The 57,671-nt window shown below is 27.2% G+C and carries 59 protein-coding genes (1 of these 59 running past the window's edge); 47 read left to right on the top strand and 12 right to left on the bottom strand.

Going from position 1 to position 57,671, the window contains the following annotated elements; genetic code table 11:
• From ACRCYC_RS16620 to ACRCYC_RS16605, 4 genes are all read left to right on the top strand, one after another.
• On the top strand, positions 1–502 hold the 3' portion of the coding sequence (locus ACRCYC_RS16620) for a LytR/AlgR family response regulator transcription factor (protein ID WP_438620223.1). Its footprint begins 215 nt before the window's first position; the window shows 502 of its 717 coding nt (coding positions 216–717); its start codon lies off the left edge, out of view; the stop codon is at positions 500–502.
• Complete coding sequence (locus ACRCYC_RS16615) at positions 496–1,833, top strand: GHKL domain-containing protein (protein ID WP_438620222.1); 1,338 nt, start codon at positions 496–498, stop codon at positions 1,831–1,833. The genes ACRCYC_RS16620 and ACRCYC_RS16615 overlap by 7 nt, the downstream gene beginning before the upstream one ends.
• Positions 1,834–2,032: 199 nt before the next feature.
• Complete coding sequence (locus ACRCYC_RS16610; RefSeq protein WP_438620221.1) at positions 2,033–4,597, top strand: ABC transporter permease; 2,565 nt, start codon at positions 2,033–2,035, stop codon at positions 4,595–4,597.
• Between the two features lie 13 nt (positions 4,598–4,610).
• Positions 4,611–5,282, top strand: a complete 672-nt coding sequence (locus tag ACRCYC_RS16605) for an ABC transporter ATP-binding protein (RefSeq protein ID WP_438620220.1) — start codon at positions 4,611–4,613, stop codon at positions 5,280–5,282.
• 47 nt (positions 5,283–5,329) lie between these two features.
• Here the strand turns inward: ACRCYC_RS16605 and ACRCYC_RS16600 are convergent, their stop codons facing one another.
• Positions 5,330–6,325, bottom strand: coding sequence for an ATP-binding protein (locus ACRCYC_RS16600; RefSeq protein WP_438620219.1), 996 nt, complete (start codon positions 6,323–6,325; stop codon positions 5,330–5,332).
• A 22-nt stretch (positions 6,326–6,347) separates the two neighbouring features.
• Positions 6,348–7,406: a DnaD domain protein gene (locus tag ACRCYC_RS16595; RefSeq protein WP_438620218.1), complete on the bottom strand. Its 1,059-nt coding sequence runs from the start codon at positions 7,404–7,406 to the stop codon at positions 6,348–6,350.
• Between the two features lie 99 nt (positions 7,407–7,505).
• Here ACRCYC_RS16595 and ACRCYC_RS16590 point away from each other — a divergent pair, with 99 nt between their 5' ends.
• The 13 genes from ACRCYC_RS16590 to ACRCYC_RS16530 all read left to right on the top strand — a co-directional run bounded on the left by ACRCYC_RS16590 (position 7,506) and on the right by ACRCYC_RS16530 (position 17,141).
• Positions 7,506–8,969: a M1 family metallopeptidase gene (locus ACRCYC_RS16590; RefSeq protein WP_438620217.1), complete on the top strand. Its 1,464-nt coding sequence runs from the start codon at positions 7,506–7,508 to the stop codon at positions 8,967–8,969.
• 87 nt (positions 8,970–9,056) lie between these two features.
• Positions 9,057–9,851: an MBL fold metallo-hydrolase gene (locus ACRCYC_RS16585; protein WP_438620216.1), complete on the top strand. Its 795-nt coding sequence runs from the start codon at positions 9,057–9,059 to the stop codon at positions 9,849–9,851.
• 15 nt (positions 9,852–9,866) lie between these two features.
• Positions 9,867–10,346, top strand: coding sequence for a 23S rRNA (pseudouridine(1915)-N(3))-methyltransferase RlmH (rlmH, locus tag ACRCYC_RS16580; RefSeq protein WP_438620215.1), 480 nt, complete (start codon positions 9,867–9,869; stop codon positions 10,344–10,346).
• Positions 10,347–10,409: 63 nt separating this feature from the next.
• Positions 10,410–11,180, top strand: a complete 771-nt coding sequence (locus ACRCYC_RS16575) for a class I SAM-dependent methyltransferase (RefSeq protein ID WP_438620214.1) — start codon at positions 10,410–10,412, stop codon at positions 11,178–11,180.
• Positions 11,181–11,411: 231 nt separating this feature from the next.
• Entirely contained in the window at positions 11,412–11,537 is a 126-nt protein-coding gene (locus ACRCYC_RS16570; protein WP_438620213.1) for a hypothetical protein, read from the top strand.
• Between the two features lie 60 nt (positions 11,538–11,597).
• Positions 11,598–12,653 carry an ABC transporter substrate-binding protein gene (locus ACRCYC_RS16565; protein ID WP_438620212.1) on the top strand — a complete coding sequence of 352 codons (1,056 nt, stop codon included), beginning with the start codon at positions 11,598–11,600 and terminating at the stop codon, positions 12,651–12,653.
• Positions 12,654–12,819: 166 nt separating this feature from the next.
• The gene (locus tag ACRCYC_RS16560) at positions 12,820–13,566 is read left to right on the top strand and encodes a hypothetical protein (protein WP_438620211.1); all 747 of its coding nucleotides are present in this window, start codon (positions 12,820–12,822) and stop codon (positions 13,564–13,566) included.
• Between the two features lie 79 nt (positions 13,567–13,645).
• Complete coding sequence (locus ACRCYC_RS16555) at positions 13,646–13,984, top strand: DsrE family protein (RefSeq protein WP_438620210.1); 339 nt, start codon at positions 13,646–13,648, stop codon at positions 13,982–13,984.
• Positions 13,985–13,997: 13 nt separating this feature from the next.
• Positions 13,998–14,771 (top strand): TSUP family transporter, encoded by a 774-nt coding sequence (locus tag ACRCYC_RS16550; protein ID WP_438620209.1) that lies wholly within the window; start codon positions 13,998–14,000, stop codon positions 14,769–14,771.
• A 161-nt stretch (positions 14,772–14,932) separates the two neighbouring features.
• Positions 14,933–15,274 carry a zinc ribbon domain-containing protein YjdM gene (locus ACRCYC_RS16545; RefSeq protein WP_438620208.1) on the top strand — a complete coding sequence of 114 codons (342 nt, stop codon included), beginning with the start codon at positions 14,933–14,935 and terminating at the stop codon, positions 15,272–15,274.
• A gap of 247 nt (positions 15,275–15,521) precedes the next feature.
• Positions 15,522–16,241, top strand: a complete 720-nt coding sequence (locus ACRCYC_RS16540) for a DeoR/GlpR family DNA-binding transcription regulator (protein ID WP_438620207.1) — start codon at positions 15,522–15,524, stop codon at positions 16,239–16,241.
• 38 nt (positions 16,242–16,279) lie between these two features.
• Complete coding sequence (locus ACRCYC_RS16535) at positions 16,280–16,606, top strand: CGGC domain-containing protein (protein WP_438620206.1); 327 nt, start codon at positions 16,280–16,282, stop codon at positions 16,604–16,606.
• Positions 16,607–16,658: 52 nt separating this feature from the next.
• Positions 16,659–17,141, top strand: coding sequence for a DUF7832 domain-containing protein (locus ACRCYC_RS16530; protein ID WP_438620205.1), 483 nt, complete (start codon positions 16,659–16,661; stop codon positions 17,139–17,141).
• 66 nt (positions 17,142–17,207) lie between these two features.
• Here ACRCYC_RS16530 and ACRCYC_RS16525 read toward each other — a convergent pair whose 3' ends face one another.
• Positions 17,208–18,182 (bottom strand): L-threonine 3-dehydrogenase, encoded by a 975-nt coding sequence (locus ACRCYC_RS16525; protein ID WP_438620204.1) that lies wholly within the window; start codon positions 18,180–18,182, stop codon positions 17,208–17,210.
• Positions 18,183–18,216: 34 nt separating this feature from the next.
• Positions 18,217–19,425, bottom strand: coding sequence for a glycine C-acetyltransferase (locus ACRCYC_RS16520; protein ID WP_438620203.1), 1,209 nt, complete (start codon positions 19,423–19,425; stop codon positions 18,217–18,219).
• 261 nt (positions 19,426–19,686) lie between these two features.
• On the opposite strand from ACRCYC_RS16520, the gene ACRCYC_RS16515 reads away from it, so the two are divergent.
• Positions 19,687–20,343 (top strand): YitT family protein, encoded by a 657-nt coding sequence (locus ACRCYC_RS16515; RefSeq protein WP_438620202.1) that lies wholly within the window; start codon positions 19,687–19,689, stop codon positions 20,341–20,343.
• A 39-nt stretch (positions 20,344–20,382) separates the two neighbouring features.
• Here ACRCYC_RS16515 and ACRCYC_RS16510 read toward each other — a convergent pair whose 3' ends face one another.
• On the bottom strand, positions 20,383–21,078 hold the full coding sequence (locus ACRCYC_RS16510; RefSeq protein ID WP_438620201.1) for a superoxide dismutase: 696 nt from the start codon (positions 21,076–21,078) through the stop codon (positions 20,383–20,385).
• Positions 21,079–21,398: 320 nt separating this feature from the next.
• Between ACRCYC_RS16510 and ACRCYC_RS16505 the strand changes: the two genes are divergently transcribed.
• Positions 21,399–22,883: a phytoene desaturase family protein gene (locus ACRCYC_RS16505; protein ID WP_438620200.1), complete on the top strand. Its 1,485-nt coding sequence runs from the start codon at positions 21,399–21,401 to the stop codon at positions 22,881–22,883.
• Positions 22,884–22,966: 83 nt separating this feature from the next.
• Here ACRCYC_RS16505 and ACRCYC_RS16500 read toward each other — a convergent pair whose 3' ends face one another.
• A complete protein-coding gene (locus ACRCYC_RS16500; protein WP_438620199.1) occupies positions 22,967–23,371 on the bottom strand; it encodes a hypothetical protein in 405 nt (134 codons plus the stop codon).
• 452 nt (positions 23,372–23,823) lie between these two features.
• Between ACRCYC_RS16500 and ACRCYC_RS16495 the strand changes: the two genes are divergently transcribed.
• Genes ACRCYC_RS16495 through ACRCYC_RS16480 form a run of 4 tightly spaced genes read left to right on the top strand, consistent with a single transcriptional unit; the run spans position 23,824 to position 27,438 of the window.
• Positions 23,824–24,876: an efflux RND transporter periplasmic adaptor subunit gene (locus ACRCYC_RS16495; protein ID WP_438620198.1), complete on the top strand. Its 1,053-nt coding sequence runs from the start codon at positions 23,824–23,826 to the stop codon at positions 24,874–24,876.
• On the top strand, positions 24,869–25,549 hold the full coding sequence (locus ACRCYC_RS16490; protein WP_438620197.1) for an ABC transporter ATP-binding protein: 681 nt from the start codon (positions 24,869–24,871) through the stop codon (positions 25,547–25,549). The genes ACRCYC_RS16495 and ACRCYC_RS16490 overlap by 8 nt, the downstream gene beginning before the upstream one ends.
• Before the next feature lie 2 nt (positions 25,550–25,551).
• Complete coding sequence (locus tag ACRCYC_RS16485) at positions 25,552–26,784, top strand: ABC transporter permease (protein ID WP_438620196.1); 1,233 nt, start codon at positions 25,552–25,554, stop codon at positions 26,782–26,784.
• 48 nt (positions 26,785–26,832) lie between these two features.
• On the top strand, positions 26,833–27,438 hold the full coding sequence (locus tag ACRCYC_RS16480) for a YIP1 family protein (RefSeq protein WP_438620195.1): 606 nt from the start codon (positions 26,833–26,835) through the stop codon (positions 27,436–27,438).
• A gap of 181 nt (positions 27,439–27,619) precedes the next feature.
• Here the strand turns inward: ACRCYC_RS16480 and ACRCYC_RS16475 are convergent, their stop codons facing one another.
• Complete coding sequence (locus tag ACRCYC_RS16475) at positions 27,620–28,345, bottom strand: tRNA 2-thiocytidine biosynthesis TtcA family protein (protein WP_438620194.1); 726 nt, start codon at positions 28,343–28,345, stop codon at positions 27,620–27,622.
• A 345-nt stretch (positions 28,346–28,690) separates the two neighbouring features.
• Between ACRCYC_RS16475 and ACRCYC_RS16470 the strand changes: the two genes are divergently transcribed.
• Positions 28,691–29,644, top strand: a complete 954-nt coding sequence (locus ACRCYC_RS16470; protein ID WP_438620193.1) for a carbohydrate kinase family protein — start codon at positions 28,691–28,693, stop codon at positions 29,642–29,644.
• 79 nt (positions 29,645–29,723) lie between these two features.
• Here the strand turns inward: ACRCYC_RS16470 and ACRCYC_RS16465 are convergent, their stop codons facing one another.
• Complete coding sequence (locus tag ACRCYC_RS16465) at positions 29,724–30,953, bottom strand: aminopeptidase (protein WP_438620192.1); 1,230 nt, start codon at positions 30,951–30,953, stop codon at positions 29,724–29,726.
• Between the two features lie 312 nt (positions 30,954–31,265).
• Here ACRCYC_RS16465 and ACRCYC_RS16460 point away from each other — a divergent pair, with 312 nt between their 5' ends.
• The 7 genes from ACRCYC_RS16460 (at position 31,266) to ACRCYC_RS16430 (ending at position 41,181) form a co-directional block, all read left to right on the top strand.
• Positions 31,266–32,075, top strand: a complete 810-nt coding sequence (locus ACRCYC_RS16460; RefSeq protein ID WP_438620191.1) for a nitroreductase family protein — start codon at positions 31,266–31,268, stop codon at positions 32,073–32,075.
• A gap of 461 nt (positions 32,076–32,536) precedes the next feature.
• On the top strand, positions 32,537–33,490 hold the full coding sequence (locus tag ACRCYC_RS16455; protein ID WP_438620190.1) for a sensor histidine kinase: 954 nt from the start codon (positions 32,537–32,539) through the stop codon (positions 33,488–33,490).
• A gap of 12 nt (positions 33,491–33,502) precedes the next feature.
• A complete protein-coding gene (locus ACRCYC_RS16450; RefSeq protein ID WP_438620189.1) occupies positions 33,503–34,237 on the top strand; it encodes a LytR/AlgR family response regulator transcription factor in 735 nt (244 codons plus the stop codon).
• A 378-nt stretch (positions 34,238–34,615) separates the two neighbouring features.
• Complete coding sequence (gene pyrF, locus ACRCYC_RS16445; RefSeq protein WP_438620188.1) at positions 34,616–35,332, top strand: orotidine-5'-phosphate decarboxylase; 717 nt, start codon at positions 34,616–34,618, stop codon at positions 35,330–35,332.
• Positions 35,333–35,345: 13 nt separating this feature from the next.
• Positions 35,346–36,392 carry a glutamine-hydrolyzing carbamoyl-phosphate synthase small subunit gene (gene carA / locus ACRCYC_RS16440; protein WP_438620187.1) on the top strand — a complete coding sequence of 349 codons (1,047 nt, stop codon included), beginning with the start codon at positions 35,346–35,348 and terminating at the stop codon, positions 36,390–36,392.
• Between the two features lie 37 nt (positions 36,393–36,429).
• A complete protein-coding gene (gene carB, locus ACRCYC_RS16435; RefSeq protein WP_438620186.1) occupies positions 36,430–39,636 on the top strand; it encodes a carbamoyl-phosphate synthase large subunit in 3,207 nt (1,068 codons plus the stop codon).
• A gap of 342 nt (positions 39,637–39,978) precedes the next feature.
• Complete coding sequence (locus ACRCYC_RS16430; RefSeq protein ID WP_438620185.1) at positions 39,979–41,181, top strand: zinc dependent phospholipase C family protein; 1,203 nt, start codon at positions 39,979–39,981, stop codon at positions 41,179–41,181.
• Between the two features lie 57 nt (positions 41,182–41,238).
• Here ACRCYC_RS16430 and ACRCYC_RS16425 read toward each other — a convergent pair whose 3' ends face one another.
• Positions 41,239–41,751, bottom strand: a complete 513-nt coding sequence (locus ACRCYC_RS16425) for a ferritin (protein WP_438620184.1) — start codon at positions 41,749–41,751, stop codon at positions 41,239–41,241.
• A gap of 165 nt (positions 41,752–41,916) precedes the next feature.
• On the opposite strand from ACRCYC_RS16425, the gene ACRCYC_RS16420 reads away from it, so the two are divergent.
• Genes ACRCYC_RS16420 through ACRCYC_RS16400 form a run of 5 tightly spaced genes read left to right on the top strand, consistent with a single transcriptional unit; the run spans position 41,917 to position 44,903 of the window.
• On the top strand, positions 41,917–42,789 hold the full coding sequence (locus ACRCYC_RS16420; RefSeq protein ID WP_438620183.1) for a class I SAM-dependent methyltransferase: 873 nt from the start codon (positions 41,917–41,919) through the stop codon (positions 42,787–42,789).
• The gene (locus ACRCYC_RS16415) at positions 42,789–43,460 is read left to right on the top strand and encodes an RluA family pseudouridine synthase (RefSeq protein WP_438620182.1); all 672 of its coding nucleotides are present in this window, start codon (positions 42,789–42,791) and stop codon (positions 43,458–43,460) included. Before ACRCYC_RS16420 ends, ACRCYC_RS16415 begins: the two co-directional genes overlap by 1 nt.
• A gap of 4 nt (positions 43,461–43,464) precedes the next feature.
• Positions 43,465–44,169, top strand: a complete 705-nt coding sequence (locus ACRCYC_RS16410; RefSeq protein ID WP_438620181.1) for a UPF0489 family protein — start codon at positions 43,465–43,467, stop codon at positions 44,167–44,169.
• Between the two features lie 56 nt (positions 44,170–44,225).
• The gene (locus tag ACRCYC_RS16405) at positions 44,226–44,732 is read left to right on the top strand and encodes an SEC-C metal-binding domain-containing protein (protein ID WP_438620180.1); all 507 of its coding nucleotides are present in this window, start codon (positions 44,226–44,228) and stop codon (positions 44,730–44,732) included.
• A 9-nt stretch (positions 44,733–44,741) separates the two neighbouring features.
• Positions 44,742–44,903 (top strand): hypothetical protein, encoded by a 162-nt coding sequence (locus tag ACRCYC_RS16400; protein WP_438620179.1) that lies wholly within the window; start codon positions 44,742–44,744, stop codon positions 44,901–44,903.
• Positions 44,904–44,934: 31 nt separating this feature from the next.
• On the opposite strand, the gene ACRCYC_RS16395 is transcribed toward ACRCYC_RS16400, so the two are convergent.
• The gene (locus ACRCYC_RS16395; protein ID WP_438620178.1) at positions 44,935–45,852 is read right to left on the bottom strand and encodes a pseudouridine-5'-phosphate glycosidase; all 918 of its coding nucleotides are present in this window, start codon (positions 45,850–45,852) and stop codon (positions 44,935–44,937) included.
• 1 nt (position 45,853) lies between these two features.
• Entirely contained in the window at positions 45,854–46,942 is a 1,089-nt protein-coding gene (locus tag ACRCYC_RS16390; RefSeq protein ID WP_438620177.1) for a PfkB family carbohydrate kinase, read from the bottom strand.
• A 221-nt stretch (positions 46,943–47,163) separates the two neighbouring features.
• Here ACRCYC_RS16390 and yabG point away from each other — a divergent pair, with 221 nt between their 5' ends.
• The 10 genes from yabG to ACRCYC_RS16340 all read left to right on the top strand — a co-directional run bounded on the left by yabG (position 47,164) and on the right by ACRCYC_RS16340 (position 55,654).
• The gene (yabG, locus tag ACRCYC_RS16385) at positions 47,164–48,060 is read left to right on the top strand and encodes a sporulation peptidase YabG (protein WP_438620176.1); all 897 of its coding nucleotides are present in this window, start codon (positions 47,164–47,166) and stop codon (positions 48,058–48,060) included.
• Between the two features lie 165 nt (positions 48,061–48,225).
• Complete coding sequence (locus ACRCYC_RS16380) at positions 48,226–48,492, top strand: Veg family protein (protein ID WP_438620175.1); 267 nt, start codon at positions 48,226–48,228, stop codon at positions 48,490–48,492.
• 94 nt (positions 48,493–48,586) lie between these two features.
• Entirely contained in the window at positions 48,587–50,137 is a 1,551-nt protein-coding gene (locus ACRCYC_RS16375; protein WP_438620174.1) for a DUF3794 and LysM peptidoglycan-binding domain-containing protein, read from the top strand.
• A 112-nt stretch (positions 50,138–50,249) separates the two neighbouring features.
• Positions 50,250–51,131, top strand: a complete 882-nt coding sequence (ispE, locus tag ACRCYC_RS16370; RefSeq protein ID WP_438620173.1) for a 4-(cytidine 5'-diphospho)-2-C-methyl-D-erythritol kinase — start codon at positions 50,250–50,252, stop codon at positions 51,129–51,131.
• Entirely contained in the window at positions 51,124–51,807 is a 684-nt protein-coding gene (locus ACRCYC_RS16365; RefSeq protein WP_438620172.1) for a GntR family transcriptional regulator, read from the top strand. Before ispE ends, ACRCYC_RS16365 begins: the two co-directional genes overlap by 8 nt.
• Positions 51,808–51,930: 123 nt before the next feature.
• Positions 51,931–52,593 (top strand): stage II sporulation protein R, encoded by a 663-nt coding sequence (gene spoIIR, locus ACRCYC_RS16360; protein ID WP_438620171.1) that lies wholly within the window; start codon positions 51,931–51,933, stop codon positions 52,591–52,593.
• 27 nt (positions 52,594–52,620) lie between these two features.
• Positions 52,621–53,151 (top strand): cell wall hydrolase, encoded by a 531-nt coding sequence (locus tag ACRCYC_RS16355; RefSeq protein ID WP_438620170.1) that lies wholly within the window; start codon positions 52,621–52,623, stop codon positions 53,149–53,151.
• Between the two features lie 127 nt (positions 53,152–53,278).
• On the top strand, positions 53,279–54,346 hold the full coding sequence (locus tag ACRCYC_RS16350) for a D-alanine--D-alanine ligase (RefSeq protein ID WP_438620169.1): 1,068 nt from the start codon (positions 53,279–53,281) through the stop codon (positions 54,344–54,346).
• 16 nt (positions 54,347–54,362) lie between these two features.
• Entirely contained in the window at positions 54,363–55,172 is an 810-nt protein-coding gene (gene murI, locus ACRCYC_RS16345) for a glutamate racemase (RefSeq protein WP_438620168.1), read from the top strand.
• A 59-nt stretch (positions 55,173–55,231) separates the two neighbouring features.
• Complete coding sequence (locus ACRCYC_RS16340) at positions 55,232–55,654, top strand: DUF1934 domain-containing protein (protein WP_438620167.1); 423 nt, start codon at positions 55,232–55,234, stop codon at positions 55,652–55,654.
• Positions 55,655–55,698: 44 nt separating this feature from the next.
• Here the strand turns inward: ACRCYC_RS16340 and ACRCYC_RS16335 are convergent, their stop codons facing one another.
• Positions 55,699–56,397 (bottom strand): polysaccharide deacetylase family protein, encoded by a 699-nt coding sequence (locus tag ACRCYC_RS16335; protein WP_438620166.1) that lies wholly within the window; start codon positions 56,395–56,397, stop codon positions 55,699–55,701.
• 249 nt (positions 56,398–56,646) lie between these two features.
• Here ACRCYC_RS16335 and tilS point away from each other — a divergent pair.
• Positions 56,647–57,671: tRNA lysidine(34) synthetase TilS (gene tilS / locus ACRCYC_RS16330; RefSeq protein ID WP_438620165.1), on the top strand; the 1,025-nt coding region annotated here is incomplete at its 3' end.

Raw genomic sequence — 57,671 nt, 5'->3', positions numbered from 1 at the left:
AAGAGAAATAGATAAAAATAACCCAGAAATAATTTTTACAACATCACTTATTGAATATATACAAGAAGGGTATGAAGTTAGGGCTTATAGGTATTTATTAAAGCCTATAAAATATGAAGAGTTAAAAAAACATATTTTAAGTTGTATAAATGAGATTGTAAATAAAAAAAACAAGTTTATATTAGTTGAAAATAAGAGTGAAACTTATAAAATAGACATATCAGATATAACATATATTGAAATACAAAGACAAGATATGAGCATACATACAGAAAATAAAATTTATGAAACAAAAATGACTATGGATAAAATAGAAGGAGAATTAGAAAATCATAATTTTTATAGGTGTCATAAAAGTTTTTTAGTAAATATAGATTATGTAGAAAATATAAAACAATATGTAGCTATACTTGAAAATAAAGAAGAAGTGTTGATAAGCAGACATAGATTTAAAGATTTTAAAAGTAGATTTTTAAGCTCATTAGGAGAAAAACTATGTTAGAATTTGATTTTATATCAAGGGTAACTATAGGTATAACTACATTTATTGAATATTTTATTTTTATAAAAATTTTAGATTCTATAGAAGAAAGAAGATATAAAAAAAGATATCTGGATATTATGTTTTTATTAATTGCAATTTTAGACTCCTCAATTATATTTAGCAGAGCAAGTGATTATTATGGTTTTATTAGTAATTTAAAATTCATATCGTTTATTTTATTTACAAAGTTAAATTATAAAATGAGTAATTTTAAAATTATATCATCTTATTTTATTTATACTATATCATATTATATTATTGAGCAGATAGTATTAACAATAGTGTCAATTTTTGTAACAGGACACTCTTTGTATGGAAATCACATATCAGAAAAAGATGCAGATATTATATTTACTGTGAATGATTTAATAATGATTTTTATAAATATAAATTATATTAATATAATAAAATTAATCAAAAATACTGATAAAGAAAAAGTAAGTATAATTGTCATTATAGGATGTATATTAAGTAATTTTATTATAGCAGTTATGAACAGTTTACCTTATGTTTCGAATATGAGAATTTTTATATCAGCTTATGATAATCTTATGATATTTAATTCTAATATAACTCCTAAATTGTCTTTTATGAGTAGTATTTTGCTTACAATGGTAGTTTTTAAAGCCATCAAAGCTATAAAAGATAAGAATGAAGAAAATTTATTAAAAGAAAAAATAGATATGCAATATAAATATTATTTAAATTTACAAGAAACTCAAAATAAAGTAAAAAGGCTTTATCACGATATGAGTAATCACATGATGTGTATAAAAACTATGAGTTCAGAACAAGAAGATTTAAATAAATACATAGATGGAATTAGTAAAGATTTAAATGAATTTGAAGAAATATATGATACAGGAAATATGATACTAGACATTATATTAAATGAGAAACAAGCCAAATGTAATGAAAATAATATAAACTTATGCTGTGATATCAATTTTTCAAAATGTAGTTTTATCGAAATGACAGATGTATGTAGTATATTTTCCAATATACTAGATAATGCCATAGAAGCGTGTAATAAAATAAGCAATGGTGAAAAATATATAAAAATAAGAGGAACAGTAGTAAAATCATACTATGTTATACGATGTGAAAACTCCAAAATAAACAAAGTAAAAATGAGAAACAATAAAATAATAACTAGTAAAAAAGATAAATTCATTCATGGAATAGGTTTGAAAAGTGTTAAATCATCATTAAAAAAATATGATGGAGAGTTAGAAGTAAATGATTTTGAAAATGAGTTTTTGGTACAAATTTATATACCAATAAATTAAAACATGACAGTTGGGGATGAAAAAGTACCAGTTGTACTATAAATATTGAAGCAAAAATAGTAAGGTGTTATCTTTTAAACATAAAAGATAACACCTTTTTATATTTAAGAAAAACTGTCTAATATTCGTAGATAAGTAATACAACATATAGTTATCATCAAAATATTAAAATGAGTGTTGCAAAGGGGGCAGGTATATTTTGAAAATTAGTTTTAAGTTAGCGATTGCTTATATGAAGGAGCAAAAAGGAAGAACTATAGCACTAATAACAAGTATAGCACTAGCGGTAATATTAGTTTTTGCATTAAATGTTATACCAGAAACGAAAAATAAATTTGAAATTGAACAAGCATATAAAAACTTTAGTGACTATCATATTGAATACAGTGATTTAGAAAATGATATAGTTGGTAAGTTAAAAAAAGATAAAGAAGTAACTGAAATTAATGATGTATTGGACCTAGGGAAAATTGTAGGAAAAAATGGAACATCACTACAATTAAATTCGTATAGTAAAGATTTTTTAGACTCTTATGGATATGAATTAATAAAAGGTAATGAACCCAAAAATACAAATGAAATAGTGCTAGAAGAAAAAGCATTGAAAGAAATGAATTTAAGTGATGATTTAAATCAAGAAATTAATTTTAAAATTGTAGAATACTATGTAGATAAAAATAATGAGAATCAAATATTTAGTAAGGATAAAAAATTTAAATTAGTTGGTATAGTTAAAAAGCCAGATGAATTTTATAAGAAATCAAGAGGATTTACTGAAGAAAATGAAGACCATGGAGTAAAGGCTTTTACAAAAGATAATTCAAATGAAGATATTTTGCCAAATAAATTGGTTACTCATAATGGTACCTTAAATTTAAATACATCAGAACCTAACTTTGGGAAAGCTTATGAAATGATAAATAAGTATGGGTTAGATGATTTTAGATTTAGAGTAAATGTGGGATTGACAGATGCATTAAACGATTATAAAGAGTCAAAGACAACATTATATACAATAAGACAAAAAGTATACCCTATGATAGCAGCGACACTAGTTATATGCAATATATTTGGTATTGTTCTTATAGATATGACAAAACAAATAGGAATATTAAGATCAATAGGTTTACCAAAAAATAAAGTAAGGTTTATGATAATAATTGAAAGTTTTATCGTTTCAATACTAGGGATTTTACTGGGATTTTTATTAGGAATAATAGCATCCTATGCAGGATTTTTTATTATTTATGGAAAATTTGCTAATTTGTATATAAGCACAGCTAGCATATTAGAGCCTATGATAATGGCTAGTATAGCTGTAATTATATCTAGTATAGTGCCCATATACAAAATTGGGAAAATATCTCCAGTAGAAGCAATTAGAAACAGTGACAAAGTTAACAAAAGACAAAAAAATAGATTTTATTATAGATTAATAAGAAAACTATTTGGATTTACAGGAGAGATGGCTTATAAAAACTTATGGAGAAATAAAGTGAGAACTATATTATGCATATTATCTGTAAGTTTAGGCGGTATGCTTTTTATAGATAATATAGCTACGGGAAAGACTATGGATAATAATTTAGATAGTAGTAGCATGCCTATTATGATGATGGGTAATAGTGATATAAAGTTATCTCATAATCCTAATAATACAAATTTAAACTTTACTAAATACAGTGAAGATGAAATAGAAAAAATTTCGAAAATAAAAGAAGTAAAAAATGTAAATCCAATTATAGAGTTAAATGGATATTTTTTAACAAATTCCAAGGATTTAACCTCAAAATATAAAAAATCAAATGGAATAACTGATGAAAATAAAAAGTTAGAAGAATCTTTAGAAGTTGAAGGCCACAATAATGATAGTTTAAAAAACTTAGAAAAGTATATTGAGGAAGGAAAAAATATAAATAATAAAAGCAAAGGGGAATACCCAAAAGCTTTAGTAACAAATTATTTTTATTCTGATGCATCTCCACATACAAAGTTACTTAACAATATGAAAGTAGGAGATTTGATAGATATAAAAATACCTGTTATAAAAAACAATAAACTAGAGTATAAAAATGAAAAAGTAGAGGTTGCTGGAATTTTAAATGGACGATATGTTCTAGAAGAAGGTGGTCTTTCTAATGGAATGAAAGTTATATTAAAGGAAGATGATTTTAAAAATATAAGTGGAATGAACAATTATAATAGAGTTAATATACAAATTGAAAAAGGTAGCGATGAAAAAGTTGCAAATGAAATAGAAAATATCATAAAAAATAATTCATTTTCAAATATTGAAAGTAAGCATAATTATAAAAATTACTATATTAAACAAACTGAAGCACACACTAAAGAAACATTGGTAATAGTAGCTTTGATACTTTTAATATCTTCTATAAACATATTGTGCATAATAAAAGCTAATATAATGACTAGAATGAAAGAACTTTCAACATTAAGAGCTATAGGAATGAGTACTAAAAAGCTCAAAAATATGATTATAAAAGAAAACTTAATGTATGCTGTATTTGGATCTATAATAGCTAGTGCATTTGCAACATATAGTATTTATGATTTTGTAAAACTTACAAATGAAATGCACAAACAAGGATTAGGAACAGGCGAAGCTACGAAGTTTAAGTTACCAATATTTGAGAGCATGGAGTTCTTTATAGCATCTATAATAATATGTTTAATAGGAGTGTTTTTATGTAAAAAGAAAATAGAAAAAATGAGCATAGTAGAAGGATTGAATACAAATGAATAAAGGTGGAGATTGTATGGAGAATGTATTAGATATAATAAATTTAAATAAAATTTATGGCAAGGGTGAAAATAAAGTACAAGCATTAAAAGATATAAATTTATCTATAGAAAAAGGCAAATTTACAGCGATAATAGGGCCTAGTGGAAGTGGTAAAAGTACACTTTTAAACTGTATAGCAGGATTAGATAATATATCATCAGGAAAAGTTCTTTTAAATGCAAAAGATATTTCGACTTTGAATGATAACAGTCTATCGAAATTAAGAAGTGAGGAGTTTGGGTTTATATTTCAAAGTTTTAACTTAATACCAGTTATAAATATATATGAAAATATAATACTTCCAATATCAATAGATGATAAAAAAGTAGATAAAGAATACATAGATAACATAATTGATAAGTTAGGACTTAAAGATAAAATTAATAAATTCCCAAATGAATTGAGTGGAGGGCAACAACAAAGGGTTGCAATTGCAAGAGCTTTAGCTAACAAACCTAAAATAATATTTGCAGATGAGCCAACAGGAAATCTAGATAGTAAAACAACAGAGGAAGTTATGGATTTATTAGAATGTTGCATAAAAGACTTTGGACAAACATTAGTTATGATAACTCATGATAATGAAATAGCGAAAAAAGCAGATGTATGTATTAAAATTCAAGATGGAGAAGTTATAGAAAAATAATACAAATGAAATAAAAAAATGGCTAAGATAGAAAATACTTAGATTTTCTACTTAGCCATTTTTTGTTCCCATCTTAAATCATTACCTATAAACTTAACCATTCTAAATCTATCAAATATTCTAGAAAATATCCTTTGAGTATAAATATCACCAAGTTGCATAGGTGATAAATTAGTAGAAATAATAGTTTTCTTTCCTGATAATAGTCTAGTATTTAAAATATTGAATAATTCACTATTAGTAAATGAGTTAGTTAACTCAGTTCCTAAGTCGTCTATTATTAATAAATCACAATTAAACAAATTAGCATAATTATCTTTAGTTATATGTTCATCTGTATTTTTAAACTTATAATCTTCGATAATCTCAAACATTTTAAATGCAGTTTGATAAATTACTAGATAACCTCTATCTAAAAGTTCTCTTGCAACACAGTTAGACATAAAACTTTTACCAAGCCCTGTATCACCATAGAAAAGCATATTTTCATCATTATCTTTGTCAAAGTTTATAACAAAACCTTCGCATATAGATAATATTTCTAATATATTTTCTTGAGGAGATACACCTGAAGAATCTTCTCTTTTAGTGGAAAAAATAGATCCATCAAATGTTGAAAAGTTTTGGTTATGAAGAACTCTAGATAAATTAGACATATTATAAGCTTCATTTACTATTTTTTGTTTTAAACAGTTGCATTTGTGACCATTTGATAAGAATCCTGTATCTTTACAAATAGAACATTCATGCTTAAGATTTAAAAAGCCTTGAGGAACTTTATTATCTAAAAGAAGAAGCTCCTTCTTTTGTTTTAATTCGTTCATTCTTATTTTAGTTTCATTTAAAATAGAATCCTTATCCTTAGGATTTAGAAGCACTAATTTAGCTAATTTTAAACCTATTGTACCTATTTCATCATCTATTGCTTTAATTTCAGGTATTCTAGAGTAAACTTTCTTTTTTCTTTCTTGTAACTCACGCTCCGATTTTTCTCTTGTTCTTTCATAAGAAGTAAGTATTTCTCTTAATGTTGATTCTTTCATACAATCACCTACCTAAAATATGTTATCTAAATTTACCCTTTTGACTTTCTTGAAGCATTTTTTCCAACTCATCTGGACTATACTTATTAAAAGTCTGATTTATATTATGGAATCTAGTTTTAACTTGCTTAACATTATTTTTATTTGCATTTGAATTAGCTTTCTTAACTTCGGCTTTATGCTTAAACTCTTCTTCAGATAAACTTAAATCTTCTAATGTTTTAATATTTTTCTCATTCCAACTCTTAACAATACCATTAATATAAGATATTGAAGGGTTAGAAATATTTTTAGATTTAGAACAAGCTTCTAAGATAAGTTCTATATCAAATTTATATTTATCAAACCAAGTATCCATAAGATCTTTTTCTGATCTTGTAGGTTGTCTAGAGAATCCAAGTTCATTAAATACTGTTTTATACATCATGAATCTTTTACTTCTTTCAACAAAACTATTTTCAACTTCTTCAGGTGTATAAATACTAGCATCATACCAATTTCTAATAACACCTTCTATATAACTTACAGGTTTTGAAGTTCCTGTTTTATCCTTAACATGTTCATAAGCACATAAAATCATGTCTGTGCTCATATTATATTTATCCATCATATCTAAAATTGAAATTTTTTCACCAGGTTGAAGGTGTCTTCCAACAACTTGATTTATAGAATTAAACATTTTTCTAATTTGAGGATTTTCACCTGCTGAAACAATACTATTGACATCTGATTTTATAGAATGATTTGTATTTAATAGGTTGTCCATATATATCTTTTTCAAATCTAAAAATTCTATGGAAAAACTAAAATCATCATTACCATCATTTTTATGTTTTTTTATTAATTTTTTCTCTTCCCAGAACTCCCAAGCTGACAATACATCAGATAACGGTATATTTAAATTCATTGCAATAGAACTATTATTAAACTTAGGGTTAGAAGTCGCATCGCAAGCATATCTATAGCCTAACAAATAAACTTGTACGTATAATCCATTAGCCATAGGCATAAATATATCTATAAATATGTTGTCGATAGTAGTTTGACCTAAATCTATTTCGTTGACTTCTTTAAAAAACATTTCATCACCTCAAATTGATTATATCATAAAATCTATTACAAATTATGATGTAGAGAATTAAAAAAAATATTCATAAAATACAAATGGGGAGGAATTTAATTGATTATTGATTTTAGAAAAAAGGCTCGAAAAAAAACATCATTTTTTATAGTTGCTGTATTATTGTTATGTAGTCTAGTTTATTTTAATAAAGAATCTGATAAGCCAGTTTCAGATATAAAAAATAAAGATATAAATACATATACAATGGATGTTATATTTGAAGATGAAGTAAAAAGATTAATATGTAATCAGAATATAAAATACGTAAATAAAAGCAAAACACAATTAAGAAGTATATATTTTCATATATACCCAAATGCTTTTTCAAAACAAGAATATGCACCATTTGAAAAAACTCAGATGAAACAAGCATATCCTAATGGTTTTAATGAAGGGTATATAAACATTCAAAATATATTAATTAAAGATGAAAAAGTAAAATACAATATTGAGGGTGAAAAAGAAGATATACTAGAAGTAAAACTTAATACTCCATTAAAACCAAATGAAGAAGTTTCAATAGATATGAAGTTTAATATAAAGTTACCAAACTCATCTGGAAGATTTGGATATGGAGATGATACAATAAATATTACTAACTGGTTCCCGATATCGTGCGTATATGATGATAGAGGATGGAATTCTAAGAGTTATGAAAGTATAGGAGATCCATTTTATAGTGATATAAATAATTTTAAAGTTACACTATTGGCTCCATCTAAATATAAAATAGGAAGTACTGGTAAAGTTAGTGAATTAAAGACTGATAAGAAAAAAACTATGCACACAATAGAAGCTAATAATGTTAGGGATTTTGCGCTTATTTTAAGTGATAAATTTTATGTGAAAAAAGACTACACAAGGGATATAGAAATTTCAACTTATAATTTAAATAATAAATACTCAGAAATCAGCACAAAAATCGCTAAAGATTCAATAGAAATATTTAGCGATATGTTTGGAGCTTATCCTTATAGTACATATTCAGTTATAGCAAGTGATTTTTATATAGGGGGTATGGAATACCCTAATATATCAATGATAGACAAAAATTTATATTCTAATAAAAATAAATTTTTATTAGAATATGTCATAGCTCATGAAACGGCTCACCAATGGTGGTATGGTGCAGTTGGGAATGATGAGTTAAGTGAACCGTGGATAGATGAAGCACTAACTGAATATTCAACTATACTTTATTTTGAAAAAAAATATGGAAAAGATACATCAGAAAGGATAATGGATACAATGGATGTTCAAACAAAATCTTATTCTAGCAAAGATATATTTAAAGCTACAAATCAATATAAAAACTCAACAGAATATAGTTTGAATGTTTATGCTAAAGGTGCTGTTATGTTTCATAAGATAAGAGGAGAAGTAGGAGATAAGTTATTTTTTGACGTTTTAAAGGAATATTATGAAACGTATAAGTTTAAAAATGTAAATGGAGCACAATTCGTTGAATTATGGAAAAATAATGGAGTAGATATAGATAAAATAATAGGTAAATATAAGTAAATTTGAAATAGAGTCTTAAAAAATAATTTAAGGCTCTCTTTTTTTGGTATAATATAATTTATGATTATTAAAGAAAGAGGTGACCGCATGCTAGAATACAGTTCTATAGGAAGTGGAAGTAGCGGAAATTGTCATTATATTGGATGTAAAAACACTAAGGTTCTAGTAGATGCAGGCCTTAGCGGTAAAAGGATAACAAATAATTTAAAAGATTTAGATATAGATGCAAAGACGATAAAGGCAATATTTATAACTCATGAACATTCAGACCATATAAAAGGAGCGGGGATTTTATCTAGAAAATTAGATATACCTATATTTGCTAATGTAAAAACTTGGTGTGCGATGAAAGATAAAATAGGGGATATAAAAGATAAAAATATGAAGGTTTTTGAAAATGATAAAACTTATGCTTTAGATGATTTAATAGTAAGACCATTTTCAACATCTCATGACTCTGCAGATTCTGTAGGTTATAACTTTTACAATGATAAGCAAGAAAAAATTTCTATTGCGACAGATATAGGGTGTATAACTGAAAATTTAAAGAAACATCTTTTTAAATCAAAGTTAGTAGTTTTAGAATCTAATTTTGACCCAAATATGTTAATGATGGGTTCATATCCATATGCTTTAAAGAAGAGAGTTATGTCAGAGACTGGACATTTATCAAATGAAGAAGCTGCTAAGTTTTGCGTAGAATTAGTTAATCAAGGTACGGAATCTATATTGTTAGCACATTTAAGTAAAGAAAATAATTTTCCTGAGTTAGCATATGAAACATCTAAGGGAATATTACTTCAAAACAATATGATAGTTGGACAGGATCTTAAGTTAGATGTTCTTTTAAGAGAAGATGCATCAGATATATATAGATTATAAGGATTGGAGAGGTTTATGAATATAACTGTAATAAGTGTTGGAAAACTTAAAGAAAAGTATTTAAAATTAGGAATAGAAGAGTTTAGTAAGCGATTATCAAAGTATTGTAAATTAGATATGATAGAGCTAGATGATGAGAAGTGTCCTGAAAATTTGAGTGAAAAGGATATGGAGATTGTAAAAAATAAAGAAGGTCAAAAGATTCTATCAAAGATAAAAAACAATAGTTATGTTATAGCTTTAGCTATAGATGGAAAGAACTTGTCATCTGAGGAGCTAGCAGACACTATAAGTAAGTTGGCAGTAAGAGGTAATAGTCATATAACATTTGTTATAGGAGGATCTTTAGGACTAGCAGATGACGTTTTAAAAAGAGCTGACTATAAGTTATCTTTTTCTAAGATGACATTTCCACATCAAATGATGAAACTGATACTTTTAGAGCAAGTTTATAGAGCTTTTAGAATAAATAATAATGAACCGTATCACAAGTAAGGAAGCATGGTGTATTATTAATCAATATGAGTTTTAAATTTATATTCAGGAAGAGGATCTATAATGAAGAAACCAATTTATAGAACGTGGATAAGGGTAAATAAAATAATTACTTTTTTTGCAATTTCTATTTTATTAATATTAATATTATTCATGCCAATTAATTTATATTTACGTATTATTGCTAGTCTTTTACTATTACCATTTTTATATATTTTATTTATAATATCATATTCTTACTACCAATTTTCTGATAAAGGTGGAAATTTTCAATCTAAAATACACAATTTGATTATAAAGAATATTAGTTATAAAGAAAATGTAAAAATATTAGATATAGGTGTAGGCAGTGCTTCACTTATAACTAAGCTAGCAAAATCATTTATTAAATCATATCTTGTAGGAATTGATTATTGGGGAGATGATTGGGAATATTCAAAACAAATTTGTGAAAGTAATGCTGAATATGAAGGTGTATTAGATAGAATTAATTTTATAAAAGCAAGTGCATCTAATTTACCATTCAATGAAAATGAATTTGATATAGTAGTAAGTTGCTTAACTTTTCATGAAGTAAAAGATGAGACTGATAAAATAAAAGTGTTGAAAGAAGCTTTAAGAGTTCTTAATAGAAATGGAGAGTTTGTATTCTTAGATTTATTTCTTGATGAAAAAATATTTGGAAAGAATGAGGATTTTTTTAATACTATTAATTCACTTGAAATTTCAGAGGTTAAAGTTGAAAAGCTTCAGAATGTAATTAAGTTACCATCTATATTATTGCATAAAAAGGTATTAGGAAATGCTGTGATTATTTGTGGTAAGAAAAATTAATTAAAATAAAAGTGAGCTCTGTAGAGTAAAATAAGGAGAAGAAGGATTATAACTTGATTATAAACATTCTTCTCCTTATTTTATTTAGTTATATATTTAAATATTAGATAAGGAAATTATATTAGTAATATTGTAGTTTGAAAAATTATCAAATGATAATTTTCATAATCAAAAATTCAAGTTGATCCTACCATTAGGATGGAGTTTATAATAAATTTACGGAGGATACAAATGAACAATCAAATTTTAATAGGTGATTTTGTTAAATTAACAAGAAGTATATTAAAAACTATTTTATATTACCCTAAAATTAGGCTATTATTTATTCTAAAGTACATAAATTATAAAGATAATTAGATTGACTATTGATGGTCTAGGGTATTAGAATAATCCTATAATAAAAGAAAGGATTAAAATATGAAAAAAATATTTAAATTATTTAGTTTATCAATTTGTATTGTAGCAATGGGTTTATTTTTTGTAGGGTGTAGCAAAGGTCCTTCTCAAGAAATAAGTTTTCTTAATTACGGAGAAAATATAGACCAAGAAACTATAAAAGAATTCGAGGGAAAATATGGTATAAAAGTTAATGTTGAAACTTTTGATGATATGGAAACAATGTATCAAAAAATTAGTAAAGGCGGAGTAAAATATGATGTTATTTTAGTATCGGATGCCTTAATGCCAAGAATGATTAAGCAAAATCTTATTCAAGAGCTAAACAAAGATAATATACCTAATATATCTCAAATGGATAAAGATTACTTAAATCTTCAAATTGATCCAGGTAACAAGTATTCAGTTCCATATATGTTTGGAACAGTCGGACTTATTTATAATAAAGACGTAGTAAAAGAAAAGGTAGATAGTTGGGATATATTATGGAATGAAAAATATAAAGACAAAATTTTTATGTTTGATACTTATAGAGATACGATAGGAGCAGCTTTAAAAAAACTTGGATATTCATTAAACTCAACTAATCCAAAAGAAATTGAAGAAGCTAAGGAATTATTACTAACTCAAAGAAAATTAGTAAATCCAATATATGGTGTAGATAATGGAACTACCATGATTCCAGCAGGAGAATCAGATATAAATATGATTTGGTCGGGAGAAGGATTAAACCTTCAAGATGAAAATCCTAATTTAGTTTATGTAGTACCTAAAGAGGGTGCAAACTTCTGGATTGATAGTTTATGTATACCTAGTAACGCTAAAAATGTTGAAGGTGCTGAAAAGTTTATAAACTTTGTAAGTGATAAGGAAAGTGCATTAAGAATAGCTGATGAAATTGGATATACAACTCCAAATAAAGAAGCTAGATTAAAACAACCAGAGTCGGTTAGAAATAATCCTAATGCATATATGCCTAAAGAAATAATGGATAGATGTGAAATATATGAAGATTTCCCTATGGATGTAAAAAAAATATATGATAATGCATGGGTAAATATAAAATCAGAAAATTAAAGCAAATAAGGAAAAACTAATAAAATGTTTTTCCTTATTTTTATATAGAAAATTTTTTGTGAATTTGGTTAATATTAAATCTATATATTGATACTAAGAGTATTTAAAATATATAATTAAATGAATAATAAAGGATTTTACTCTGAAGCGGAGGGAATATTTTAACATGGAAAAGACATTGTATGATTATATAGAAATAATTAAGGAATTGCCTATAAAGGATAAGTATACAAAAGAAGAACTGTTAACAGAAAAATTTTTAATTGAAAGAGAAGGCAATATTGAAATTTACTATGCTCCACATAATGAGTATCTAAATCCTAAGGCTAAGATATTTATTATAGGTATAACTCCGGGATTCCAACAAATGAGTACAGCTATATCAACAGCGAGGAAAGAATTAGAATTAAGCGATGATATTGAATCGATTCAATATAAGTGCAAGGTTGCAGGAAGATTTAGCGGCAGTTTAAGAAAAAATATAATTAGTATGTTAGATGGAATAAAACTTAATGAAGCATTAAATTTAAATAGTTGTAGTGAGCTTTTTCAAGAAAAAGACTATTTACTTCACACAGTTTCATTAATTCCATATCCTGTATTTGTAAAAAAACAAAACTACACAGGTCATACGCCTAAATTAATTAAAACTGATTTTTTAATGAAATATGTTTATGGAAATTTTATAAATGAACTTGAAAGGATTGAAAATTTCAGAGATATATTATTAATACCTTTGGGTAAAGCTGTGGAAGAAGTTTTAGATAAATTAAGGGATGAAGGCATTATAAGTGAAAATCAAATACTTACAGGATTTCCTCACCCATCAGGAGCTAATGTAAATAGAATGATCCAGTTTGAGCAAAACAAAGAAGATATGATGAAAACTATCAAAGAAAAACACTATTGTTAGCTAATTTTTTTATAGGGTATAAATTATAAATAGAATAAAAATTTATGATAAAACTATATAAAGATGGGGGAAAAGCCAAATGAAAATTATATTACATGTAAATCAATTAAACAGATGGAATATGGCATTAGGGAATATAGAAAATTTATTAAATTTAGATCCGGATATAAAATTAGAGATGTTAGTGCATGGAGAAGCTATAGTAAACTATACTAAAGAAAAAGCTGATGATTTGAAAATATATGATACGTTAAGAGAACTTGCAGAAAAAGGTGTCGTATTTGCTGCATGCAATAATACCTTAAATAAGTTGGATATAAGTGTTACGCAGTTATGTGACTTCATTGAAATTGTACCAGCTGGAGTAATGGAGCTTGCAAAAAAACAAAGTGAAGGGTTTTATTATATAAAACCATAGAAAGGATTAAAATATGCAAATTTTATATTTTCTTGTTGCAATTATATCTACAATAATAGGTTCATCAGTAGGTATAGGTGGGGGAGTTATAATAAAACCCGCACTAGATGCTTTAAGTAGCTATTCTCTTCCTACTGTAAATTTATTATCATCATCAACGATATTTGTAATGTCTATAGTTACGGTTGTTTATCAACTAAAGAAAAAAGATAAAATAAACCCTAAGAATACAATTGTAGTTGCTACAGGTTCTATTATTGGTGGAATAGTTGGGCAGAAAATAATGAATCTGTTAGTATCAACAGGAATTAATATGAGTATTATCAACAATATTCAAAGTATAATGCTGATATTAATATTGTTGATAGTTTTTCTTTACATGAAAAATAAAGAAAAAGTTAAAACTTATAATATTAATAATATATTAATAATTGGAATTTTAGGTTTAGTATTAGGCTCTATATCTGCATTTTTAGGTATAGGAGGAGGACCAATTAATGTAGCTGCATTTACCATATTGTTTTCTATGTCGGCAAATGAAGCAGCAAGGAATTCTATACTAGTTATATTTTTTTCTCAAGGAGCTAAAATTTTTTCAATTGCAGCAACGACAGGTTTTTCAAGTTATAATTTAGAAATGTTACCTGTAATGCTTATTGGTGGTGTTATGGGAGGAATACTTGGATATAGATTAAATAAATCTGTTTCGGAAAAAAATATAATAAAAATATTTAATATGGTACTTATATCTATAATTTTATTAAATATATATAATATCTTTAAATAGCTTTATATAAAGTGAAAATTAATGCATATACGATATAAATTGTATAAAATGCTAAGTTTTATAGCTATATTATATGAATATTTGTCAATATGAGAAGACTATGATATTATATAGTCCTATGAACAACTAGAATTACAAAGATGAACGGAGGAAATTAAATTATGGAAACTTTACCAAATTGCCCAAAATGTAACTCAGAATATACTTACGAAGATGGAAGTCTTTTAGTTTGTCCAGAATGTGCTCATGAGTGGAGTGCAGAAGCTTCAGCGGAAGAAGTAGTAGTTATAAAAGATGTAAATGGAAATGTATTAAATGACGGAGATGCTGTAACAGTAGTAAAAGACCTTAAAGTAAAAGGAAGTTCTTCTTCTATAAAAATAGGTACGAAAGTAAAAAGCATACGTTTAGTTCCAGATGCAGCAGATGGACATGATATAGAGTGTAAAATAGATGGTTTTGGAGCTATGAAATTAAAGTCTAGCGTTGTTAAAAAAGCATAATTAAATTTCAAAAGCTAGAAAGAATTAATCAAAATAAAAAGCACTAATCTGTATAGATTAGTGCTTTTTATTTTGATTAATTCTTTAATAGATAAAATATCACGCTAAGAATTAACTTATCACGCTATTTTATCTATTAATTATTATATTTTTAGTATAATATAGTAGTCATAAAGAATCAATATGAAATAATAAATAATAATAACAAATAATAAATAACAATAAAAAAATCGTGAGGTGAAAAAAGTTGTTTTTAGAGGAACGATATGAAAAAACTATAGAAATAGTTAAAAAAAATGGGAGAGTAAAAGTTAAAGATTTAGCAAAATTATTTGATGTAACAGAAGATTGCATTAGGAAAGATTTAAAAGAGTTAGAGGTAAGAGGACATCTAAAAAGAGTATATGGAGGAGCTATTACACAGAGAAACCATAATGATATTAAAAATGTAGACGAAAGAAAGAATATAAATACAGAAGAAAAAAAATCAATAGCTTTAAAAGCTATTGGGTTGATAGAAGATAAAGATATAATATTTTTAGATACATCTACTAATAACTTAGAACTTGCAAAAGAGTTAAATAAAACAAATAAAGAAATTACAGTAGTAACTAATATGATAGAAATAGTGTTAGAATTAAAAGTGAATAGAAATATAAAAGTAATTTCTATAGGTGGTGAATTCAATAAAGAGGTTGAAGCTATAGTGGGTGCAGCAGCTGATAGATATATCAGAAAATTTACTTATGACAAAGCTTTTATAGGTTTGTGTGGAATCAACAGAGAAACTGGGTATATAAGTACCATTAACCTAGAAGATGGAAATACTAAAAAAACTATAATTGAATGTTCTAATAAAAATTATTTAGTAATGGAGAATGAAAAATTCAATTATGATGAGTTTTATAAGTTTGCCACTTTAGAGGAAATAACAGGTATCATAACAGAAGAAGAAGTAATAAAATAAATAGTACATTAAATTTAATACATAAGGAGAGAAGATTTATGAATATAGCTATCATGGCATGTAGAAAACTTACTAATAAGTGTAGTGGAACAGGGTGTTTTGACGCCTATAATGATTCTAAGTATGCATTTGAGTGTTACAAGGAAGAAAAACCAGTACTAAGTAGCTTTTTTTATTGTAGTGGCTGTAAAAAAACAATATTTGAAGATGAAGATTGGGAAAATAAAATAAATCAACTTAAAAAAAGAAATGTAGAAGTAGTACATTTAGCATTATGTACAAAGATAGAATGTAGAAATTATGAAAAACATGAAGAACTTTTAAAAAAAGAAGGATTTAAGGTTATACATGGAACACACAAGTAAATTAATATAATCAATTAAAAGTGGATTCAGGCAGATGATGAAATGAAAATATTTGAAATTGGATACAGAGGGGAAAGTATGGTGGACAGATATAATGGTGATTGATTGTATGGAATGGCACTATAGAGATAGTTATCCAGAGGGGATAGATAAAGTACATGCAGCTACACATATGGGTATGTTTATAGCATGGATTATAGAGAATAATTTAGAGAGTGAAGCATTAAAACAAAAATACCAAATAGATATATACAGAGTAAGACAAAGAAAAATTACAGGTAGAGAATTTTTCTTAAATAATTGTAATACTTTACTTGAAGATAAATTTATAGATAAAAAGGTATTAGAATTTACCTTAGGATATTATCTAAGTAGTAGAGAAGATTATTGTCAGTACATAGCAGATTATAATGAAGTATTTAAAAATGATAATTTAAATTCATCTTATGAAGTAAGTGACACATGGGAAAATTACTACCGAATTTTCCATGTTATAGACAATCGATATAGTAATTGGAAAAAACTAAAAAATTAATTTAAAAGACTATCTTGAATAACTATCTATATGGATACATACCAAGATAGTCTTTTTATTTATATATTAAGCATTTTGTAAATTTTCCTTACCTATTCCTTTTTCTACTAATTTTTCTAACATATCTATAGTCATTTTACTTAGATCATATTCAAATTTGAATCCCCACTCATTTATAGCAGAAGTTGGATCTATAGAGTTTGGCCAAGATTGAGCTATTGATTGACGAACTGGATCAACATCATATCCAAACTCAAACTCAGGCATATGCTTTTTAATTTCAGCCGCTATCTCTTCAGGCGAGAAATTCATAGCAGTTATATTAAATGCATTTCTATGAACTAATTTAGAACTATCAGCTTCAAGTAAATCAACTACAGCTTGAAGGGCATCTGGCATATACATCATATCCATTTTAGTTCCTTGTGCTATAAATGAATCATATTTTTTATTTTTAAGTGCTTCATAATATATATCAACAGCGTAATCAGTAGTACCACCACCAGGAGGTGTTACATAAGATATAAGTCCTGGGAATCTTACACTTCTTGTATCTACTCCAAATTTGTTAAAATAATAATCAGATAATAATTCTCCTGCTACCTTAGTTACTCCATACATCGTGTTAGGTCTTTGAATAGTATCTTGAGGTGTTAAGTCTTTTGGTGAATTAGGACCAAAAGCAGCTATAGAGCTAGGTGCAAATAATGTAGCATTAGTTTCTTTTGAAACTTCTAAAGCATTTACTAGTCCACCCATGTTTAACTGCCAAGCAAATTGAGGTTTTTGCTCTCCAACAGCAGAAAGTAGAGATGCTAAATGTATTATAGTATCAGCATTATGTTTTTTAGCTAATTTCCCCATAGCATCCATATCCATAACATCTAAAGTTTCAAATAAACCATCATTAACTACTGAGCTACCTTCCATAACACGTATATCAGTAGCTAAAACATTATCTTTACCATATTCTTTTCTAAGTTTAGCTGTTAACTCAGAACCTATCTGACCTAAAGCTCCTGTTACAAGAATTTTTTTCATAAAGTTACCCCCTACATAATTAAATAAAATATTTTTATATAACTCCTAATTCCTTACCTACTTTTTCATATATAGCTAAAGCATTATCTAACATTTCTTTAGTATGAGCTGCTGTTGGCATATTTCTAACTCTTCCAGTTCCCTTTGATACAGTTGGGAATACTATAGATTTTGCATAAACACCTTCCTCTGCTAATCGCTTGCTAAATAATTGAGTTTTAGCTTCATCGCCTATAATACAAGGAGTTATAGGTGTTTCACTATTTCCTATATTAAAACCTAAAGATTTTAAACCATCTTTAAGGTAATTTCCATTTTCCCATACCTTAGAAACTAAATTATCATCTTCCATAAGTATTTTGATAGCTTCTGTACAAGAGGCAGCGGCACCTGGAGTTAATGAAGTTGAAAATAAGAAAGGTCTGCCTCTCACTTTTAACCAGTCTATTAAATCTCTAGAACCTGCAACATATCCACCAACGACACCTATAGCTTTCGATAAAGTCCCTATTTGGAAATCAACTCTATCAGATAAGCTGAAGTGTTTGCAAGTTCCTGCACCTTTACCAGTTACACCAGAACCATGAGCATCATCAACATAAGTTATTAAATCAAATTCCTCTGCGATTTCAACTATTTCAGGAAGTTTAGCTATATCTCCATCCATAGAAAATACTCCATCAGTTATAACCATTATTTTTTTATATTGTCCACTTTCTCTAGCTTCCTTAGCTTTAGATCTTAAATCATTCATATCAGAATGTTTGAATCTGATTACTTTCGAACCTGACAATTTGCAACCATCTATTATTGATGCGTGATTAAGTTCATCTGACAAAATTGCATCATTTTTATCCATAACACCTTGTATAGCTCCCATATTACAATTAAATCCAGATTGAAAAGCTATAGCAGCTTCCGTACCTTTAAATTTAGCTATAGTTTCTTCTAAAATATCGTGAACTTCTAGAGTTCCATTTATTGTTCTTACAGCACCAGCACCAGCACCATATTTTTTTGTAGCATCTATATTTGAATTTATTAATCTTTCATTTGTAGCTAGTCCAAGATAATTGTTTGATGACAAATTGATAAGATTTTTTTCATTTATTTTTATAATAGGACCATTTGAACTTTGAAGAGAATCGATTTTATTATACAATCCTTTAGATTTTAGTTCATTAAGATTTTCATTAAGAAAATTAGATAAAGCTTTATTTTTTACACTGGTATCTAAACTCATACAATATCCCCCTAAATTTAATTATTATACTAATATAAGTTTAAGTTTTAAATTCGCTAATTGTAAATAATAATCGAAAGTCAAATAATTGTAATAAAGCACAAAAATTACCAACAAACAACATGAATGTAAAATAAAGGATATAATACTAAAAAAACTATGTAAAATATTAAGAAATTTGCTATTAAAATGATATGAAATTTGATATTCTAATAAGTGCTTTTCAAAAACAACTTTGACAACGAAAGAAGGAATGACAGTATGAGCAATTTTGATTTTTTAAAAGGATTAAAGGAGTACATCATTGTTACTATAGGAGTTATTTTAGTAGCTATAGGTATACAATACTTTTTTGCACCTAATAATATAGCTGCGGGTGGATTAAGTGGATTAGCGCTTATAATAAATTATTACTTACCTAACTTATCGATAGGAACTATAATATTTTTAGGTAATTTAGTATTATTTGCAATTGCATTTGTTTTAATAGGTGGAGATTTCGGATTAAAAACTATATATGCAAGTTTTATGTTATCAATAGTAATAGAGTTTATGGATAAGATATTACATTCCACAGCATTAACAACAAATTTATTATTAGCAGTTTTATTAGGAACATTAGTAACGGCAGTTGGATTAGCTATGGTATTTGCTATTAATGCATCTACAGGAGGAACAGATATATTAGCTAAAATTTTAAATAGATACTCAACATTAAATATAGGAATATCACTTTTAATAGTAGATCTTTTTGTAGCTATAATAGGTGGATTTACTTTTGGATTAGAAAAAGGAGTATACTCCATGTTAGTTATAGTTTTGAATGGATTATTAATAGATAGAGTAATAGCAAAAATAGAGAAGAAAAGAGTACAAAATATAGTATTGGAAGAAGAAAAATTAAAGGAAGTAGCTTAGGGTTTATGCCCATGCTACTTCTTTTTATATACACTGAATTTATTTACTTATATAGTTTTTATTTGCTTGTTCCCAATTAACTACATTCCACCAGTTTTCTATATAGTCACTTCTTTTGTTTTTGTACTTAAGATAATAAGCATGTTCCCAAACATCTATTGCTATTATTGGTTTTAAACCTAAAGAAATTGGTGTGTCTTGATTTGAAGTAGACATTATTGATAGATTTCCTTTAGAATCTGAAACAAGCCAAGCCCATCCAGAACCAAATCTAGATAATGCAGATTTATTAAACTCTTGTTTGAAATTATCGAAAGATCCAAAACTTGTTTCTATAGCTTTTGATAACTCTCCTAAAGGTTTTCCACCTTTATTAGGACCCATAATAGTCCAAAAGAAATCATGATTATAAACACCACCGCCATTATTTATTATATTTTGTCTTATATCATTGGGCAGTGAGCTGGTATTGGTTAATAATTCTTCTAAGGTTTTATTGGATAGATTAGGATATGAAGATAATGTTTTATTCAAGTTATCTACATATGCTTGATGATGTTTATCATGATGAATAATCATGGTTTCCTTATCTATGTAAGGCTCAAGTGCATCATATGAATAAGGTAAAGGCATCAAAGTAAACTTAGAATCTTCTTTTGGATTAGAATAAGATATACTTGAAAATAGTAATAGGCTTAAAGTTATAAAGCTAAATATAAATTTGTATTTTTTCATATAAATCACCTCATAACATAGTATGTTCAAAAAAGATAAATGAATTTAAAGTTTTCCTGGGAAATATTTGGATAAAGGTTTAATGTAGAATGAATTAGATTGATATAAAGGTCTATAATTTTGAATAATATATATTCTATTATATTTTTAAATCGGCTGTTAACAATGGTTACATAGCGTTAATTATTGTTTTATATATTGTTAAGTATTATGAAATAAATAAAAAACTTTCTTAATTAAATTAAGGAAGTTTTTTATTTGTAATTATAAATATGAAAGACAATGGAAATAATATCTAAATAAGAAGGGAGATTGGAAATATGAAAAAAGTTATAATAGTTGGAGCTGGAATAGGTGGACTTTGTACTGGGATACGATTACTAAAAGAAGGATACAAAGTTGAAATAATAGAAAAAGAAAATAAAGTTGGAGGCAAGGTGAATCAAATAAATGAGGGTGATAGCAAGTTTGATTTAACGGCAACTATACTTATGACTCCACAAATATATACTGAATTATTTACTTATATAAATAAAGATTATACAAAATATATAGATTTAATTAAGCTAGATACTATGTACAAAATATTTTATGATGATAATACCACTTATGAAATTTATGGTGATATTAGTAAAACTATAAGATTTTTAGAAAATATAGATAATGATATAGCTAGAAGTTACTTAGATTTTATTTCTAATACTTACAAAAAATATTTAATTTCAAATGAGGAATTTCTAGAAAAGTCGATGGTTGAGTTTAGAGAAATGGTGAATTTTAAAAATTTGAAATATGCTATAAAAGCAAATCCTATATCAAGTGCAGACAAGTACATATCTAAATATATAAAAGATGATAAATTAAGAGATTCTATTATTTTTCAAACTATGTATATTGGCATAAATCCATATAAAACATCGAATTTATACACGTTGATACCTACAATATCTCAATTATATGGTCTGTGGTATATAAAAGGAGGTATGTACTCTTATGTAACTGCATTGGAAAAAGTGTTTAAAGAAATGGGGGGGAATATTTATTTAAATACAGAAGTAAATGAAATTCTTATAAAAGAACATAAGGTTTTAGGGGTAAATACAGATAGAAAAAAATATAGTTCAGATATAGTAGTTTGTAATGCTGACTTTCCATATGCTTTAAAAAATTTAGTAAAACAAGATATTTATAAGGATTCATATAATCAAAATAAAATTGATAAAATGAATTACTCTTGTTCCACGTTTATCATGTATATAGTACTTAAAAAGAAATATAAAAATTTAAAAGTACATAATATTTATAGAGGTAAAAAATTCAAGGAAAATATAGAGGCTCCATTTAAAGGTGAAATACCTAAAAATCCATCTTTATATATGTATTGTCCTAGTAAGGTAGACAACAGCATGTGCGAGAAGGGAAAGGAAATTATAAATATTATGATTAGAGTTCCAAACTTGGCTTATGAAAATATAAAATGGGATAGGGTATTAATAAAAGACATTAGAGCTAAGGTAATAAACTCTATAAAACAAATTAAAGGTATGGAAGACATTGAAAAAAATATAATTTATGAAAATTATTTAACACCCAAAGATTTAGAAGAAAAATTTAATGCATATAATGGTTGTGCCTTTGGGATTGGACATAATTTAAATCAAGTTGGGTATTTTAGACCACATATAAGATCAAAAAGTGTAAAAGGTTTGTATTTTATTGGATCTTCAACTCATCCAGGAAATGGAGTATCCGTTATTATAAATGGTAGTAAAGTAGTTGTAGAAGAGATACTAAAAAACAGTTAACTATGTAATATAGCTAACTGTTTTTTTGTTTAGCAATTTTGAATTGCTAAATTGTCAAAAATAAACATTCTACAACATTATATTTAAACTTTAAAAGTAGAATTTATATAGTTATTAATTTTTATAGCTAAGTCAATTGAATTAGAACTTTCAGGAATCAATTCTAATGTATCTTCTATGCTTTTTATGATGATTTTTTTATCATTATCAGAATTTATAACCTCAAAGGTTTCAATTTGAGATAATGGTATTTTTGTAAAAATATAATCGTTATTATAATCTGAATCTAAAAAGTTATAATCTGAACTTTTAATATATAAACTGTCAGAAGTTAAAATGATATTTAGTAATGGTGGATATTTTACTGATGAAGGCATACCAGATATAATTTCAAAAATACATCTAGATAATATACCCTTTGCAAAATCTTTATTGTTAGGATAACAATTAAGTTTTATTAGAATATCTTCTTTATTAATAACATTCAATAGAGATTCCTCCTATAGATCAAATTATTAAATCATAATAAATACATTTGCTAAAACAATATTTAATATAAAAGTAATTTTAATTTAGAAGATAATTTAAATAGACTATATTATGTGGGTTATAAATTGGCATTGCTATAAAAACGTTAACATGGTTATTATGTGCAATTGCATAATAGCGTCTATACTTTGATTTACATATTATATCTTTTTTATAAATTAGAATTACTTTATAAAAATGCTAACATAAAAATGATAATAAAAGTAAAAAGTGGACTGAAATTAGCTTTTTATGGAGTGAAATGACGAAAGTATGTATTTCACTCCATAAAAAACCTATCTTAGTCCACTTTTTACTCTTAAAAATAACTATATGATAATATGGATTTCAAATAAATAAAATATTAATAAATAAAAAATATAAAATTCAAATAAAAATTAGGAGGCAGAAAATGAAAAAAAAGCATATAGCAATAGCTGTAATAATAGTAATAGTTTGGGCATGTATAATAGGTTTTTTTATAATAAAAAGCAAAGAAAAAGAAGTTAAATCAAGTGAAAGTATAAAAAGGTATGTTATACCAGAAGAGAAAAAGACCTTTTTAAACGGAACTGTACAACCTGATAAATCAAAAGTGTTTTTTAAAGATGCAACTAAAGGTGAGAACTATACAATAAATAAAAATGATGGAGAGATGGTAAGTAAAGGTAGCTTGCTTATAACTTATAAAAATGAAGAAGTATCAAATCAAATTTCAGGTTTAGAAGAGCAAATAAGTGAACTTAAAAAAGAAAAAAATAAGGCTAGTAATGGACAAGCTCAAGTAAATGAAACTCAGATCGTAGAAATTCAACAAGAAATGGCTAACCCAATTGAAGCAGAAATTAAAAATGCTCAAAAAGAACTAGCAAAATTAAAAAAACAAAAATATTCTTATGAATATGCACCATTTGCAGGAATCGTATGTATATCAAATCAAGATTCAGGAACAGAAAATCAATCATTATTAAAACTTAGAAGTTCAGATTTGCATGTAAAATCTCAGGTTTCAGAAAGGGAACTGGATAAAGTAAAGAAAGATCAACCGGTAGAAGTATTAATTTTAGCTAATGACAAAACAGTAAAGGGAAAAATTGAAGAAGTTTCACATGAACCTGAAGATCAAGTTAGCACAATGGGAGAAAGTACTGCTGGAGCATCAAGTATAGCTAATTATCCAGTAATAATAGATTTAGATTCTCAATCAAATATAGTTAATGGATATCATGTACAAGCAAAGATTAAATCAACAGATAAAGAAATAAAAATACCTACAAGTGCAATAAAATCAGAAAAAAATAAGAAGTATGTTTATTTAATAAGAGATGATAAATTAGAAAAACAATTTATTAAAACTAAAGGAACAAAAGGTGAATTTACAATAGTAACATCAGGCTTAAAAGAAAAAGATGAAATAGTAGAAGTTGTTAAGGATGATATGAAAGAAGGTCAATCAGTTGAATAAACTTATACAGCTTAATAATATACAAAAATATTATAGCGTAGGTAAGGATAAGTTACATGTTCTAAAATCACTAAGCCTGGATATAGAACATGGCGATTTTGTAATGATAATGGGTAAGTCTGGAAGTGGAAAAACTACATTGTTAAATATATTAGGATTTCTTGATAAATTTGATGAAGGCGAGTATATATTTAACGGAACAAATGTTACTAACTTAACAGAAGTTGAAAGATCTCATTTTAGAAATAAAAATATAGGATTTATATTTCAACAGTTTCATCTTATAAATAATTTAAATATATGTCAAAACATTGAATTACCCCTTCTTTATGACAATAAATTTGGTAAGAAGGAAAGGTTAAAAAAAGTTAAAAAAAACCTGGGTATGGTAGGGTTATTGGATAAAATAAATCAATTTCCAAATGAATTATCAGGAGGACAGCAACAACGTATTTCAATAGCAAGGGCACTTATAAATGATCCACAGCTAATATTTGCAGATGAGCCAACAGGAGCATTAGATACTAATACTAGTAATGAAATAATGAGTATATTAGAAAATCTAAACAAAGAGGGTAAAACTATAATTATGGTTACCCATGATCCTGACCTTGTAAAGTATGCAACAAAAGTTATACATCTTAGAGATGGTGTATTTACGGAGGAGGTTTAGATATGAGTATAAAAAATTTAATTAAAAGTGCTCTTTTAAGCCTAAAAGCTAATAAGCTTAGAGTTTTCTTAACAATGATAGGAATAATTATAGGAATAAGTTCCGTTGTAGTAGTTTTATCTATCGGTGATGGGCTTAAAGCTCAAGTATCAAAGGCTACAGGCAAAGCAAAGGCTAATAAAGTTAGTGTGAATTTTGCACCTGATAATTATGGTGAAGACATAGTAGCGATGCAACCTTTTATAGAAAATGATATATATGATTTAAAAGAAATTAATGGAGTTGAAAAAGTTGAAAAGCCTAAAGCTGAAGAGGGTTTAGGTATGGGAGATGGGGTTTATGCTGATGTAGATTTTCTAGGTAAGAAAGCATCAATTATGGCATCAGCATATGATGATGAAAGTAGTGATATTTTCTCAAGTAAAAAATCAGATAAAGTATCGGAAGGTAGATATTTTAAAAAAAGTGATGTAAATAATGATGTTATAGTAATAACATATGAAAATGCGGAGATTTTGTTTGAAAAACCTAAAGAAGCTATAGGGAAAGCAATAGATATAAATGGAACTATGTTTGAAGTTATTGGTGTTCTAGAAAAGTCTGATAGTATATTTTCTAGTGGAGAAGATTTAATTCAAAAATCATCATTAGACAGAATTAATGATTTGAAAAATAAGGATAATGGTGAAACTATAACATCTTTAGATGTATTTATACTACCTGGATATGATTTTGATACTGTTTCAAAAGAAGTTAAATCAACTTTAGAAGAATCACATTCAGATATAGCTGGTACATATGAAGTGTTCAATCCTGGATCTATTACAGAGGCATTTACTAAAATAATTTCTAGTATTACGATGTTTATTACGCTTATAACAGCTATATCACTATTTGTTGGTGGAATTGGCGTTATGAATATAATGTATGTATCAGTTACAGAAAGAAAGCGAGAAATAGGAATAAGACGTGCAATAGGTGCAACTCCAAATTCGATAATGTTACAGTTTTTATTTGAAGCAGTATTTGTAACTTTATTGGGAGGATTATTAGGTATATTAATCGGATTTATACTATCGCAAATAGCAGGAATGTTTATGCCGTTTAAGCCGGTAGTTACAATAGGAACATTTATAGGAGCTTCTTCAACATCTGTTATTGTGGGAATTATTTTTGGGATAATACCAGCATATAAAGCATCTAGATTAGACCCTATAAAAGCTATATACAATTAATTAAATAATAAAATTTACATAAAAATTCAAATTAAAAAGGAGATATATATGAGTAATTTAAAGAAATTATTAATTCAACCTAAAGATTACTTCGAAAATGTAAAGGATTCTGACTTAGAAAAGAGACAACCTATAAGACTAAGATACTTATTTATAATATTTATAATAGTTGGGTTTATTGCATTTTCAAGTCAAATTAGCCAATTTACTTATGGTTTTAATGAGGGACTTGGAAATCAAGAAGTTGACGAAAATATAATTAAGATTGTAGGATATACATTTAATTTAGTTTTTTCATTAATATGGGCTTGGATTTGTGTAAATACTTTGTATTTAGTAAGTAAGGTATTTTTAAAATTAGTTGAGAATAAAGAGATAGAAGATAAAAAGTATTTTAAAAACCTTTTATATGTTAGATATATTGTGGGAGTAATAGCTGCTTCAATTTTAATAACATTGATGAGTTTCATTATAAAAGATATAAATTTATTAGCTATTGTAGGATCAATAAATGATTTATTTATAGATTTATGGACTACATATATATTATATGGGATACTTAAGTATTATATTGGAACAAAGAAAATACATAAAATTTTACCGACTATATTATATATACTTACTATAATAATAACTATAATAACATTAGTTTAATCTATGATAAATAATAACTAAACCCGTGAACTTTAATTAAAAGTAACGGGTTTAGTTATTATTAAAAGTTTAAAATTCACGATATGGTGAATTAATTTATTATAATAACTTTATGAAAATTAGAATATGACTTTATCACAAATCAAAAATTAATTAAGTAATGATTTTTTACATATTAGTTTTAAATTGTCTTTATTTTTTCTTTATCCCATATAAATAGCTGATCAGAGTTATTTAAAGATTTGAATAAATTTCTCTTAACGTTAGGAATATCTATATTAAGTTTATGGATAAGTTCTTTTACATTTTGTCTATTAGTATGACCATCAGCAGGACATGGATTTTTAATAACAGGGTAGTTATAATCTCTAGTTGCTTTCTTTGTCATATATTCATCTATATATACCATAGGTCTTATTATAGTTAGACCTTGTCTATCAAGGTAGGTTTTTGGAGAGAAACAGCTAACTCTTCCTTCATAAAACATAGACATTATAAAAGTTTCTACAGCATCATCCTTATGATGACCTAGGGCCACTTTATTACATCCTAATTTTTTTGCATTATCGTTTAAAGCACCACGTCTTAAATTTGCACATAATGAACATGGATTTTTTTCTTTTCTTATATCAAATATTATTTCCTTTATATTTGTTTGAATTTCATGAAATTCAACATTTAGATTTTTACATAAATCATATAAAGGAGAATTATCAACTCCACCAGGATTTAAAGTTATAGCTATAAGTTCAAAGTTTTGAGGTGAAAATTTTTTGTAATTATTTAAAATATGAAGAAGTGTTAAACTATCTTTTCCACCAGATAAACCTATAGCTATTTTATCTCCTTCTTGGACCATATCAAAGTCATTAATAGCTTGTCTTGTTTTACTAAGCAATTTTTGCATGGGTATATTCCTCCTAAGAATATATAGTATTCGTTAAAAAACTATTATATCAGACTGAATTTTCTATAACAATTGAAATGATATAGATTTAATTTAAAGTATTTTTTAAAATAAATATTAAATACTAAAAATGATAGATTTTGATTAACAAAGATAACAATTATAAATTTTAAAAAATAAGTAATATATAAAATAAAAGTGAGTAAACGATATCATACATTTTAAATAATAAAAATATTCTAGAAAATATTGCAAAACCTCAAAATATGTGGTTTTTTGTCTAGAAAAGGCATATATATATATGTTAAAATATGAAAGTGATTCTTATGGGAGGGCGAAAACAAAATGGCAAATAATAAACAACCATATGCTTTAGTTTTTGGAGTATCAGTATTTGATATCTTCGGATTTACGAATAATAATTATAGATGTAATGATTCGAATCCAGGAAAAGTTAAAACTTCTTTTGGAGGAGTTTGCAGAAATATAGCAGAAAATATGGCAAGAGTAGGAATAAATACAAAATTTATATCTATATTAGGTGATGATGAAACAGGAAGAAGAATGATGGAACATTCTCAAGTTATGAACTATGATATGGGAGAATCTTTAGTAATTAAAGGTGAAAGTACTCCTACATATATGGCAGTTTTAAATCATACAGGTGAACTTGAATCAGCAGTTGTAGACATGAAAATAACGGATATGTTTACTACGGATTTTATAGATTCTAAAGCTGATATGATAAGAAACTCTGAGTATATGTTTTTAGATTCGGATAAACCAGATATAGTGGAATATATATTAAAGACATTTAAAGATGAAACTAAATTTATATTAGATCCAGTATCTGCTTGCAAAGCTAAAAACGTAAAACATTTAATAAAATATTTCCATACTATAAAACCTAATAGATATGAAGCTGAAATAATGTGCGGATTTGAAATAAAGTCTGAAGATGACTTAAGAAGAGCAGGAAAGCACTTTATCGAACTAGGAATAGAAAATGTATTTATAAGTTTAGATGAAGATGGAATATATTATAATAATGGAAATGAAGAAGGAACAATAAAAGCTAATAATGTTCCGGTTGTAAATGTTACAGGAGCTGGAGATTCATTTGTAGCTGGGTTAGGATATGGATATATGAATAATGTATCTTTGAAAGATACAGTGAAATATGCAGTAGCTATGTCTGTTTTAACTATAGCTCATGAGGACACTATACATCCTGAAATGAGTGATACGGTTGTTTTAAAACATATAGAAACTCTTGAGTGGTCGGAAAAAGAATACTAGGATTCATATTAATAGAAATTATAAAAGCTATAGATTTATTTTACTAAATCTATAGCTTATTTATTTTGTAAGGGTTTAACTAGAATGCCCAGTTTCCATCCTTGAATATTTGAACTTTTTCTCCGTTAGTAGTTTCACCAACTATATTCATGTCAGGAGAACCTATCATGAAGTCAACGTGAGTTATACTGAAGTTTATACCATGCTTATCTAAATCTTCTTGAGGTATGTTAACACCATTTTCTACACAACTTTTGTAAGCTGTACCTATAGCAAAGTGACAAGATGCATTTTCATCATATAAAGTATTATAGAATACTATATTTGTATCTGATATAGGTGATTTAAATGGAACTAAAGCAACTTCTCCAAGATAATGAGATCCTTCATCAGTAGCTATTAATTTAGCTAAAGTTTCGTAACCTTCCTCAGCTGTAAAGTCTACTATTTTTCCATCTTTAAAAGTTATTGTAAAGTTGTTTATAATATTTCCACCATAAACAAGAGGTTTAGTACTTGCAACAACACCGTTAACACCAAACTTATGAGGTAATGTAAATACTTCTTCAGTTGGTATGTTTGGGTTAAAGTTTACTCCGTTAGGATCTTTTGAAGCACCACTTGCCCATATATGACCTTCAGGTAATTCCATAGTTATATCTGTTTTACCAGATTTGAAGTATAAAGTTTTGAATTTACTTTCGTTTAAGAATTTCATTCTAACTTTTAAGTTTTTATTATGTTGATTCCATGCTTCTATTGGATCTTCTTGATCAACTCTTGTACAATGGAATATTGCTTCCCATAATTTATCTATTGCTTCTTCTTCAGAAACTCCTGGGAATACTTTTTTAGACCAGTTTGCTGTAGGAACAGAAACTATACTCCATTTTGATTTATCTGATAAAGTATATGATCTCCATTCTTGAAGAGCTTGAGCAGAAGCTTTTTGGAAGTTTGCTACTCTTTGAGGATCAACATCTTTTAATAAGTCTGGATCTTGAGCATAAACAGTTAAAAAAGCTCCACCGTTTTTAGCTATATCAACATATTGATCTGATACCCAAGTAGGGAATTCGTTAAAAGTCTCTTCTGGAGCATTTAAGTATTTTATAAGAGTACATTCCTCATCAGACCACTCTACAAATACTTCTTTAGCACCTAAATCGTAAGCTTTTTTTACAGCTTTTCTTACGAAAGGAGCACATTCAATAGGAGATCTAACTAATAACGTTTGTCCAGGTTGTATATTTACTCCTACTTTAACTGATAACTCAGCGTATTTTTCTAAATTTTGTTCTAAATTCACTAAGGTCACATCCTCTCAAAAAATTTACATTTAAGTAAAATTATGCTTATTTAAGATAAGTATAGCATCATTTTTATCATTAATACAAAACACTTTTTTAAAATGAAAAAAGTTGTATTATTCTAAAATAATAGATTATTCAAGCAAATTTGTTTTGAAATATCTACAATATGATTTTAAAATACCCATAATTTAAAAATTTAATAAAATAAAGTAAATAATGTAACTATTTTAAGGGTAATGAAAGATAGTATAAGGTTATATATTTTGATATAATATTATTTATTATGTTGATAGATAGGAGGAGTTAGATTGCAGTTATATGACGCTATTTTTTATAGAAAATCTATTAAAAAATACTCTAAAAAAAAGTTAAGTATAAATATGTTTGAAGAAGTTAAACATATGTGTGAAAACATGGAAGGATTAGATGAAAATATAAAAATCAAGGCTTATCCTATATTAAAAGGTGATAGTTTAAAGTTTATAATAAAAAAAAGACATAGAATAGTTGCACCACATTATATTTTATTGACAGCCAAACTTCCTGAATCAGTTGAAGATATTGAGGAATCTAAGGAAAATAAGAACGGTGAAAAAATTACTATTAAATATTTTGATAGTGTAGGATATGCAGGAGAAGAGTTAATTTTAAAATTAACAGAAATGGGTTTAGCTACAAGTTGGTTAGATAATACATTTAATAAAGAATCTGTTTTAGATTTTGTTCATTTAGAGGACAATGAGATACCAGCTATGTTAATAGCATTTGGATTCCCAGAGTCAAAAGATGGATTATTTAGAAAAGAAGAAGAAAATATAGATAGAAAGCCTTTGAAACAAATAGCTAAAAAAGTAGATGAAAAATGGAATGATATTATAGAATGTGTAAGGTTATCGCCATCATATAAAAATTCACAACCATGGAGATTTTATCAAGGTAATGAAGGTCTTAATATATATTTAAAAAAAGATTCAAATGAAGAGATTAATCAAGTTAATATGGGTATTGCTTTAAAACATTTCGAAATAGCATGTAAACATAATGATATAGATTTTAAATATGAAAAATTAGATATTAAAGATAAATTAAGAAAAGAATATTATATAAGTGTCGTATAATTAAAGAGTAACTCTATGTATAAATAGAGTTACTCTTTAATTTTGGTAAAAATTACAAAAAAATTACAGAAAATGAGAAATTTTAACAATATTATAATTTATGTTATAATATTGTTAAATTAACTAGAAAGGTATATGGGGAGATGCTTCATTTTTATATACTTTTAACAAGTGTTGGAATTTACCTAAGTTTTATAAATATTTATGATTTTAAGAGAAATAAAGTTAAGCTTATTATATATTTTCTATTTATATATACAGCTTTAGCTATATCATATAAATATTTAAAAATATCACCATTATATGGATTGAATATAATAAATTCTATTTTAGTTTATAAACTAACGAAGAAAACGTTGTTGACTATTACAATACCATTAATGTCTACAGTTCTGTATATAACAGTAAATATGACTTTTTATCACATTATTTTATTTTTTACAGATATAAATATATACAAAATGAATAATAGAATATATTTAATTTTATATTATTTAATTACATATGTGTTTATTGTTTTTATAGCTAAATTTTTAAATGAAAAATTCATAAAAAATATTGATGAAATTGGTATTTTTGATAAGTTTAAAATACAGGCATTAATCATATTAACAAGTATATTATCTATAAGTATATATTTTGAAACAATAAGGCAAATGAAGGTAGTATGCATATATGATATACAAATAAAACAGAATGGGATATTACCATTTTTATATTTTATAACTTTTTTATCTATTATTTTTTTAGTTATGTTAATAAATAATCAAAAAAGGTTGATAGAAGTTAATGAGTATAACGAAAAATTAGAATATATGACAAATGAGATGAAAAAATTTAGGCATGATTATAAAAACATAATGTTATCTATGTGTGGATACATAGAAGAAAATGATATGGACGGGCTTAAAAAATTATTTTATTCAAATATAGAATGCTCAAGTAAATATTTAGATTTCTGCAATTTGAATCTTTCATCTATTGGAAATATAAATTGTATGGAAGTCAAAGGATTAGTTGCATCAAAATTAATAAAAGCAGAAAATCAAGGAATATCTACAAATGCATATATTCCAGATTTTATAAAACTTATAAATTTAAATTGTTTAGATTTATGTAGAATTTTAGGAATTATTTTAGATAATTGCATAGATTCTAGCTTAGAATGTGAAAATCCAGAGATAACTATCTCAATTATTGAAAAAGAAAAATTAATTTCAATAACAATTTCAAATACATATAAAAACAACATAGATGATACGTCAAAGTTATTTAAGAGTGGATACTCTTCAAAGGGAGAAGGAAGAGGAATTGGACTTAGCAATTTAAGGGAAATATTAAATAACTATGATAATGTATATTTTGATATAAAAGCAGAGGATGAATTTATTCAAAAATTAGATATATATAAGTAAGGAGGGGTTAGGATGAATATATTTATATGTGAAGACAATAAAGATCAGAGATCTAGCCTTGAAAATGCTATAGAATCTATTTTAGAAATAGAAAATATAGAAGGTCAAATCATATTATCTAGTGATTCATCTAAAGAAATTTTAGATTATACTACTAAGTTTAAAAACAAGGGAGTATACTTTCTAGATATACATATAGGAGAAGATATAAATGGCATTGAGTTAGCAAAGCATATAAATGAAATAGACAAAGATGCTATAATTATTATGATTACATCAGATGAAGGAATGGGCCACCTTACTTTTAAATATCATATAGGAGCTATAGATTATATAGTTAAAGGTGATTTTGAACAAGTGAAGAAAAGAGTCAGAGAGTGTCTTTTATGTGCGAATAAAAAAGGTATATGCGATACAAAAGAAGATTATTTTTTTATAGATAGATTAGATAGTGTAAATAAAGTCAAATACGAGGATATATTGTACTTTGAAACTTGTAAAAAAAGGTTCATAGGAGTTAGTACCTGTAATAGTTACATAGAGTTCAATGGGACATTAAAAGAATTAGAGAAAGTACTGGATGATAGATTTATAAGATGTCACAAGTCTTATATTATAAATAAAGATAAGGTTAGCAATATTGATAAAAAACAAAGAATTATTACGATGGAAAATGGAAGTAAATGTTATGTTTCATTGTTACTTTTAAAAAAAACGGTGGATAGTATTTTAGTACAAAGTACGTGATTGATAGGGTTTGCAAAAATAGTTGACATCAGTATAAATAAGTGTAATAATTATACACAAGAGAAAGCTTTAAATTATCCCGAGAGGATATTAAGCATTATTTATTTTAAACAAAATAATAAAAGTTCCTTGAAAGTAGTCCAGAGAGGCTAGTAAGGTTATATAAATTAGTTAATTTGTACACATATAACCTCTAACTGGATTAGTTAGAGGTTTTTTTATATAAAAAATAAAATAATAAAGTCTTTTAAACTAGTCCAGAGAGGCTGGGAAAGATATCCTCATGACATTTTGGTTATGAAATATTGAATCCTTACACCTCTAGAGGTGTAAGGATTTTTCTGATATTAGGGGCTTTATATAAAAGGAGAGAGTAAAATGATAAATGGAAAAGACAAATTAATCGTGGCAGTAGATACTAACGACTTTGATAAAGCTAAGGAATTAATAGATAAACTAGAAGATAGTGTTGATATATTTAAAGTAGGATTAGAACAATATGTAGCAACAAGAGGAAAGACTGTTGATTATCTTAAAGAAAAAGGTAAAAAAATATTTTTAGATCTTAAGTTTCATGATATACCAAACACAATGCAAAGTGCAGTAAGAGCTGCAGTAAGAGATAATGTTTGGTTAATGACTATACATGTTTCAGATATGGAAGGTATGAGACAATGTGCTTATGCTGCAAAGGAAGAAGCAGAAAAGTTAGGAATAGAAAAACCAATAATAGTAGGAGTTACAGTTTTAACTTCTTTAAGTGATAAAGATTTACAAGATATAGGATGTAATATGACAACTCAAGAATTAGCAATAAAAAGAGCAAAATTAGCTAAAGAAGCTGGAATAGATGGCATAGTTTGTTCAGCTCAAGAAGTAGATAAGATAGTAGAAGCTTGTGGAAGTGAATTTGTTACAGTATGTCCAGGCATAAGACCAGCCAGTGCAGATAATGGAGATCAAAAAAGAGTTGTGACACCAAAAGATGCAATAAATAAAGGCGCTCACTATTTAGTAGTTGGAAGACCAATAACTAAAGCAGAAAATCCAGATGAAGCAGCAAGAAATATAATAAGTGAAATAGAAAACGCTTAAGGGGAGGCAAGTTATGAAAGCTAAGTTAATATTAGAAGATGGAACTATATTTGAAGGTAAAGCCTTTGGATACTTAAAAGAGAGTGTAGGAGAAGTAGTATTCAATACTTCTATGACAGGCTACGGAGAAGTATTAACAGACCCATCATATTATGGGCAAATAGTAACAATGACTTACCCTTTAATAGGGAACTATGGAATAAATTTAGAGGATGTTGAATCAAAAGGAGTTCATGTAAAAGGATTTATAGTAAGAGAAAAATGTGAAAATCCAAATAACTTTAGATGTGAAATGGATATAGATACATACTTAAAGCAAAACAAAGTTATAGGACTTGAAGGAATAGATACAAGAGCTTTAACTAAAATACTAAGAAACAATGGAACTATGAAAGGAATAATAACTTTAGAAAATGCGACTCTAGAAGATGTTGTTTCGAAAATAGGGAAGTTTTCCAATACAGAAGCAGTTAGAACTGTTACGAGAAAAGAAAAAGAATATATAAAAGGAAATGGACCAAAAGTAGCAGTTATGGACTTTGGAGTTAAAGAAAACATACTAAGATCATTTAAGGCAAGAAATTGTGATTTAGTAGTATTACCAGCGACTACAACGGCAAAGGAAATACTAAATGAAAACCCAGATTTAATATTCTTATCTAATGGACCAGGAGATCCTGAAGATTTAGATGATGTTATAGAAAATATAAAAGAGTTAATAGGTAAAAAACCTATAGCTGGAATATGCTTAGGACATCAGCTTTTAGCTTTAACATTAGGAGGACAAACGGCAAGACTTAAGTTTGGACACAGAGGTGGAAATCATCCAGTTAAAGATTTAGAAGACGGAAAAGTATATATAACATCTCAAAATCATGGATACTATGTTTCAAAGATGCCAGAAAATATGAGCATCACACATGTAAATCTAAATGATAATACAGTAGAAGGTATGAGACACAATGAATTACCAATATATAGTGTTCAATATCACCCAGAGGCTTGCCCGGGTCCAAAAGACAATGATTATATATTTGATAATTTCTTAAAATTAATATAATAGATTTTCAAATTAACTAGATAAGGAGATTATGAGTATGCCTAAAATAGATAGTATAAAAAAGACGTTAGTATTAGGATCAGGACCAATAATAATAGGGCAGGCGGCAGAGTTTGACTACTCTGGAACACAAGCTTGCCAAGCTTTAAAAGAAGAAGGAATAGAGGTTGTTTTAATAAATAGTAACCCAGCTACTATAATGACGGACGAAGAAGTAGCAGATAAAATATATATAGAACCATTAACAATAGAATTTATAGAAAAAATAATAGAAAAAGAAAGACCGGATAGTATACTAGCAGGAATGGGAGGGCAAACAGGGCTTAACTTAGCTGTTGAACTTCACGATAACGGGATACTTGATAAATATAATGTAAGAGTTTTAGGGACTTCTATTGAATCTATTAAAAAAGGTGAAGATAGAGATTTATTTAGAGAAGTTATGAAAGAAATAAATCAACCAGTAGTAATAAGTGATATAGTAACTACGTTAAAAGATGGATTAGTATTTGCAGATAAAATAGGATATCCAGTAGTAGTTAGACCGGCATATACATTAGGTGGAACTGGTGGAGGTATAGCTGAGACTGAAGAAGAGTTAACAGAAATACTTACTCAAGGATTACAACTAAGTCCAGTTAGCCAAGTGTTACTTGAAAAGAGTATAAAAGGTTGGAAAGAAATAGAATACGAAGTAATGAGAGATGGAAATGGAAACTGTATAACAGTATGTAATATGGAAAATATAGATCCTGTGGGAGTTCATACTGGAGATAGTATAGTTGTTGCACCTAGTCAAACTTTAAGTGATAAAGAATACCAAATGCTAAGAAAAGCATCTATAGATATAATAAATGCTATAGAAGTTAAAGGTGGATGTAATGTTCAGATAGCTTTAAATCCACATAGCTTAGAATATGCAATAATAGAAATAAATCCAAGAGTTTCAAGATCATCTGCTCTTGCATCTAAAGCTACAGGATATCCAATAGCAAAGGTTGCATCAAAGATTGCTCTAGGGTATACATTAGATGAAATTCAAAATGCAGTTACAAAGAAAACTTATGCATGTTTCGAACCTACTCTTGATTATGTAGTTGTAAAAATACCTAAGTGGCCATTTGATAAATTTAAACAAGCTAATAGAAAATTAGGTACAAAGATGATGGCTACAGGAGAAATCATGAGTATAGGAAGTAACTTTGAAGCAGCTATACTTAAAGGAATAAGATCTTTAGAAATAGGAAAATATTCTTTAATTCATAAAGCATCGGAAGATAGAAGCATAGAAGAATTAAAGAAAAGAGTAGTAGTTCCAGATGATGAAAGATTATTTGACTTAGCTGAGATGATAAGAAGAGGCTACAAATTAGAAATGATAGAACAAATCACTGGAGTAGATAAGTGGTTTATAAATAAATTTAAGTGGATAGTAGAACAAGAAGAAAAATTAAAAGGTATGCATATAGAGGATTTAAACAAGGAATATTTATTAGAACTTAAGAAAAAAGGATTCTCAGATAAAGGTATAGCAGATTTAATGAAAATAAGCCCAGCTAAAGTTTATGAACTAAGAAGCTTATACAATTTAAATCCATCTTATAAAATGGTTGATACTTGCGGAGGAGAATTTGATGCAGTATCTCCATACTACTACTCAACTTATGAACAATATGATGAAGTTGTAGTAAGTGATAAGAAGAAAGTTATAGTATTAGGATCAGGACCAATAAGAATAGGCCAAGGTATAGAGTTTGATTATTGCTCAGTTCACTGTGTTAAATCGTTAAGAGCACAAGGAATAGAAACTATAATAGTAAATAACAATCCAGAAACAGTAAGTACAGATTTTGATACATCTGATAAATTATACTTCGAACCACTAACTGAAGAAGAAGTATTGAATATAATAGAAAAAGAAAATCCAGATGGAGTTATACTACAATTCGGAGGGCAAACAGCTATAAAGTTAGCTAAGTTCTTAGATGAGAAGAAAATAAAGATATTAGGAACAAGTTGTTCGGATATAGATGCAGCAGAAGACAGAGAAAAATTTGATGACTTATTAGAAAAATTAAGTATAAATAGACCTAAAGGGAAAGCTATATGGTCAGTTAATGAAGGTGTTGAAGAAGCTAAGAAACTAGGTTACCCAGTACTTGTTAGACCTTCTTATGTACTTGGTGGTCAAGGTATGGAAATAACTTATGACGAGAAAAAGTTAGCTCAATATTTAAAAGATGCATTCTTAAGAGATACAAAAAATCCAGTACTTATAGATAAATACTTAACTGGTAGAGAAATAGAAGTAGATGCTATATGCGATGGAGAAGATATATTAATACCAGGGATAATGGAACACTTAGAAAGAGCAGGAGTTCACTCTGGGGATAGTATAACAATGTATCCAAGTCAAAATATATGTGATGAAATAAAAGCTAAAATATTAGAATATACTAAAAAAATAGCTTTAGAGTTAAATGTATTAGGAATGGTTAACATACAATTTATAGAGTTCCATGGAGAACTATATATAATAGAAGTTAACCCAAGAGCAAGTAGAACAGTTCCATATATAAGTAAGGTAAGCAAAGTGCCTATAATAGATTTAGCTACAAAATGTATGTTAGGATGTAAATTAAAAGATTTAGGATACGGAACAGGGGTTTATAAAGAACCTAAATTAATATCTGTTAAAGTTCCAGTATTCTCAATGTCAAAGCTTTCAAAAGTAGATGTAAGCTTAGGGCCTGAAATGAAATCAACAGGAGAAGTTTTAGGAGTTGGAGAAACTTTAGAAGAAGCTTTATTCAAAGGATTTGTAGGTGCTGGTAAGAAAATGTCTAATAAAAGAGGTGTAGTATTAGCTACTGTAAATAACTATGATAAAGATGAATTTATGGAAATAGCTAAAGACATGAATAAGTTAGGGTACACATTTGTTGCTACTGAAGGAACAGCTAAATCATTAAAAGAAAATGGAATAGAAGCTCAAATAGTAAATAGAGTTGAAGAAGCTAGACCAAATATATTAGATGTTATAAGAAACAAGCAAGTTGATATAGTTATAAATACTCCTACAAAAGGAAATGATTCAACTAGAGATGGATTTAAGATAAGAAGAACTGCAACAGAGTTCTCAACAGAAGTAATGACATCGCTAGATACATTAAAGGCTTTAGTAGAAGTAAATAAAAAAGAAATAAACAGAGATGGATTAGCTGTTTATAATATAGTTGAATAGCATAAAAATTATATTTAGAAAAATTAAAAGATGTGTCTGAACGCTCAGACACATCTTTTTGTGCGTAAGTAGGAAAAAAAAATTTAGAGAGAGTCAAGTACTAGATATTATGTAAGCAGTAGTTCAGTTTTATAATGAAAATAAACGATTTGATTAGACAATAGAACGAATGGGATTAGTAAGAGTGCAATATGAAATTATAAAAAAATTAAAACATAGTGCGAAATAAACCCATCTTAGTGCATAGTTATGATTTTTAAAACCTTGGATGATATTATTATATAAAAAATATAAAAAGTGAAAATAAAAACTTTTCATATAATTCACTAGGGAGGCACATTGATGAAAATAAAGTTTATAAAAAAAGCAGCTAATACACTTTGTGTGTTAGGATTATGCACTCTTATGGGAGGAACATCTTATGCATGGGATGGTAAAAAAGACGGAACAGGTACACATGCATTAATAGCAGAACATGGGTTAACTATGCTTAATAATGATTTAAATAAAAATGAATCAGAGGTACATAAGAAAAACTTAGAAATACTAAATAAGTATATGAAAGACTTAAAAGTAGGATCAACTTATCCAGACTATGACCCAAATGCATATGATTTATATCAAGATCACTTTTTTGATCCAGATACAGGAAATAATTTTACTATAGATAATAAATGGTATGCTGCATCACCTATATACGATACAGCAGAAACACAAGTAAGAAAGTTTACAACTCTAGCTCAAAATGAGTGGGAGAAAGGTAATTATAAAGAAGCGACATTTTTATTAGGTCAAGGATTACATTATCTAGGGGATTTAAATACTCCATATCATGCATCTAATGTAACTGCAGTTGATAGTCCTGGTCATGTTAAATATGAAACATTTGTAGAACAAAGAAAAGAAAATTATGCATTAAACACTGTTGGATATGATACAACTGCAGGCATATATAAGGATGCAGTTAAAACTCAAAATTATGATGAATGGATGACTCAAAATTCAATCTCATATGCTAAAATAGCTAAGAATTTATATTATAGCCATTCAACTATGAGCCATAGTTGGGAAGATTGGGATTACTCAGGAAGAGAAGCTATAAAAAATTCTCAAGTATGTACAGCAGGATTTTTATATAGATTTATAGATGAGGTATCTAAAGATGAATCTATAGGTCAAATTAGCAATATGGCGAGTGAATTTAATGTAGTGTTAAATACAGCTGATAACAAATATGCAGGAACAGATGATTATGTTTACTTTGGTTTTGAAACAAAAGATGGAGTTAAAAATGAATGGATATTAGATAATGCAGGTAATGATTTTGAAAGAAATCAAATTGATAACTATTTACTAAAGACAAAAGATAATGTGAAAATTGATACAAATAATATAGCTAAGTTTTGGGTTAGAAAAGATAATATGACTACTGTAAGTGATGATTGGGAATTAAGTAAATTTAAATTAATAGCAAATGGAAAAGTAATACTTCAAAAAGATATAAATAAAGTATTCACAGGAAATGAAACTTACGATATAAACTAATAATGATAAAAGCCATTTATATAAATTATATAAATGGCTTTTTATTTATTTTAAAATTTATGCATTTTGAGTTGGAGCAACATAAGCTCTCTGAGCTAATTCTTGATCAATCATTAAAAGTCCAGCAGGATCGTTTTTTAGTAATCTTAACTTTTTAACTACCTTTTCCATGCTTTCCTCTTCTTCTGATTGTTCATCAATAAACCATCTTAAGAAAGATGAAGTAGTGTGGTCCCTTTCATCCATAGCAATATCAGCCAACTGATGTATAGAATTGCTTATAAGTTTTTCATGTTCTAAAGCTAATTCAAAAACTTCTAAAGGACTTTCAAAGTCTGATTTAGGTTGTTCTATAGCTTGTAAAACTACTTTTCCACCTGCTCTACTTATGTAGTTAAAAAATTTATAAGCATGATCTCTTTCTTCTCTAGCTTGTACGTTAAAGAAATTTGCGAAACCATCTAAATTATTATCTACAAAGTATGCTTCCATTGACATATAGAAGTATTCAGAGAAAAATTCCATCTGAACTTGATTGTTTAATGCATCTAAAACCCTTTGATTTGCCATAAAAACCCCTCCTGAATTTACATTGAATTTTTGATTACAATACTATTATACAATAGTATTACCAAAATTTATTAATAAGAATAGAAAGTATTTAAAATACTCAAAATATGAAGTAATAATATGGTATAATACATAAATTGAGATTAAATTTTTAGGAGGAAATCAATGTTATTATTAGCTGATAAATGGAAAGATTATGAACTTATAGATATGGGTAACGGAGAAAAATTAGAGCGTTGGGGAAATGTCGTATTAAGAAGACCAGATCCTCAGGTTATGTGGCCAATAGCAGAAGAAAAAGGATTATGGAAAAATCCTCATGGACATTACCACAGAAGTAGCAAAGGTGGAGGAGAGTGGGAACACAAAAAGAAATATCCTCAAAAATGGACTGTAAGTTATAAAAACTTAAAGTTTAATATAAGCCCAACTGGATTTAAGCATACAGGATTATTCCCAGAGCAAGCAGCTAACTGGGATTGGTCAATGGATAAAATAAAAAATGCTGGAAGACCTGTAAAAGTATTGAATTTATTTGCATATACTGGTGGTGCTACGGTAGCTTGTGCAGCAGCTGGAGCAGAAGTATGTCACGTAGATGCATCTAAAGGTATGGTAAATTGGGCTAAAGAGAACTTACAGACATCTGGACTTCAAGATAGAAAAGTAAGGTTTATAGTAGACGATGTTGTAAAGTTTGTTGAAAGAGAAATAAGAAGAGGAAATAAATATGATGCTATAATAATGGATCCACCTTCATATGGAAGAGGGCCAAAAGGTGAAGTATGGCAAATAGAAGAAAAGTTATATGGATTAGTAGAGTTATGTACGAAAGTATTATCAGATAAACCTTTATTCTTCTTAATAAATTCATATACAACAGGATTATCTCCAATAATTCTTGAACATATATTAGATGCTACTGTTGCTAAACATGCTAATGGTGGAAATATATATGGTGGAGAAATAGGGATACCTACATCTAAAGATGGAAAAGTACTTCCATGTGGAATATTTGGAAGATGGGAGTCTAAATAATGATAAAAGTCATATATGAAGATAATCATTTACTTGTAGTAGAAAAACCTGTAAATATATTATCTCAAGGTGACGATACTAACGATAAAGATATGGTTAACTTATTAAAAGACTATGTAAAAGTTAAGTATAACAAGCCTGGAAATGTATTTATCGGTCTTATTCACAGACTAGATAGACCAGTAGGTGGAGTTATGGTTTTTGCTAAAACGTCTAAAGCTGCTTCTAGATTATCAGAACAAGTTAGAAATAAAACTTTTAAAAAGACATATAGAGCAGTTTTAAATGGAAATATAAAAAAGGACAATGACACACTAAAAGACTATCTTTATAAAAATAAAAAAACTAATATGGTAAGTGTTGTAAATAAAGGCCATAAAGAAGCTAAAGATGCAGAATTGAGCTATGAAACTTTAGATAAAAAAGATAATTTCAGCATAGTTGAAGTAGATTTAAAAACAGGTAGATCTCATCAAATAAGAGTACAGTTTGCAAGTAGAAAACATCCTTTATTTGGAGATCAAAGATATGGACAAGATATAAATAAAAAAGGAGACCAGATAGCTTTGTGGTCTTATAAAATAGAGATAAATCATCCTACGACAAAAGAGAAAATGGAATTTATATGTGAGCCACCAAGTAAATATCCATGGAACTTATTCGAGGTTTAAATATATGAACAAATATAATGGATTTTATATAGAAGAACCTTTAGGAAATAACATATTTTCACACAGTGATAGAAATAATAAGAAAATATATGTTCCTAAGCTTATAGAAGGTAATTTAAACGATGTAAAAGTAGGAAATGAAGTAGTCTTTAGCGAAATTGATTTTGAAGATGAAATTAATGCTATAGGATTGAAAAATATAGTTAAACTTAATTATAAAAATAAAGATATATATATATTTGACAATCATAATCATGCCTTTTACTTTTGGATAAAAAGCTTAAATAAAGGTATGTTTAATAAAGGATGTAAACTAGTTCATATAGATCAACATAAAGATATGAGAGAACCTGAAAATTATGAGGTTAATACAAATGATATAAGTGATGTATTTAGATACACTAACTATGTTTTGAATGTAGGTAATTTTATAAAGCCTGCTTTATATCATAAAATATTTTCAGAAGCTATTATAATAGATAGTACTTATAGCTTTGAAGTTGAGGTTGAAGGCGAAATAGTCTTAGACATAGATTTAGATATATTTTCAAAAGATATGGATTATATGTCTTATGATTTAAGAGTTGGTAAAATAAAGGAATATATAGATAGGGCGAAGGTTATAACTATTGCAAGTAGCCCATTTTTTATAGATCAAGACTACGCTATAAAAGTATTAAAAGAATTATTTAATTGTGATATAATATAAGAGTTAATTATTTATAAATTAAACCATGACATAGTCATGAATAGGAGGAAGTTAAAATGAGTTTATATACTACATGGAGATCATTAAGTGAAAACCACAATAGCCAAGAAGAAGAAGTTAAGTTCTGGGAAGAATATTTACAAAAAGAAACAGAAATATACAATGAAATATTAAATAACAAAAAAGAAGTTATAGAAGGAAAAGTTAGCGACTTAGCTGCAGCTCACAATACATCTTTAGAGTACATGATGGGATTCATAGATGGAATAAGCGAAAGTTTAAAAGAAGACTTAACAGAAGATAAATTAGAAACTATAGAAGCTGATACAGAAGTTAAGTTAGAAATAGATTGGGAAAAGTTATACTACAACATGGTATCTGTTGAAGCTCATTGGTTATATAACTTAGAAGGATGGAACAACATATTAACAGAAGATAAGAAAAAAGAATTACAAAAAGCTTTCAAAGCTACTAAAACTGTAGTTAAAGATGACAAGATAGGAAGAAATGAGCCTTGTCCATGTGGAAGTGGTAAAAAATTCAAAAAATGTTGTGGAAAATAAGGAGATAAAATGTTTTTACTAAAATTCATTGATGAAGATGATAATCTATCTACAAAAGAATTCAGTTCAATGAATTCTTTAAAGGATTACGTTAAGGATAACGACATCGAAAAGACGTGGCATCAAGTGGAAGAAGTAAAAAAAGTAATCCCTAATTTAAAAGAAGAATAAAAAAAGGAGCGAAAGCTCCTTTTTTTATTCTTTATTTTAAGCTAGCTAAATCTGTAGCTATTTGAGCTGCGACTTTAGCATTGTTATAAACCAATTCTATATTAGCATCTAAACTCTTACCAGCAGTTATAGTTTTCACTTTATCTAGTAAGAAAGGAGTAACTTTTTTACCTGTTATATTATTCTGTTCAGCTTCTTTTAAAGCTGTTTCTATAGCATTAGTAATAGTATCATAATCCATTTCAAATTTTTCTGGTATTGGATTCCCTATAACCATACCGCCTTTTAATTCTAAATCCCATTTAGCTTTTAAAGCAGTGGCAACTTCCATAGAAGAATTTACCTTATAATCTACTCCAAATCCACTTTTTCTAGTATAGAATGCAGGGAATTCTTCAGTTTTAAATCCAATAACTGGAACTCCGTTAGTTTCTAAATACTCTAATGTAAGACCTATATCTAGTATAGATTTAGCACCAGCACATATAACTGCAACATTTGTATTTGCTAATTCTTGTAAATCAGCGGATATATCAAATGTTTCTTGTGCTCCCCTATGAACTCCACCAATACCACCTGTAGCGAATACTTTAATGCCAGCTAAGTTTGCTAATATCATCGTAGTAGCCACTGTAGTAGCTCCATTTAGTTTTTTAGATATAATGAATGGCAAGTCTCTTCTACTAGCTTTAACGACGTCTGTGTTAGTTCCTAAGAACTCTATTTCTTCAGTTGAAAGACCAACTTTTAAAATTCCATCTATTATAGCTATAGTAGCAGGAATAGCTCCATTTTCTCTTATTATTTTACTTACATTTTTCGCCATTTCTATATTTTTAGGATAAGGCATACCATGAGATATTATTGTAGACTCTAAAGCAACTACTGGTTGACCTTCAGATAAAGCTTTTTTAACCTCTGGGTGAATGTGTAAGTATTTTTCTAACATATTAAATCATCTCCTTTAATATTTTTTCAACACTATCAACAGACATACTTGGATTAATAGTATTTTTGTGTAGTAATGTAAGTATTGAAGCAGCTGTTGAAAATTTAGCTGTATCTTTTAAATTGAAGTTATTTAAGTAGCTATAAACTAAAGCTGATATAAATGCATCTCCAGCCCCTGTAGCATTTACTGCATCTACTTTAACCCCTGGTAGTAGTAACGATTCATTTTCATTAGCACAAAAAACACCATTTTGACCTAATGTTATGAATACATTTTTAACACCTGTAGATAAGAAATATTCAGCACATCTATTTAAATCATCTTCATTTTTTATTTGTATGCCTGATAATATTTCAGCTTCTAATTTATTTGGTTTTATAGTATTAAATTTTCCTATTATATCTTTTATTTTAAGACTTTTTTGTGTAGAAACTGTATCTACAAATATAGGTATATTTGTATAAGTTCTAGTTATGTAGTCTATAACTTCAAAAGATAAATTGGTATCTAAAACAATAGCAAGAGAATCTCTAATGGAATTGTGTTTAGATACTATATAATCAATATCTATTTTTTCTATAATATCCATGTGTGATATGGCTAATTGCATATCATATTCACTGTTTAATATAGATAAATACATTGATGTAGGATATGCATCTGATATGTAGCAGTCAGAAGTATCTATATTTAATTGTTTACATTCTGATAAAATTTTATTTCCGTATATATCATTTCCAACTGCAGATAAAAGCTTTGTATTTAAACCAAGCTTAGCTATGTTTTCACATATATTTCTGCCAACGCCTCCTAATGAGATGTCTACATTTCCAGGGTTAGAATCAAACATAGTAAGAGTATTATTAGGAGAACCTTGAATATCTATATTAGAACCTCCTATAACGGTAACAAAATTGCTTTTACTTATAATATAACCTTTTCCTTTTATGTGCCCTTTTTTCATTAAATTTGTTATGTGTACTGCTACAGATGAGCGAGTAATATTAAGCATATCTGCTAAAGCTTGTTGAGAGACCATAGGATCCTCTATTAAAATATCTAAAATTTCTTTTTCTCTATCAGTCATTGATTATCACCATTAGTAAATATTTGCTTATATAAATAAGCATTTGTTTAAAATAATAATAACATTTATATTTTACAAATACAATAACAAAAATTATATAATATAAAAAAATTAATTTGAAATTATCAATATGGAATAATTTGAGGAAGTTAGGAACAATATTTGTCGATACTCATAATATAAAATAAGAACACCAATTTTGTTAGGAGGACATCTATATTATGAAGATAGGAGACGCTGTAGCAAGAAAATCCTACGACAAAGATATTGTATTTAGAATAATAGGTTTTGAAATAGATGAAAATAATAAAAAGATAGCTATATTAAAGGGTATTGCATATAGAATTATTGCAGACTCTACTATAGATGATTTAGAAAAAATAAATTTTTCTGATATAACAGATGAACTAATAGATAGAAATGTAGAAAATATTTTATATAAAAGTATAAAAAAAACTAAAGAAAGAAATAAAAGATTAAATAGAGCAACCCAAAAATCTTCAAACTATCAAAAACAAGTACAAGGTCAAAATCAGGTTCAAAATTCATATGGTATGCCGGGAAAGGTGCTTCATATAGATGGTGATCCTGAGTATTTAAAAATTTGTCTAGATGTATATACTAAATTAGGAATACCGGCAGTTGGAAAGGCAATACCTGAAAGCTTGCAATATAAAGAAGTTAGATCATTATTAGAACAACATAATCCATCTATATTAGTAATAACAGGACATGATGCTATAGTAAATAATAAAGGAAGTCTTAAAGATATAAAAAATTATAGAAATACAGGTAATTTTATAAAAACAGTTAGAGAAGCTAGAAAATATGATCCATCATTAGACAGTTTAGTTATATTTGCGGGAGCATGCCAATCAAACTATGAGGAAATAATAAAAGCAGGGGCAAATTTTGCAAGTTCACCAAGCCGAGTAATGATACATGCTCTAGACCCATTATTGGTAGTTGAAAAGATTGCTTGTTCTAGAATAGATAAAGTTGTTCCTTTAGAGGAAATACTAAGTCACACGGTTACAGGTATAAAAGGTGTTGGAGGAATAGAGACTAGAGGCAAGTTTAGATTAACTATGCCGGTGGCTATTTATAGTACCTATTAAACAATGAAAAATTAAGACTATAAATTATAAATTAAAAATAATAAAAAAAACAGTATTGACTTTTCACTCAAAAATATATAAAATATTTAGTTTAGGTTTGACAAAGAAAGTTAATTGTGGTAACATTACAATGCGAGAACATATAATGTTAAAGAAGGTGATGTAATGGCCACTGTTCAAACTTTAAATAAAATAAGACAGACTTTAGAGAAGCACCTCGGGAAAAAGATTGTATTAAAAGCCAATAAAGGAAGAAAGCAAATAGTTACGAAAAAAGGAGTACTAGAAAAAGTATATCCAAGTATATTTGTTGTTAAGTTAGATGATGAGGATAATGGATACTCTAGAGTATCATACAGTTACTCAGATTTATTGACTGATAATGTAACATTGAAAGTAATTAAAGAGACAAATAAATTAAATGTAAGTTAAAAAATTATACCTATTGAAAATAGGTGTAATTTTTTTTTTGTTTCCTAAATATAAATATAGTGTGATAGTTATATTTAATTTAGGAGGGTAACATATGAATCTAATAAAAGATATTTTACAAGTTGATAACAGGATAGACTTTGGTAGATTTCAAACTTTTATAGAGACAGAAGCTGTTGTATCTGATAAGAAGGAAGATGTTTATGAAATAATAAAAACAGAAGGGTACATAGCTGTAAAGAAACAAGAAGTTCTAGATGGCAAGATAATACTTAGAGGGAACTTTAATTACAATGTAATTTATTTAACAGAAGATAAAAATACTATATCAAATATAGAAGGCAGAATAGAAATAAATGAAGTAGTTGAAAAAGATAATATAGTTGCAGATATGGAAAATATGCTTTTCTATGATGTAGAACATATTGACTGCACAGTAGTGAATGAAAGAAAAATAAGAGTAGGAGCACTTTTAAACATAAGAGGTAGCTTATTTGAAAAAAATACTATAGATATAATAAAGGATGTTTCTCAAATAGAGAGTGTTCAAAAACATAGAAAAGAAGTTCAATATGAAGATATAGTAGGGATAGAAAAATCAGAAAGTGTTATAAGAGATACTATAAATATGAGCATAGAAGATTTAGCTAGTATAGTTTCAATTGGACCGAGAATAAAATTAAAAGAGACTAGAGTATCAGATAATAAGGTTATAGTTGGTGGAGTTTTAGATTTAAATCCAGTAGCATATACGTATGAAGGAGAGCTAGTAGAATTAGATAGAGTAGGATTAGATTTTACTCAATTTATAGAAGTTCCAGGTGTATGTGAAGGTATGAAAGAAGAAGCTATGGTTGAGATAGTTGACTTAAATTATGTATTTAAGAGAAATGAAGAGACGAATACTGGAGCTTTAGAAGTTGATTGTACAGCAAGAGCAAAAGTTAAAGTATCAGAAGATGTTACAAGAGAAGTTCTTCAAGATGCATACTCACCTGATAGAAACCTTAAGTTTGAAAGTAGAAATGTTGAACTTAATAAAGTTATAAATAGTGGAAGTGAATTTTTTAATATAAGAGACACTATAAAAAATAATAGTGATGATATACAAATAAAAGAAATAGTTAGTGTTGATTCTAATATAATAGTTGAAAGTGCATTCTTTGAAGGGGACAAAAATATAGTAGAAGGAATAGTTTCAGTAGATATTTTATACACTCCAGTAGAAGGATTAAGACCTGTATATAGATTAACGGAAGAAATTCCATTTACTCATGATATAGAAATAGATAATATAAGAGAAAGTACTAATGCATTTAATAATGTAACTATAGATAGAGTAGAGTTTGATTTAAATAGGGATCAAATAGATGTGACTGTTAAAGTAAGAAGATACTGTGAAGTATTAGATAAGAAGAAAGATAGCTTTATAGTTAAAGGTGAAGACCAAGGACCAATAGATTTATCTCAAAGACCTAGTATAACTTTATATATAGCTAGAGAAGGTGATAAATTATGGAATATAGCTAAAAAATATAACACAACGATAGATGATATAGCGGAGATAAATGAAATAAAAGCAGATGAGCAGCTAGCTACAGGACAATGTTTAATAATAGAGAAAAAAGCTAAAGTAGAAGCTTAAATTTTATATAAAATAAGATAATAGGGAATTATACTCCCTATTATTTTATTTTTTGTAGTATAATGTATACTATAAATATTTATGGCCGTTTGAGTACAATGAGGAGGAGAGTATGAACTCTATAGATTTAAAGAGCAGAGCTAAGATAAACCTATCAATAGATGTACTTGGGAAAAGGGATGATGGGTATCATATAGTGGAAATGATAATGCAAACGATAGACCTATATGATAATTTAAAAATAACTGAAATAGAAGAAGAGTTAATCAATATAAAAAGTGATAGTGTAGACATACCTTTAAATGAAGATAATATTGTTTATAAAGCTGCAAAGATTTTAAAGGATAAATTTAATATAAAAAAAGGTGTTGAAATTTCTATACAAAAAAATATACCTGTGGCAGCAGGAATGGCTGGTGGAAGCTCAAATGCAGCAGCTGTTTTAGTGGGATTAAACAGGATATGGCAACTAAATTTAAGTGAAAAAGAACTTGAAGAAATAGGTTTGAAATTGGGTGCAGATGTTCCTTTTTGTATAGAAGGTGGAAGTGCATTGGCAAAAGGTATAGGGGAAGAATTAACAAATATAGATGGTTTGAGTGAAGATATAAATATATTAATTTGCAAACCAGAAATTTTTGTATCTACAAAAGAAGTATATCAAGCTTTAGATATTAAAGAATTAAAAAAGAGACCAAATAATAAAAAACTTATAGATGCTTTAAAGAATAAAGATTTGGAATTTATATCTCAAAACATGGTTAATGTTTTAGAAGAAGTTACAACCTTAAAACATAAAGAAATTAAAGAAATAGAAGATATTATGATAAAAAACAAAGCATTAGGATCTATGATGAGTGGAAGTGGACCTACAGTTTTTGGTTTATTTGATAATAAAGAATATGCAATAAAGGCTAAAGAGGAGTTACTATTAAGTTACAATCAAGTATATCTAGTTAATAGTAGCAATAAAGGAGTTGAAATTGATGGATAGTTTAACAAAGTTGAATTTAGATAACTACAAGCCTTTAAGAGATGTAGTTTTTGAAAATTTAAGGGAAGCTATTTTAGAAGGTAATTTAAAACCAGGGCAAAGACTTATGGAAGTTCAATTAGCAGAACAATTAGGGGTTAGTAGAACACCTATAAGAGAGGCTATAAGAAAATTAGAGTTAGAAGGTTTAGTAGTTATGTTACCGAGGAAAGGTGCATATGTAGCAAATATGTCTCTAAAGGATATTATCGATGTTTTAGAGATAAGATCAAGCTTAGAAGGTTTAGCTGCATACTTAGCCGCAGAAAGAATACATGAAGAAGATGCTAAAAAGCTACAGAGAATAGCAGAAGATTTTAAACAAAGTATAGAAAGAAAAGATGATATTGATACTTTATTAAAAAAAGACGTTGAGTTCCATGAATGTATATTTAATGCGACTAAAAATAAAAAATTAAGTCAAATTATAAACTCTCTTTGGGAACAAGTTCATAGATTTAGAGCAACTTATATATCTGATTTCGATACATCGTATAATCTTGTAGAAGAGCATGATAATATATTAAAAGCTATAATATCTGGAAATAATGAAGATGCAAAGAAATATGCTATAGAGCATATAGAAAAAGCAGAGCAATTTATAATAGAAAAAGCAATGCACAATAAGCATTTATAAATAAAAAAGAGACTGTTAAAATTTTTTTAACAGTCTCTTTTTTATTTATATGATTTTATTAAGAATAAAATTATAATTTTTGGAAATAATCAAGATATTAAAATATATTAGGGGGAATATATTATGAATAAAATAAAGTTGAGAATAGCAACATTAACTTTGCTATTAGTATCGATACTTACTATAACTACGATACATATATACGGGGAAGTATCTAAAGTAGAAAAAGTTTCTAGCAATTATAAAGATAAATTAATAAGATTTCATGTTTTAGCAAATAGTGATAGTAAAGAAGATCAAGAATTAAAATTAAAAGTTAGAGATGAAGTTATAAAATATCTTCAACCATTATTAAAAAATTCTAAAAGTATTGAGGAAAGTGAAGAAATAATATTAAAAGAAAATGAAAATATAACAAATATATCTAAAAATATTATTGAGGAAAATGGGTATAATTATGAAGTAAAGGTTAATCTTGAATACAGTAATTTTCCTGCTAAACAATATTCAAATATAGTATTACCTGCTGGTGAGTATAAATCAATAAGAATTATAATTGGTGATGGAGAAGGCCAAAATTGGTGGTGTGTAATGTTTCCGCCACTATGTTTTGTAGATGAAAATAATGGAGTTATAGATAAAGAAACAGATGAAAAATTAAAAGATATATTAACAGAAGAAGAATATGATTTAATATCAGGTGAGAACTCAGAGAAAGCTTCAAATAGAAAAATTAAGTTTAAATTATTAGAAATTTTAGAGTCGATAAAAGATGAATTAAAGTAAGTAATTAAAGGAGTGGAATATAAAATTATGAAGTATCACACCAAACTTTTTTTATCAATATTTGCTATATTATTATTTTTCAGTATCAATCAAAATACTATATTTGCAGGTAATGATATACAATTGAGTGAATTAGGTTATATTGAAAAATCTAATAGTGAAAATAAAGAAGAGGAAAGAAAAGCTAAAGAAGTGATAAGTATTACGAATGATGAATTGTATTTATTATCCAAATTAGTATCAAGTGAGGCTAGAGGAGAAAGCTATGAAGGACAAGTTGCTGTAGCAGCGGTTGTAATAAATAGGGTTTTAGATCCTAGGTTTCCAACTGATATAAAAGAGGTTATATACCAAAAAAATGCCTTTTCAGTAGTTAACAATGGAGAAATATATAAAGAACCTACAGATAGTGCTTATAAAGCAGCTAGAGAGGCCCTATATGGAAGTGACCCTACTAGTGGGGCGATATATTTTTGGAATCCGGATATATCCACTTGTAGTTGGATAAAAACTCTAGATCCATATAAAAGAATAGGAAACCATGTATTTGCAAAATAATCAAATATTAAAAATAAAGGAGTTGATACTCCTTTATTTTTTTTGTCAAATGCACTATAATAATCACTTAGATAATAAAAACGCATATAATTATAAAAAATAGAATTGCGATAGAAGGGTGAACAAGATGGAAAAATTAAGTGTAGCATTAATTTTCGGGGGAAAATCTGGAGAACATGATGTTTCTAGAATTTCAGCTTCATCTATATTTAAGCATATAAACAAAGAAAAATATAATATCCATACAATTGGAATAACAAAAGAAGGTAAATGGCTTTACTATAAAGGGTCAGAAGAAAATATAGCTAATGGTAAGTGGGAACAATTAGCTGATAATGACGTTAAAATAAATTTACTACCTAATGGCAATTCTAAAGTAGGATTAGAATTTAAAGATGGTAGTTTCAAAAAAATAGATGTTTTATTCCCTGTATTGCATGGACCATATGGAGAAGATGGAAAGATACAAGGGTTATTTGAAATTAGTAGCATACCATATGTTGGATGTGGAGTTTTAGCATCTAGCGTAGGGATGGATAAGCTTGTATGTAAAAAAATATTTTCACAAATAGGATTGCCACAGGTAAAATATACCTACACAGATAAATGGAGTTTTAAGTTGAATGAATCAAAAGAACTAGATAAAATAGAAAGTGAATTAAAATATCCTATATTTGTTAAACCTGCTAATATGGGTTCGAGTGTAGGCATATCTAAAGTGTCCAATAGAAATGAGCTATTAAATGGAATAAAAGAAGCTTTGAGATATGACAGAAGAATAGTTTTAGAACAAGGTATAAATGCTAGAGAAATAGAAGTAGCTGTTCTAGGAAATGATGATGTAAAAGCATCTATAGCTGGAGAAATAATACCAGCAAAAGATTTCTATGACTATGAAGATAAATATATAAATGGAGTTTCTAAATTAGAAATACCTGCTAAGTTAAATGAAAATGAAATGGAAGAAATAAGACAAATGGCTGTAGATGCATTTAAAGCTATAGATGGAAGAGGGCTTTCTAGAGTAGATTTCTTTATAGACAATAAAACAAGTGAAATATATATAAATGAAATAAATACTTTACCAGGCTTTACAAATATAAGTATGTATCCAAAACTTTGGGATGCTACAGGAATACAATATACTGGCCTTATAGACAATTTAATACAATTAGCTATTGAAGGTAGACAGTAAAGAAGGTGTATATTATATGAATAACAATCCAATTGGAGTTTTTGATTCTGGATTAGGTGGATTAACTGTTTTAAAAGAAATAACAAGTATATTACCAAATGAAAACATAGTGTACTTTGGAGATACAGCAAGGGTGCCTTATGGATCGAGATCAAAAGAAACCGTAATAAAGTATACTTTTCAAGCTATAAATTTCTTAATATCTAAAAATGTTAAAGCAATAGTTATAGCTTGTAATACAGCAACAGCAAGAACATTAGCGCTAGCTCAAGAAAAATATGATATTCCTATAATAGGCGTTATTGAAGCTGGAGCAAGAACTGCAGCATATACAACTAAAAACAAATTAGTTGGAGTAATAGGGACAGAAGGAACTATTAATTCAAAAGCTTATGAAACAGAGATAAAAAAACTAGATAATGAAATTAAAATAATAGGCAAAGCATGTCCATTATTTGTACCGATAGTAGAAGAAGGTTGGGCAAATACTGAGATAGCAAAATTGACAGCTCAAAAATATTTAGAAGAACTTCAAACTTTAAATATAGATTCATTAGTTTTAGGATGCACGCATTATCCTCTTTTGAAGAAAACTATAAATGAGGTTGTGGAAGGTAAAATAAAACTAGTAAATCCAGCAAGAGAAACAGCTAAAGACTTAAAAGATGTTTTAACTAAGAATGATCTACTAAACAAAAATTCCGTAGATAAATCTTATTATAAATACTACGTATCTGATATACCAGAAAGATTTGCAACGATAGGAAAAGAATTTTTAAATAGAGAGATAGAAGATATAGATCAGGTTGAAATACAAAAATATTAACAATAATATAAACTTTAGGAGAAATATTACCTAAAGTTTATATTATTATGGAGGTTAAAATGATAGACGTTAGTATATATATGAATACAAAACAGTATGATAAGTTTGGAAATGAGGACTGTATAGAAGTTAGATCTTCTGGAAGTATGTATGAAAAAAACGAGGAAACGTATATAGTCTATAAAGAAGAATTAGAACAAAATTCAGCACATGTTACGACTACTATAAAAATATCGACTGATGAAATTTTTATAAAAAGATTCGGAGTTATTAACTCAACTATGAAATTTATATTAGGAAAAGAGACCTTTACTAACTATAAAACACCTCAAGGTATATTTAATATAAAAACAAATACTAATAAATTGAATATATTTAAAACCGATGAAATGATAAATATAGACATAGATTATGATATGGAAATTGTAGGGTTATTTGAGGGAGTAAATAAAATACACATAGAGATTAAAAAAAATGACTAAAAAAAAGCTGACTAAAATTAAAATATCATTAGTCAGCTTTTTAGTTAATAAAAAGATTTATTCCACCAATTCATAGGAGTTTGATTTTTATTTATAGATTTGCATTCATATCCATTGCTTTGTAAGTGTGTTAGAATATTAGGTAGTGCTTTTACTGTAATTTGTTTATCGTGAAACAATATAACAGAGCTTTTAGATAAACTTAAGTTGCTTAATGTATTAGAGATTATTGAATTGACATTTGTATTTTTACATGTGTCTGTGCTATCTATATTCCAATCCCATACTTTATAACCATAATTTACTAAGCTGTTATATTGAGTTTCTGTCAAGTGGGGTTTACTACCGTAAGGAACTCTAACTAATTTTATATCGCATCCTATTAATTCCTTAAGGGTATGATTTGTATTATTAATTTCTGATAAAGCAGATGAATTGCTAGCATAAAAGACAGTTTTTTCATGGCTTTGGCCATGCAATCCTATAGAGTGACCTTCGTTGAAAATTCGCATCACTACTTCAGGATATGTATTAATTCTATCCTCTAGTAAAAAAAATGTTGCTTTCATATTATATTTTTTCAATAAATCTAATATTTCAGTGGTGTTTTTATTTGGACCATCATCAAATGTAAGGTAAATTGTTTTGCCTGTAAATTCAGGATTTTGTAAACAATAAGAGATGGTTGTCGTAAAAGAAATAAATATAGACAATATAACTATGGTTGATATAAATTTTTTCATGATAGATGCTCCTTGTTTATAAATTATATTTTATATTGTTATTGTATGATATTATTTAAAATATATTAGGGTCATAATAATTTTATATAAGGTAAATTAAATGTATATAAAAAAACTACCCCTGAATTAATTTATTTGGTATTATATTACTTAACAAGGTTTTAAAATAAAATAATTTATACAAGGATTTGAGAAGTTTTTATAGAAAGTATACTTGAGTTAAAAAACTAAGTATAAGAGGTATGATTTATGATAGTAGATAGAGTACGAAGTACTATAGATAAATATAATTTGTTACAAAAAGGTGATAAGATTGTATTGGGTCTTTCTGGAGGACCAGATTCAGTGTGTTTGCTACACGTGTTAAAACAACTCGAGAGTGAGTACGATATATCTATATATGCAGCTCACTTAAATCATCAAATAAGAGGTATCGAAGCCCAAAAGGATGTAATGTACATATCTAGATTATGTGATAGTTTAGGGGTTAAGCTTTTCGTTAAATCAATAAATGTTCCTGCATATTGCAAGGAAAATGGTTTATCAATTGAAGAGGGAGCAAGAAAGTTAAGATATGAAATGTTTTATGAAATAAAACAAAAAACGAAATCTAATAAAATTGCTATTGGTCATAATTTAAATGATCAAGCAGAAACTATTCTTATGCGAATGATGAGAGGTACAGGGCTTCAAGGTCTAAGAGGAATAGAATATAAAAGAGATGATACGATAATAAGACCTATTCTTGATATTGAAAGAAGTAGTATAGAAAAATATTGTGATGAACATGAGTTAAATCCAAGAATAGATAGTACAAATTTAGAGAATATATATACTAGAAATAAAATAAGACTAGAATTAATTCCATACATGCAAGAAAATTTTAATAATAATGTTGTTGAATCTATATGCAGAATGGGTAATAATTTAAAATTAGATAGTGAATATATTGAACAAGAGGGTATTAATAAGTTTAATGAGGTTGCTAAGTTAACTAATAATGAAGAAGTTGAAATTTCATTAGATAAGTATGTGGATTTACATAAAGCAATAAAAAGTAGAATAATTAGAAATTCTATTAAGTATATTTTAGGAGATACTAATTTCGTAGATCAAAAACATATAGAAGATATAATAGACTTAGAAGAAGATACCAAAATAAATAAGAAAATAGTTTTACCAAGAGGTTTATTTGTTTATAGAAACAAAAACAATATATTGCTTACAAATAAAGAAATAACTTATGAGGAAATAGAGTTTTGCTATAAAGTACC

The organism is Paraclostridium sp., from assembly GCF_051657365.1.
Lineage (GTDB): Bacteria > Bacillota > Clostridia > Peptostreptococcales > Peptostreptococcaceae > Paraclostridium.
This window is presented reverse-complemented; position numbering and strand designations above follow the sequence as displayed.

Bases quoted from the DNA above. Each gene is read 5' to 3' on its own strand.
- ACRCYC_RS16515 (WP_438620202.1), top strand. From the start codon at position 19,687: ATGAGCAATTTTGATTTTTTAAAAGGATTAAAGGAGTACATCATTGTT.
- ACRCYC_RS16430 (WP_438620185.1), top strand. From the start codon at position 39,979: ATGAAAATAAAGTTTATAAAAAAAGCAGCTAATACACTTTGTGTGTTA.
- ACRCYC_RS16355 (WP_438620170.1), top strand. From the start codon at position 52,621: ATGAAGTATCACACCAAACTTTTTTTATCAATATTTGCTATATTATTA.
- spoIIR (WP_438620171.1), top strand. From the start codon at position 51,931: ATGAATAAAATAAAGTTGAGAATAGCAACATTAACTTTGCTATTAGTA.
- ACRCYC_RS16365 (WP_438620172.1), top strand. From the start codon at position 51,124: ATGGATAGTTTAACAAAGTTGAATTTAGATAACTACAAGCCTTTAAGA.
- ACRCYC_RS16565 (WP_438620212.1), top strand. From the start codon at position 11,598: ATGAAAAAAATATTTAAATTATTTAGTTTATCAATTTGTATTGTAGCA.
- ACRCYC_RS16560 (WP_438620211.1), top strand. From the start codon at position 12,820: ATGGAAAAGACATTGTATGATTATATAGAAATAATTAAGGAATTGCCT.
- murI (WP_438620168.1), top strand. From the start codon at position 54,363: ATGAATAACAATCCAATTGGAGTTTTTGATTCTGGATTAGGTGGATTA.
- ACRCYC_RS16555 (WP_438620210.1), top strand. From the start codon at position 13,646: ATGAAAATTATATTACATGTAAATCAATTAAACAGATGGAATATGGCA.
- carA (WP_438620187.1), top strand. From the start codon at position 35,346: ATGAAAGCTAAGTTAATATTAGAAGATGGAACTATATTTGAAGGTAAA.
- ACRCYC_RS16335 (WP_438620166.1), bottom strand. From the start codon at position 56,397: ATGAAAAAATTTATATCAACCATAGTTATATTGTCTATATTTATTTCT.
- ispE (WP_438620173.1), top strand. From the start codon at position 50,250: ATGAACTCTATAGATTTAAAGAGCAGAGCTAAGATAAACCTATCAATA.
- ACRCYC_RS16450 (WP_438620189.1), top strand. From the start codon at position 33,503: ATGAATATATTTATATGTGAAGACAATAAAGATCAGAGATCTAGCCTT.
- carB (WP_438620186.1), top strand. From the start codon at position 36,430: ATGCCTAAAATAGATAGTATAAAAAAGACGTTAGTATTAGGATCAGGA.
- ACRCYC_RS16570 (WP_438620213.1), top strand. From the start codon at position 11,412: ATGAACAATCAAATTTTAATAGGTGATTTTGTTAAATTAACAAGAAGT.
- ACRCYC_RS16505 (WP_438620200.1), top strand. From the start codon at position 21,399: ATGAAAAAAGTTATAATAGTTGGAGCTGGAATAGGTGGACTTTGTACT.
- ACRCYC_RS16470 (WP_438620193.1), top strand. From the start codon at position 28,691: ATGGCAAATAATAAACAACCATATGCTTTAGTTTTTGGAGTATCAGTA.
- ACRCYC_RS16415 (WP_438620182.1), top strand. From the start codon at position 42,789: ATGATAAAAGTCATATATGAAGATAATCATTTACTTGTAGTAGAAAAA.
- rlmH (WP_438620215.1), top strand. From the start codon at position 9,867: ATGAATATAACTGTAATAAGTGTTGGAAAACTTAAAGAAAAGTATTTA.
- ACRCYC_RS16575 (WP_438620214.1), top strand. From the start codon at position 10,410: ATGAAGAAACCAATTTATAGAACGTGGATAAGGGTAAATAAAATAATT.
- ACRCYC_RS16480 (WP_438620195.1), top strand. From the start codon at position 26,833: ATGAGTAATTTAAAGAAATTATTAATTCAACCTAAAGATTACTTCGAA.
- ACRCYC_RS16425 (WP_438620184.1), bottom strand. From the start codon at position 41,751: ATGGCAAATCAAAGGGTTTTAGATGCATTAAACAATCAAGTTCAGATG.
- ACRCYC_RS16535 (WP_438620206.1), top strand. From the start codon at position 16,280: ATGAATATAGCTATCATGGCATGTAGAAAACTTACTAATAAGTGTAGT.
- ACRCYC_RS16525 (WP_438620204.1), bottom strand. From the start codon at position 18,182: ATGAAAAAAATTCTTGTAACAGGAGCTTTAGGTCAGATAGGTTCTGAG.
- ACRCYC_RS16495 (WP_438620198.1), top strand. From the start codon at position 23,824: ATGAAAAAAAAGCATATAGCAATAGCTGTAATAATAGTAATAGTTTGG.
- ACRCYC_RS16520 (WP_438620203.1), bottom strand. From the start codon at position 19,425: ATGAGTTTAGATACCAGTGTAAAAAATAAAGCTTTATCTAATTTTCTT.
- ACRCYC_RS16595 (WP_438620218.1), bottom strand. From the start codon at position 7,406: ATGTTTTTTAAAGAAGTCAACGAAATAGATTTAGGTCAAACTACTATC.
- ACRCYC_RS16400 (WP_438620179.1), top strand. From the start codon at position 44,742: ATGTTTTTACTAAAATTCATTGATGAAGATGATAATCTATCTACAAAA.
- ACRCYC_RS16545 (WP_438620208.1), top strand. From the start codon at position 14,933: ATGGAAACTTTACCAAATTGCCCAAAATGTAACTCAGAATATACTTAC.
- ACRCYC_RS16485 (WP_438620196.1), top strand. From the start codon at position 25,552: ATGAGTATAAAAAATTTAATTAAAAGTGCTCTTTTAAGCCTAAAAGCT.
- ACRCYC_RS16420 (WP_438620183.1), top strand. From the start codon at position 41,917: ATGTTATTATTAGCTGATAAATGGAAAGATTATGAACTTATAGATATG.
- ACRCYC_RS16455 (WP_438620190.1), top strand. From the start codon at position 32,537: ATGAATAATAGAATATATTTAATTTTATATTATTTAATTACATATGTG.
- ACRCYC_RS16410 (WP_438620181.1), top strand. From the start codon at position 43,465: ATGAACAAATATAATGGATTTTATATAGAAGAACCTTTAGGAAATAAC.
- ACRCYC_RS16340 (WP_438620167.1), top strand. From the start codon at position 55,232: ATGATAGACGTTAGTATATATATGAATACAAAACAGTATGATAAGTTT.
- ACRCYC_RS16390 (WP_438620177.1), bottom strand. From the start codon at position 46,942: ATGACTGATAGAGAAAAAGAAATTTTAGATATTTTAATAGAGGATCCT.
- ACRCYC_RS16395 (WP_438620178.1), bottom strand. From the start codon at position 45,852: ATGTTAGAAAAATACTTACACATTCACCCAGAGGTTAAAAAAGCTTTA.
- ACRCYC_RS16585 (WP_438620216.1), top strand. From the start codon at position 9,057: ATGCTAGAATACAGTTCTATAGGAAGTGGAAGTAGCGGAAATTGTCAT.
- ACRCYC_RS16475 (WP_438620194.1), bottom strand. From the start codon at position 28,345: ATGCAAAAATTGCTTAGTAAAACAAGACAAGCTATTAATGACTTTGAT.
- ACRCYC_RS16605 (WP_438620220.1), top strand. From the start codon at position 4,611: ATGGAGAATGTATTAGATATAATAAATTTAAATAAAATTTATGGCAAG.
- ACRCYC_RS16375 (WP_438620174.1), top strand. From the start codon at position 48,587: ATGAATCTAATAAAAGATATTTTACAAGTTGATAACAGGATAGACTTT.
- ACRCYC_RS16405 (WP_438620180.1), top strand. From the start codon at position 44,226: ATGAGTTTATATACTACATGGAGATCATTAAGTGAAAACCACAATAGC.
- ACRCYC_RS16550 (WP_438620209.1), top strand. From the start codon at position 13,998: ATGCAAATTTTATATTTTCTTGTTGCAATTATATCTACAATAATAGGT.
- ACRCYC_RS16380 (WP_438620175.1), top strand. From the start codon at position 48,226: ATGGCCACTGTTCAAACTTTAAATAAAATAAGACAGACTTTAGAGAAG.
- yabG (WP_438620176.1), top strand. From the start codon at position 47,164: ATGAAGATAGGAGACGCTGTAGCAAGAAAATCCTACGACAAAGATATT.
- ACRCYC_RS16615 (WP_438620222.1), top strand. From the start codon at position 496: ATGTTAGAATTTGATTTTATATCAAGGGTAACTATAGGTATAACTACA.
- pyrF (WP_438620188.1), top strand. From the start codon at position 34,616: ATGATAAATGGAAAAGACAAATTAATCGTGGCAGTAGATACTAACGAC.
- ACRCYC_RS16510 (WP_438620201.1), bottom strand. From the start codon at position 21,078: ATGAAAAAATACAAATTTATATTTAGCTTTATAACTTTAAGCCTATTA.
- ACRCYC_RS16350 (WP_438620169.1), top strand. From the start codon at position 53,279: ATGGAAAAATTAAGTGTAGCATTAATTTTCGGGGGAAAATCTGGAGAA.
- ACRCYC_RS16600 (WP_438620219.1), bottom strand. From the start codon at position 6,325: ATGAAAGAATCAACATTAAGAGAAATACTTACTTCTTATGAAAGAACA.